Annotated in this window: 57 protein-coding genes (2 of these 57 only partly in view); 31 read left to right on the forward strand and 26 right to left on the reverse strand. The window is 50.6% G+C overall.

Annotation, left to right across the window (positions count from 1 at the left end; translation table 11 throughout):
* Both GKS04_01140 and GKS04_01145 read left to right on the forward strand, forming a co-directional pair.
* On the forward strand, window positions 1–1,323 hold the 3' portion of the coding sequence (locus GKS04_01140; GenBank protein QMU55796.1) for a hypothetical protein. 762 nt of this gene lie to the left of the window's left edge; 1,323 of the gene's 2,085 nt are visible here — the last part of the coding sequence; the start codon falls outside the window, past its left edge; the stop codon is at window positions 1,321–1,323.
* Between the two features lie 32 nt (window positions 1,324–1,355).
* Window positions 1,356–2,909: a hypothetical protein gene (locus GKS04_01145; protein QMU55797.1), complete on the forward strand. Its 1,554-nt coding sequence runs from the start codon at window positions 1,356–1,358 to the stop codon at window positions 2,907–2,909.
* Between the two features lie 34 nt (window positions 2,910–2,943).
* Here the strand turns inward: GKS04_01145 and purH are convergent, their stop codons facing one another.
* Window positions 2,944–4,530, reverse strand: coding sequence for a bifunctional phosphoribosylaminoimidazolecarboxamide formyltransferase/IMP cyclohydrolase (gene purH, locus GKS04_01150; protein ID QMU55798.1), 1,587 nt, complete (start codon window positions 4,528–4,530; stop codon window positions 2,944–2,946).
* 91 nt (window positions 4,531–4,621) lie between these two features.
* Here purH and GKS04_01155 point away from each other — a divergent pair, with 91 nt between their 5' ends.
* Window positions 4,622–5,440 (forward strand): hypothetical protein, encoded by an 819-nt coding sequence (locus GKS04_01155; protein QMU55799.1) that lies wholly within the window; start codon window positions 4,622–4,624, stop codon window positions 5,438–5,440.
* Between the two features lie 105 nt (window positions 5,441–5,545).
* Here GKS04_01155 and GKS04_01160 read toward each other — a convergent pair whose 3' ends face one another.
* From GKS04_01160 to GKS04_01170, 3 genes are all read right to left on the reverse strand, one after another.
* Window positions 5,546–6,532, reverse strand: a complete 987-nt coding sequence (locus GKS04_01160) for a hypothetical protein (GenBank protein QMU55800.1) — start codon at window positions 6,530–6,532, stop codon at window positions 5,546–5,548.
* A gap of 26 nt (window positions 6,533–6,558) precedes the next feature.
* Window positions 6,559–7,536 (reverse strand): hypothetical protein, encoded by a 978-nt coding sequence (locus GKS04_01165; protein ID QMU55801.1) that lies wholly within the window; start codon window positions 7,534–7,536, stop codon window positions 6,559–6,561.
* Between the two features lie 355 nt (window positions 7,537–7,891).
* A complete protein-coding gene (locus GKS04_01170) occupies window positions 7,892–8,299 on the reverse strand; it encodes a hotdog fold thioesterase (GenBank protein QMU55802.1) in 408 nt (135 codons plus the stop codon).
* 99 nt (window positions 8,300–8,398) lie between these two features.
* Here GKS04_01170 and folD point away from each other — a divergent pair, with 99 nt between their 5' ends.
* Complete coding sequence (folD, locus tag GKS04_01175) at window positions 8,399–9,253, forward strand: bifunctional methylenetetrahydrofolate dehydrogenase/methenyltetrahydrofolate cyclohydrolase FolD (protein QMU55803.1); 855 nt, start codon at window positions 8,399–8,401, stop codon at window positions 9,251–9,253.
* Here the strand turns inward: folD and folK are convergent.
* Together folK and thiD are read right to left on the reverse strand one after the other, a co-directional pair.
* Entirely contained in the window at window positions 9,250–9,888 is a 639-nt protein-coding gene (folK, locus tag GKS04_01180) for a 2-amino-4-hydroxy-6-hydroxymethyldihydropteridine diphosphokinase (GenBank protein QMU55804.1), read from the reverse strand. The genes folD and folK overlap by 4 nt on opposite strands.
* Window positions 9,762–10,598 carry a bifunctional hydroxymethylpyrimidine kinase/phosphomethylpyrimidine kinase gene (gene thiD / locus GKS04_01185; protein ID QMU55805.1) on the reverse strand — a complete coding sequence of 279 codons (837 nt, stop codon included), beginning with the start codon at window positions 10,596–10,598 and terminating at the stop codon, window positions 9,762–9,764. Before thiD ends, folK begins: the two co-directional genes overlap by 127 nt.
* A gap of 17 nt (window positions 10,599–10,615) precedes the next feature.
* Here thiD and GKS04_01190 point away from each other — a divergent pair, with 17 nt between their 5' ends.
* Window positions 10,616–11,029 carry a hypothetical protein gene (locus GKS04_01190; GenBank protein QMU55806.1) on the forward strand — a complete coding sequence of 138 codons (414 nt, stop codon included), beginning with the start codon at window positions 10,616–10,618 and terminating at the stop codon, window positions 11,027–11,029.
* On the opposite strand, the gene GKS04_01195 is transcribed toward GKS04_01190, so the two are convergent.
* Window positions 11,004–11,525: a hypothetical protein gene (locus tag GKS04_01195; protein QMU55807.1), complete on the reverse strand. Its 522-nt coding sequence runs from the start codon at window positions 11,523–11,525 to the stop codon at window positions 11,004–11,006. The genes GKS04_01190 and GKS04_01195 overlap by 26 nt on opposite strands.
* On the reverse strand, window positions 11,522–12,892 hold the full coding sequence (locus GKS04_01200) for a phosphomannomutase (GenBank protein QMU55808.1): 1,371 nt from the start codon (window positions 12,890–12,892) through the stop codon (window positions 11,522–11,524). The genes GKS04_01195 and GKS04_01200 overlap by 4 nt, the downstream gene beginning before the upstream one ends.
* Before the next feature lie 65 nt (window positions 12,893–12,957).
* On the opposite strand from GKS04_01200, the gene trpE reads away from it, so the two are divergent.
* Window positions 12,958–14,430: an anthranilate synthase component I gene (gene trpE / locus GKS04_01205; protein QMU55809.1), complete on the forward strand. Its 1,473-nt coding sequence runs from the start codon at window positions 12,958–12,960 to the stop codon at window positions 14,428–14,430.
* Between the two features lie 50 nt (window positions 14,431–14,480).
* Here the strand turns inward: trpE and GKS04_01210 are convergent, their stop codons facing one another.
* Together GKS04_01210 and GKS04_01215 are read right to left on the reverse strand one after the other, a co-directional pair.
* Complete coding sequence (locus GKS04_01210) at window positions 14,481–15,011, reverse strand: hypothetical protein (protein ID QMU55810.1); 531 nt, start codon at window positions 15,009–15,011, stop codon at window positions 14,481–14,483.
* A gap of 4 nt (window positions 15,012–15,015) precedes the next feature.
* Window positions 15,016–15,432 (reverse strand): hypothetical protein, encoded by a 417-nt coding sequence (locus GKS04_01215; protein QMU55811.1) that lies wholly within the window; start codon window positions 15,430–15,432, stop codon window positions 15,016–15,018.
* Between the two features lie 93 nt (window positions 15,433–15,525).
* On the opposite strand from GKS04_01215, the gene GKS04_01220 reads away from it, so the two are divergent.
* From GKS04_01220 to GKS04_01230, 3 genes are all read left to right on the forward strand, one after another.
* A complete protein-coding gene (locus GKS04_01220) occupies window positions 15,526–16,101 on the forward strand; it encodes an anthranilate/aminodeoxychorismate synthase component II (protein ID QMU56666.1) in 576 nt (191 codons plus the stop codon).
* 3 nt (window positions 16,102–16,104) lie between these two features.
* Window positions 16,105–17,832, forward strand: a complete 1,728-nt coding sequence (locus GKS04_01225; protein ID QMU55812.1) for an AMP-binding protein — start codon at window positions 16,105–16,107, stop codon at window positions 17,830–17,832.
* 69 nt (window positions 17,833–17,901) lie between these two features.
* On the forward strand, window positions 17,902–18,438 hold the full coding sequence (locus GKS04_01230) for a hypothetical protein (protein ID QMU55813.1): 537 nt from the start codon (window positions 17,902–17,904) through the stop codon (window positions 18,436–18,438).
* Window positions 18,439–18,455: 17 nt separating this feature from the next.
* Here the strand turns inward: GKS04_01230 and GKS04_01235 are convergent, their stop codons facing one another.
* The gene (locus GKS04_01235; GenBank protein QMU55814.1) at window positions 18,456–19,418 is read right to left on the reverse strand and encodes a calcium/sodium antiporter; all 963 of its coding nucleotides are present in this window, start codon (window positions 19,416–19,418) and stop codon (window positions 18,456–18,458) included.
* Between the two features lie 169 nt (window positions 19,419–19,587).
* On the opposite strand from GKS04_01235, the gene GKS04_01240 reads away from it, so the two are divergent.
* From GKS04_01240 to GKS04_01260, 5 genes are all read left to right on the forward strand, one after another.
* Window positions 19,588–21,318 carry an AMP-binding protein gene (locus GKS04_01240; GenBank protein ID QMU55815.1) on the forward strand — a complete coding sequence of 577 codons (1,731 nt, stop codon included), beginning with the start codon at window positions 19,588–19,590 and terminating at the stop codon, window positions 21,316–21,318.
* Window positions 21,284–21,805, forward strand: a complete 522-nt coding sequence (locus GKS04_01245; protein QMU55816.1) for a hypothetical protein — start codon at window positions 21,284–21,286, stop codon at window positions 21,803–21,805. The genes GKS04_01240 and GKS04_01245 overlap by 35 nt, the downstream gene beginning before the upstream one ends.
* Window positions 21,806–21,818: 13 nt before the next feature.
* The gene (locus GKS04_01250; GenBank protein QMU55817.1) at window positions 21,819–22,961 is read left to right on the forward strand and encodes an acyl-CoA dehydrogenase; all 1,143 of its coding nucleotides are present in this window, start codon (window positions 21,819–21,821) and stop codon (window positions 22,959–22,961) included.
* A 101-nt stretch (window positions 22,962–23,062) separates the two neighbouring features.
* Window positions 23,063–23,596, forward strand: a complete 534-nt coding sequence (locus tag GKS04_01255) for a hypothetical protein (GenBank protein QMU55818.1) — start codon at window positions 23,063–23,065, stop codon at window positions 23,594–23,596.
* 138 nt (window positions 23,597–23,734) lie between these two features.
* The gene (locus GKS04_01260; GenBank protein QMU55819.1) at window positions 23,735–24,361 is read left to right on the forward strand and encodes a 4Fe-4S dicluster domain-containing protein; all 627 of its coding nucleotides are present in this window, start codon (window positions 23,735–23,737) and stop codon (window positions 24,359–24,361) included.
* Here GKS04_01260 and GKS04_01265 read toward each other — a convergent pair.
* Window positions 24,307–26,241, reverse strand: coding sequence for a hypothetical protein (locus GKS04_01265; protein QMU55820.1), 1,935 nt, complete (start codon window positions 26,239–26,241; stop codon window positions 24,307–24,309). The two genes, GKS04_01260 and GKS04_01265, sit on opposite strands and share 55 nt — an antisense overlap.
* The gene (gene erpA, locus GKS04_01270; GenBank protein QMU55821.1) at window positions 26,219–26,542 is read right to left on the reverse strand and encodes an iron-sulfur cluster insertion protein ErpA; all 324 of its coding nucleotides are present in this window, start codon (window positions 26,540–26,542) and stop codon (window positions 26,219–26,221) included. The genes GKS04_01265 and erpA overlap by 23 nt, the downstream gene beginning before the upstream one ends.
* 105 nt (window positions 26,543–26,647) lie before the next feature.
* Between erpA and GKS04_01275 the strand changes: the two genes are divergently transcribed.
* Window positions 26,648–27,772, forward strand: a complete 1,125-nt coding sequence (locus tag GKS04_01275) for a M24 family metallopeptidase (protein ID QMU55822.1) — start codon at window positions 26,648–26,650, stop codon at window positions 27,770–27,772.
* 15 nt (window positions 27,773–27,787) lie between these two features.
* Here the strand turns inward: GKS04_01275 and GKS04_01280 are convergent, their stop codons facing one another.
* Genes GKS04_01280 through GKS04_01315 form a run of 8 tightly spaced genes read right to left on the reverse strand, consistent with a single transcriptional unit; the run spans window position 27,788 to window position 34,990 of the window.
* Window positions 27,788–28,990: a cofactor-independent phosphoglycerate mutase gene (locus tag GKS04_01280; protein QMU55823.1), complete on the reverse strand. Its 1,203-nt coding sequence runs from the start codon at window positions 28,988–28,990 to the stop codon at window positions 27,788–27,790.
* A gap of 11 nt (window positions 28,991–29,001) precedes the next feature.
* On the reverse strand, window positions 29,002–29,970 hold the full coding sequence (lipA, locus tag GKS04_01285; GenBank protein ID QMU55824.1) for a lipoyl synthase: 969 nt from the start codon (window positions 29,968–29,970) through the stop codon (window positions 29,002–29,004).
* Window positions 29,971–29,976: 6 nt separating this feature from the next.
* Entirely contained in the window at window positions 29,977–30,279 is a 303-nt protein-coding gene (locus tag GKS04_01290; GenBank protein ID QMU55825.1) for a hypothetical protein, read from the reverse strand.
* 39 nt (window positions 30,280–30,318) lie between these two features.
* Entirely contained in the window at window positions 30,319–31,188 is an 870-nt protein-coding gene (gene sppA, locus GKS04_01295; protein QMU55826.1) for a signal peptide peptidase SppA, read from the reverse strand.
* 13 nt (window positions 31,189–31,201) lie between these two features.
* Window positions 31,202–32,683: a S1 RNA-binding domain-containing protein gene (locus GKS04_01300; protein QMU55827.1), complete on the reverse strand. Its 1,482-nt coding sequence runs from the start codon at window positions 32,681–32,683 to the stop codon at window positions 31,202–31,204.
* 54 nt (window positions 32,684–32,737) lie between these two features.
* Window positions 32,738–33,424, reverse strand: a complete 687-nt coding sequence (locus GKS04_01305) for a (d)CMP kinase (GenBank protein QMU55828.1) — start codon at window positions 33,422–33,424, stop codon at window positions 32,738–32,740.
* The gene (aroA, locus tag GKS04_01310) at window positions 33,421–34,698 is read right to left on the reverse strand and encodes a 3-phosphoshikimate 1-carboxyvinyltransferase (protein QMU56667.1); all 1,278 of its coding nucleotides are present in this window, start codon (window positions 34,696–34,698) and stop codon (window positions 33,421–33,423) included. The genes GKS04_01305 and aroA overlap by 4 nt, the downstream gene beginning before the upstream one ends.
* A 40-nt stretch (window positions 34,699–34,738) precedes the next feature.
* Window positions 34,739–34,990, reverse strand: coding sequence for a hypothetical protein (locus GKS04_01315; GenBank protein ID QMU55829.1), 252 nt, complete (start codon window positions 34,988–34,990; stop codon window positions 34,739–34,741).
* Between GKS04_01315 and GKS04_01320 the strand changes: the two genes are divergently transcribed.
* Both GKS04_01320 and dnaB read left to right on the forward strand, forming a co-directional pair.
* Window positions 34,965–35,702 carry a hypothetical protein gene (locus tag GKS04_01320; GenBank protein QMU55830.1) on the forward strand — a complete coding sequence of 246 codons (738 nt, stop codon included), beginning with the start codon at window positions 34,965–34,967 and terminating at the stop codon, window positions 35,700–35,702. The two genes, GKS04_01315 and GKS04_01320, sit on opposite strands and share 26 nt — an antisense overlap.
* 57 nt (window positions 35,703–35,759) lie before the next feature.
* Entirely contained in the window at window positions 35,760–37,109 is a 1,350-nt protein-coding gene (gene dnaB, locus GKS04_01325) for a replicative DNA helicase (protein ID QMU55831.1), read from the forward strand.
* A gap of 8 nt (window positions 37,110–37,117) precedes the next feature.
* On the opposite strand, the gene GKS04_01330 is transcribed toward dnaB, so the two are convergent.
* From GKS04_01330 to nuoE, 3 genes are read right to left on the reverse strand one after another with little or no spacing between them, the layout of a single operon-like run.
* Window positions 37,118–37,756, reverse strand: coding sequence for a hypothetical protein (locus tag GKS04_01330; GenBank protein QMU55832.1), 639 nt, complete (start codon window positions 37,754–37,756; stop codon window positions 37,118–37,120).
* Window positions 37,753–39,090: a DUF4147 domain-containing protein gene (locus GKS04_01335; protein ID QMU55833.1), complete on the reverse strand. Its 1,338-nt coding sequence runs from the start codon at window positions 39,088–39,090 to the stop codon at window positions 37,753–37,755. Before GKS04_01335 ends, GKS04_01330 begins: the two co-directional genes overlap by 4 nt.
* A gap of 9 nt (window positions 39,091–39,099) precedes the next feature.
* The gene (nuoE, locus tag GKS04_01340) at window positions 39,100–39,573 is read right to left on the reverse strand and encodes an NADH-quinone oxidoreductase subunit NuoE (GenBank protein ID QMU55834.1); all 474 of its coding nucleotides are present in this window, start codon (window positions 39,571–39,573) and stop codon (window positions 39,100–39,102) included.
* A 36-nt stretch (window positions 39,574–39,609) separates the two neighbouring features.
* On the opposite strand from nuoE, the gene GKS04_01345 reads away from it, so the two are divergent.
* The 5 genes from GKS04_01345 (at window position 39,610) to GKS04_01365 (ending at window position 42,158) form a co-directional block, all read left to right on the forward strand.
* Window positions 39,610–39,789 carry a hypothetical protein gene (locus GKS04_01345; GenBank protein ID QMU55835.1) on the forward strand — a complete coding sequence of 60 codons (180 nt, stop codon included), beginning with the start codon at window positions 39,610–39,612 and terminating at the stop codon, window positions 39,787–39,789.
* A 100-nt stretch (window positions 39,790–39,889) separates the two neighbouring features.
* The gene (locus GKS04_01350) at window positions 39,890–40,543 is read left to right on the forward strand and encodes a hypothetical protein (protein QMU55836.1); all 654 of its coding nucleotides are present in this window, start codon (window positions 39,890–39,892) and stop codon (window positions 40,541–40,543) included.
* Complete coding sequence (locus tag GKS04_01355; protein QMU55837.1) at window positions 40,540–41,202, forward strand: hypothetical protein; 663 nt, start codon at window positions 40,540–40,542, stop codon at window positions 41,200–41,202. The genes GKS04_01350 and GKS04_01355 overlap by 4 nt, the downstream gene beginning before the upstream one ends.
* Window positions 41,203–41,613 carry a hypothetical protein gene (locus tag GKS04_01360; GenBank protein QMU55838.1) on the forward strand — a complete coding sequence of 137 codons (411 nt, stop codon included), beginning with the start codon at window positions 41,203–41,205 and terminating at the stop codon, window positions 41,611–41,613. It abuts the gene before it with no gap.
* A gap of 308 nt (window positions 41,614–41,921) precedes the next feature.
* Window positions 41,922–42,158 (forward strand): hypothetical protein, encoded by a 237-nt coding sequence (locus GKS04_01365; GenBank protein ID QMU55839.1) that lies wholly within the window; start codon window positions 41,922–41,924, stop codon window positions 42,156–42,158.
* Between the two features lie 177 nt (window positions 42,159–42,335).
* Here GKS04_01365 and GKS04_01370 read toward each other — a convergent pair whose 3' ends face one another.
* Window positions 42,336–43,079 (reverse strand): hypothetical protein, encoded by a 744-nt coding sequence (locus GKS04_01370; GenBank protein QMU55840.1) that lies wholly within the window; start codon window positions 43,077–43,079, stop codon window positions 42,336–42,338.
* A 69-nt stretch (window positions 43,080–43,148) separates the two neighbouring features.
* Between GKS04_01370 and GKS04_01375 the strand changes: the two genes are divergently transcribed.
* The 6 genes from GKS04_01375 (at window position 43,149) to nadA (ending at window position 50,494) form a co-directional block, all read left to right on the forward strand.
* Window positions 43,149–43,724 (forward strand): cob(I)yrinic acid a,c-diamide adenosyltransferase, encoded by a 576-nt coding sequence (locus GKS04_01375; GenBank protein ID QMU55841.1) that lies wholly within the window; start codon window positions 43,149–43,151, stop codon window positions 43,722–43,724.
* A complete protein-coding gene (locus tag GKS04_01380) occupies window positions 43,721–44,368 on the forward strand; it encodes a methyltransferase domain-containing protein (GenBank protein QMU55842.1) in 648 nt (215 codons plus the stop codon). The genes GKS04_01375 and GKS04_01380 overlap by 4 nt, the downstream gene beginning before the upstream one ends.
* 13 nt (window positions 44,369–44,381) lie before the next feature.
* On the forward strand, window positions 44,382–47,027 hold the full coding sequence (gene glnD, locus GKS04_01385) for a [protein-PII] uridylyltransferase (GenBank protein ID QMU55843.1): 2,646 nt from the start codon (window positions 44,382–44,384) through the stop codon (window positions 47,025–47,027).
* On the forward strand, window positions 47,024–48,604 hold the full coding sequence (gene nadB, locus GKS04_01390) for an L-aspartate oxidase (protein QMU55844.1): 1,581 nt from the start codon (window positions 47,024–47,026) through the stop codon (window positions 48,602–48,604). Before glnD ends, nadB begins: the two co-directional genes overlap by 4 nt.
* Entirely contained in the window at window positions 48,601–49,476 is an 876-nt protein-coding gene (gene nadC / locus GKS04_01395; protein ID QMU55845.1) for a carboxylating nicotinate-nucleotide diphosphorylase, read from the forward strand. Before nadB ends, nadC begins: the two co-directional genes overlap by 4 nt.
* An 85-nt stretch (window positions 49,477–49,561) precedes the next feature.
* The gene (gene nadA / locus GKS04_01400) at window positions 49,562–50,494 is read left to right on the forward strand and encodes a quinolinate synthase NadA (protein QMU56668.1); all 933 of its coding nucleotides are present in this window, start codon (window positions 49,562–49,564) and stop codon (window positions 50,492–50,494) included.
* A 15-nt stretch (window positions 50,495–50,509) separates the two neighbouring features.
* Here nadA and GKS04_01405 read toward each other — a convergent pair whose 3' ends face one another.
* On the reverse strand, window positions 50,510–51,010 hold the full coding sequence (locus GKS04_01405; GenBank protein QMU55846.1) for a ferritin: 501 nt from the start codon (window positions 51,008–51,010) through the stop codon (window positions 50,510–50,512).
* 190 nt (window positions 51,011–51,200) lie between these two features.
* Here GKS04_01405 and GKS04_01410 point away from each other — a divergent pair, with 190 nt between their 5' ends.
* The 3 genes from GKS04_01410 to dnaE form a co-directional block, all read left to right on the forward strand.
* Complete coding sequence (locus GKS04_01410; GenBank protein QMU55847.1) at window positions 51,201–53,663, forward strand: endopeptidase La; 2,463 nt, start codon at window positions 51,201–51,203, stop codon at window positions 53,661–53,663.
* Window positions 53,664–53,787: 124 nt separating this feature from the next.
* A complete protein-coding gene (locus tag GKS04_01415; protein QMU55848.1) occupies window positions 53,788–54,042 on the forward strand; it encodes an RNA-binding protein in 255 nt (84 codons plus the stop codon).
* Window positions 54,043–54,166: 124 nt separating this feature from the next.
* Window positions 54,167–57,222: the 5' portion of a DNA polymerase III subunit alpha gene (gene dnaE / locus GKS04_01420; GenBank protein ID QMU55849.1), read on the forward strand. The gene runs 436 nt beyond the window's last position; only the first 3,056 of its 3,492 coding nucleotides appear in the window; its start codon is at window positions 54,167–54,169; its stop codon lies off the right edge, out of view.

Consider the following 57,222-nt stretch of genomic DNA (forward strand, 5'->3'; position numbering starts at 1 on the left):
GCCCACGGAGCCGCTTATGACGGAATCGGCGGCGCGGTGGTTTACAACAGGCCCGCGGCGGACTCAAGCAGCGCGGACATTACGCTCGGTTCCTACATCTACCCCTGGATAAAACAAGACAACTTCGGGGGAGGCGGAAACTACCTGCTCGGCGGAGAAGGCAATCTTGACCGACTTACCATCTATTCATTCACAACGGACATAAGACGCGGAGATTTCCGCTTTGCCACGGAACTGCACGGGGCGTTCGGTCACATGACGGACATTAACTCTTTCAGAAACTGTGCTGACAGCAGTTGTAACCGCGTAACAATTTTTAACAGGAATGACAACGTTGACATTGACCACCATGTTGCGTGGGTCGCGAGGTTGGAGTTTATGCCTCGGAACAAGATTCAGACTTTAGGCGGTGAATTCGGCTGGGTTGACGGCGACAGGGCGAGCGAATACTGGAATGACGGCTCAATTGAGGGCGGAATTCTCGCGTTCAGCGGTGCTTACAAGGCGGACCATTTTCTTCTTGAACACGTTATTCCGAACATATACCAGAGTGTGAATAACAAGGTTTTCTCTCATCAGGGGGGCGGAATTCAGAACACACGCTACGCGCGCGCGTACATTGATTTCAAACTCGCCGATCGGCTGATTTTGAAAAACCAGTGGCTTACCGCGTGGACAAACCAGACGCAAGACCTTTTTGTTGACGGCGAAGACATAAGCGGATATATCGGCACGGAACTTGAAACCACTTTGAGTTTCCGTCTGGCGAAGGGTGTTTTTCTTGACCTTACCGGAAGCGTGGTCTTCGCGGGAGACGGTTTGAAACATATGTTCACGGGGCAGGGATTTAATGAAATAGTCCGCCGCAGTGATGACGACCCCGTGTATAGGATTCAGTCCAAGTTCCAGGCGTCGAGCCTGCCTACTGACGGCAATCCGAATGAGGGTGAAAGACTTGTAGATGTTTATTTTGTTGACAGGGACGGCAACCCAACCGCTGGAAACCTTGTTTTTGAGGATTTACTGGATAGCAATGGAAACGTTATTGGTTCCGGAAACGGCAACGTGGACAGAGTCAACAGCGAAGGCCTTTCCGCCCAGATTAACATAAATGTTGCCAGATATTTGAACGACGATGGTGTTACGGTAAACCCGGTCATATTGAATGGCTATGTCACCGCCGAGGAGCAACTGGCGCTTCAACAGCAGGCAATTTCCGCTCTGTATGACGCCTATAAGGATCAATACAATCACGAAAACGACCGGCTTTGGTCTGTTCAGACCGTTTTGACGGTTCATCTTGATTCGCTTTCCTCTAATTAAGAGGGTGTAATTTTTTCACTTGGGGTGGTTTTGTGGGCTTTGCGTTAGCGATAGTTTTTTTGCTGATTTCCGTTTCCGGCGCGGGCGCGCAAACTTACGGACTTGATGACGAAGCCGCCGTTTCCCTTTCCATTAAACAGGCGCGGGTTCTCGCGCTTGAAAACAACAGGGACATTCTGATGAGCAAACAGTCCGTTCGCTCGGCGGGCGCGAAAATCAAGGCGGAAAAAGGCAAGTTTGATCCGGTTCTGGAAATCAAATCCTTTTACGAAAAAGAGAACGAGCCGTCCGCGTCTTCGTTTGTATCCGGCGGCGTTCAAAACCGCAATTTTGAGGCGAGTATCGGCGTTTCGGGGGTTATTCCCACCGGCGGATACTACGACCTGTTCAAGGCGTCCGTTTCACGCGAGGAAACCGACTCGCCCGTTCAGTCTTTAAGTCCGGCGTTTTACTCAAAAATGGATATGAAAATCGGGCATGACCTTCTGCGCAATTTCGGTTTGAAAACGAACAAAACCTTTGTCATAACCGAAACTTTGCGGGCGGGTATCGCACGGGACGGACTGGAGATTGAAGTGTCCGACACGCTTCTCAAAGTTGAGCGCGAATACTGGAATCTTGCCGCCGCGCGAAGCGAGCATGAATTGAGGCGGCAAAACCTTGAACTCGCGATTGATTTGTTTGAAAGAAACCTCATCAAGGTAAGAGAAGGCGTTATTCCGCGTCTTGACGAGGTTAAGGCGGCTTCGGAGGTCGCAAAGCGCCGAGTTGACCTCATAGAGGCGGAAAACCGCCTCAGAAGAGCGTCTGATGAGTTAAAACATACGCTTGGCCTCCCGCGCTCCGCGCGCGTTGAACTGACAGACCGTCCGGGCGCGCATTTTCACGAAGGAACGGAAATCACCGAATTGATTGGCAAGGCGTTTGAAAACAGGGAAGAGTTGAAAACGGCTTTCAAAAAAATGGAAATTGCCGAACAGGAAAAGATTTTCCGCGCGAACCAGCGTCTTCCTCAGCTTTCGGTTGAGGGTTTTCTCTCTCTGCGCGGACTTGCCGGAGATGACAACCCGGCGAGCGGGTCGTTCGACAATTTCCTGCCCGACTCTCCCGCTTCTTTTTCGGGTGGATTTTCCGACTCCGTTTCAAGGGCGTCGCAAGGCGATTTTCTGACATGGGGCGCGAGTTTAACAATGTCTGTTTCCATAGGAAACCGTCACGCGGCGGGGCTTTACGAAGCCGCGCAAGCCGAAGTGAACAGGGCGGTTTTTGAACACCGTAAGATCAAGGAACGGGTAGCGCTTGAAGTCCGGGCGGCGGCGGACACGGCTTGGAGCGAACACAGGCGGGTTGAAGCGGCGGACGTCGCCCTTAACCTTGCCGAAGAGGTTCTTGAAGCCGAAAAGGAAAAATACGCCGCCGGAATTTCCACAACGCGCGAAGTGCTGGAGGCACAAACAGAACTCGCCGAAGCGAAGTCAAAACGTGTTCGCGCCCTTGCGGATTACCAAATCTCCCTCGCGGCGCTCCGCAGAGCGACCGGAACCATCATAGAAGAGTTTGTTCCCGCGTCCGCGCGCGGGATGTAATTTCCTCAAATTTCACGCGAAAGCGCGTCTCGTGTTAATGCTTGAAATGCCTGACGCCCGTCAGCAGAACCGCCATCGCGTGTTCATTGGCGGCGGATGTGGTTTCTTCGTCCCTGATTGAGCCGCCGGGGTGAACAACCGCTTTTATTCCGGCTTTTGCCGCTTCGTCAATTCCGTCTCTGAACGGAAAGAACGCGTCTGACGCCATAACACAGCCTCCGGTCGGGCTTTGAGCCTTCATCGCGGCGAGTTTTACCGAATCCACCCTGCTCATCTGCCCCGCGCCGATGCCGATTGTCGCGCCGTTTCTGGCAAAAACTATGGCGTTTGATTTCACGTGCTTGCAAACCTTCCACGCGAAACGCATATCGGCGGTTTCGGCGGCGGAGGGTTTTCTTTCCGTGGGTGAGGCGGCGGATTCAAAATCCTCATCGGCGGTTGAATCTCTGTCCTGTATGAGCGCGCCGCCCGCCACCTTTTTGATGTCGTAATTTCCGGTGCCTTTCCCGTTTATCGCGGGAGTTTCCAGAACCCGCAGGTTTTCCTTTTCGGAAAGGATTTTGACGCATTCCTCTGAAAACCTCGGAGCGATGACCACTTCAACAAACATCTCCGCTATGAGGCGCGCGATGCCTTCGTCCGCCTCGCGGTTGAGCGCGACAATGCCGCCGAACGCACTTACGGGGTCGCACTGTTTTGCTTTTGTGAAAGCGTCCGCCGGAGTTTCACCGAGCGCGACACCGCAAGGATTGTTGTGTTTTACAATCACGCACGCCACGCCGTCCGCCGGGTCAAACTCCTTTACAAGTTCAAACGCGGAATCGGTGTCGTAGATGTTGTTGAGGGAGAGTTCTTTTCCCTGAATCTGTTTTGCGGTTGAAACGCAGGCCTCGGTCGTTTGCTCGGTGTAAAACGCTCCCTTCTGATGCGGATTTTCGCCGTATCTCAAATCCATCCGTTTTGTGAGGTTGATTGCGATACTTTGCGGAAAGCCCGCGCCGCCTGTTTTTTCACTCTCCGACACCCCGTTTTGTGAAAAAAAAGCCGTTATCGCGGAATCGTATCGCGCCGTGAGCGCGAACGCTTTGCGGGCGAGAGCGAGGCGTGTTTGTTCGCCGACCGCGCCTGAATTTTTGATTTCCTCCAACAAGGCGGGATAGTCCGCGGGATCCGTAACAACCGCAACAAAAGCGTGGTTTTTCGCCGCCGCGCGAACCATTGCCGGACCGCCGATGTCTATGTTTTCTATCGCTTCGGAGAAAGAAACTCCTTTTTTCGCGATTGTCCGTTCAAACGGATAGAGGTTCACGACCACTATGTCTATCGGCTCAATGCCGTTCTCGGTCATCTGTTTTGCGTGTTCGGGGTTGTTTCGTATGCCGAGAATCCCGCCATGAATTGCTGGGTGAAGCGTTTTAACTCTGCCGCCGAGTATTTCTTTCGCGCCCGTAACATTCTCAACCTTTGTTACGGCAACTCCCGCATCGCCAAGAGTTTTTGCTGTTCCGCCCGTGGACAGAATTTCAATTCCGAGTTCGCTTAAAGATTTCGCGAAATCCGCGACTCCGGTTTTGTCCGAAACTGATATGAGGGCTTTTTTGGTTGGCGTAGTTTGTCCCACTAGTGCTACATTCTATCGTATAAATCAGGTTAAAGTAGTGATTCGAAATGGAAATATTGACGTTCAAATGTCTCACCAATACAATTAGAAAATGCGCTTTGTCTTTTTCCTAATCATCTTTCTTTTTGCTGATTTTGCCCATTCTGATGATACTGATACTGGAGTATCAGTAGGTAACACAACAATTATACTTTCCTCTCCAGAAGGATTTGTTTCGTTGTCTGAACAGTCGCATAGGTTTATTGATATGGATCAGAACTTTACAGGTGGCGACGTTAGATTGGTTGGTTTTTTTGTACTGAAAAGCGAGGTAGAAATTGCGGAGGCGGGTGGTGCTCTTACACGTTATATGCTTGTCAAGACAAATCGAGAGTTCGAATTTCTGAATATAACGCGTGAGCATTTCAGCCAACTCTCTTCTGTATTCAAAAAGCAGAGCATGGAATCTCTTTACAATCAATATGGTAAAGAAATGGTTGAAGAAAAGATTGAGAGTCTTCGCCGTCAGTATGGTCAAAAGTGGTTTGAATCCTTCGTTGGTCCTTATTTAAATCCCGAATTTTCAAGACTTTATGCTGACGAAAAGAACTTCATTGGTTCTTTAGCCTTATACGGTGGAAAAGCTGTTTGTGGTGTGAACATAATTAGGGCAAATAATAAATTGTTATATGTATATGTCTATGATTTGAGCGGGGATAAAAGGGATAATTTAGACTGGGTACTAAGAACGTCAAAGAATTGGGTTCGTAATATAATTTCCAGAAATCCCTCTGTTGACACAACGAACAAAACTTTTACTTCTTCTATGTCTCGTAAAGAGATATTTGGCAAGGCAGTTGGAAAAGGCATTGCGTCTGGATTTTTTGTGATGATAATATTGTTTGTTTATTTTTTCTTCCGTAAAAATTAGAGATTATTGTCTTTGTTTGGTCAATTAATTTTGGCATTTCGACCATAAAAAAAGGAGGACTGCCTTGCGGCAGCCCTCCAATTTTTAGCACAAATGCTAAGGCGATTAGCCCTGGCTGTACTGCGGGAGCAGGAAGCGGTGACGCATTGTGTACTCAAACGGTTTAGCGTAGGCAATAGCCCTGCTGTCCGTGGCACCCAAGTCGTCCGCTGACCTCTCAACCGTTCTGGTCCAAATCGTTTTGGCCGGTGGGATTATCAGGTTGAAAGTAAAACTTATCAATCCAACAACCTCTTTTGCCGGTATCTGGCCGCCCATAAAGTCAAAAGGCGTGCCCGACATGTACCAAGCGCGGATGTCATCTCCCGTGGCTGTCCTTACACTGTCCGGGTCCAGCTGGAAACGGTGTCCCGTTCCAAAAGCCGGGGGCAGCTCCGACGGCAGGTATGTAACCTCATGGATACTGTTGGTTACATCCGGGCGGGTCGTGATGCGGTAATTCATCCTTCCCCAGTCTGTCTGTCCGTAAAATGTTGGTTTTACTGACAGCTCTTTGTCGGAGTAGCGTCCGTTGGCAGTGTGAAGAATGTAGCCACGACGCTCCATAAGCATGTTGAAGTAGTTGTTATTCGTGCCATGCTCATAAGCGGCGATGTACGCGGCCTTTTTCGGAAATCCGAAAGGCTCTTTGCCCGCCCAAATCGGAGAGTCGTTTGACAGATACATGTAGGGATAGTATCCCGCCATGTATTTATTTCCGTCTTCACCGTCAGCGGTGGCGGAAAATGTCACACCCATCTCCATGTAGGGTCCGAGCATTGTGTTCTTGTGAATCACATACCAGAACTCAATAACGTCGTCCTGAAGCTGAATCGGCTCAGGCAGAATGTGTTTCATGTCGTTTTCATCTGCTCTGATAACAAAAGCCATCCAGCGGCTCTCCGTGTAGGTGAGCGGGACGATGTCGTAGTCAAAAACAGGGTCGGCGACACCTTGAGAAATGATGTCTATCCTGTCTCTGTCCATTGGCAGCGGGGGGACTTCCCCTTCCGCGAGCCAAGGGTAACTGTACTCATTTGCTTGCATTCCCATAGTTCAATTAACCTCCTTGAAAGTTATTAGGAACCCTGACTAATGGGGAACTGCTGTCTGAGACCGTATTTGTAAGGTGTTGCAAATCCGGCGTAGTCAGCGGGTCTCTCATAAGTCTCATTCCAGAGAACCTGAGCGGGAGGAATAACAAGATCAAACACGAACGAGATAAGTCCCGTTACTTTGTCAATCTTGAGCTCCGTTCCCATGTTGTCGAACGGAGTTCCCTGCATAAACCAGTTGACGGCGTCTCCTGACGCTGTTCTGGTGTGCTCGGGTTTAATCTGGAAACGATGTCCTTTGATCATTGAGTCAAAGGGAGGCGGGAGTTCTGACGGCAAGTAGGTAAGCTGCCATTCGGAGCTTGAAACATCAGGTCTTGTAATAACCTTCATGTTGAATTTGCCCCAGTCCGTTTTTCCGTAGAAATACGGAGGCTTAACCTCTTTGTCGTCGAACTGACCTGTTGCGCTGTGCATCAGGTAACCGTTACGCGACATCGCGAATCCGAAGAAGTCGGTTCCTTTTTCGCCGCCGTGTACCGAACAACGGATGTAGGACATCTTTTTAGGAAATCCAAGAACACGACCCGCGTCAACGGGGGCGTCTCCTGTAAGGTACATGTACGGGTAATAACCGGCTTTCCAGACATTACCTTGCGGGTCCTTGTAGGACGCCGACATGGTAACACCAAACTCCAGATACGGACCAAGCATCGTGTTGACATGGTCAACGTACCAGAATTCGACAAGGTCGGCGTCGTCTCCGTCCCACGGCTCAAGCGGTGGGTTCGGAATCAAACGGCGTCTTGTCTCTTCTGAACAGCTGACTATGAAAGCAGACCAGCGACTGTCCGTGTAAGTAAGAGGAAGAACGTCTATGTCCCATAGCGGATCTGAAGGATTCGCTATGATCCAAGATTTGATATCCCTCTCAATCGGAGGAGGCGGAACCTCCTTCGTAAGTTCCCAATATTTACTTGGGACATTGAGATGACTAGGCATATAATTACCTCCTTTATAGGTTTTCCGACCGCTTACCTAGTTCCAACAGCGGCCAGAGGTTTGAGGAGTTAAGCGGAATGATAAAACGACAAATACCAATCTCACTAACACAACCTCGGCAGTATTTGTATCACCTCATCGGAGTTGTGTCAATATGCCGAATTTAACTTTTTTTGTTAACACACTCTTAACAGAATCTGCGGCGGGGCGCAATTCGTGGTAACTTCCTGAAATCACTCACTTTTTGCCGTTTGGAGCGGTTTTAAGTAATGTTGTTAACCTCCGTTCCGCCCTTTATTTCAGGGAATTATGCGCTGCTTATAAAGTAAAACGCTTTGTTTCGGGCGCGCAAGTGCTACCCCGTGTTCAGAACCATATAGGTAACCTGAGCGATTGAGACGGTTTTGCCGCCGGAATCTGTTAATTCCACCTGAACGGGGCAGAGTGTTTTGCCGGCTTTGATGACTTTTGCAACCGCCGTTACGCCGGATAAGCACGGATTGAGAAAGCGGATATTGATGTCTGTTGTTGTTATCGCGGCTTTGCTTCCCGCAACCGTCAATACCGCGGCCGCGGCCGCGGTGTCGGCAACGGTGGTCAGCAAACCGCCGTGAAAGGTTTCAAAAATGCCGTCGTAGTTTTCCTTTTTCGGGGCGGTGAGTTCGCACAGCCCTTTTTCAAGTCGCGCAATTTGCGCGCCGAGCAGCTTCATTATCGGAACGCGCTCCATTCTCTCGCGTACTTTTTCGACTTCGTTGCTCACTTTTAACCTCCTTTGCGTCTCGCTGTCTGTTTTCCGGCTTTTGTTTATGGTAACCTGTACGCCCTCTGCTTTGAACAAGGACTCGGAAAGAATCTTCAAATGGCGGAAATCATAGACGGCAATGAAATCTCCAAACGCATACGCGGCGAAATCGCGGCGCAGGTGGAGAGTTTGCGCGAAAAAACCGGCGTAACGCCGGGGCTCGCGGCGGTTCTTGTTGGGAACGACCCGGCTTCGGAAATCTATGTCGCTCGGAAAAGGAGCGCCTGTTTTGAGGTTGGAATGCATTCCGAAGAGCACCGACTCGGCGCGCGGACAACCCAGAGTGAATTGCTTGACCTTATAGGCGAACTCAACACCGACCCGAAAGTTCACGGCATACTCGTCCAGCTTCCCCTGCCCGAAGCCATAAATGAGGTAACGGTGCTGAGAACGGTTTCGCCGCTCAAGGATGTTGACGGTTTCCATCCCGAAAATATGGGAATGCTTATGGAAGGCAACCCGCGTTTCATCTCATGCACTCCCTACGGAATTATGGAGATTATTGACGGGCTCGGCGTCAACGTTGAGGGAATGGACATTGTGGTGGTGGGCAGGAGCAACATAGTGGGCAAGCCGGTCGCCGCGATGCTGCTCAACAGGGACGCCACGGTTACGGTTTGCCATCTGTGCACAAAAAATCTCGCGCATTTCACCCGCGAGGCGGAGATTCTGATAGTTGCCATAGGATGCAGTGAATTCATAAAAGGCGACATGATAAAAGAGGGCGCGATTATTATAGACGTGGGAATCAACCGGAATGAGAAGGGAAAAATTACGGGCGATGTTGATTTTGAGAGCGTGTTTCCCAAATGCTCGCATATAACTCCCGTTCCCGGCGGCGTGGGACCGATGACGATAGCGATGCTCTTGAAAAACACCCTGATGGCGGCTGAGATTTACGCGCGCGGCTAACCGCCGCTTCCGAACGGGAAGAACTCGCTTTTCAGCATCTCAACGGACGCGGTTTCATCAAGTTCCCGGAGCAGTTCGGCGATGGTTTTACCGAGAACCGGATGGACAAAATCAGGCGCGATTGCCGACATCGGTTCCAGAATAAAACGCCTTAAATGAGCAAGCGGGTGGGGGATTTTTAGCGACCGGTTTTCAAAAACCGTTTCGCCGTAAAAAAGAATGTCGAGATCCATCACTCTGGGCTTGTTGTTTCCCTTTTCGGTTCTGCCCATCTGTTTTTCAACCGCCTGAAGTTCAAGCAAAAACCGTTCGGGCGGCGGCGCGTCTCCAATCATCGCGACCGCGTTTATAAAAAAGGGTTGAACGCCTTCAATGCCTACCGGCTCGGTTTTATAGATTGGAGAAACTGCCTCAAGGCTCGCGAAACGCGATATGAGCAAAAGAGCCCGAACGCAGTTCGCCTCGCCGTTTCCAAGGTTTGACCCAAGCCCGACAAACGCTTTTTCGCTCAAAAATTTCCCCCTTGAAGCGACTTTTTTATTTCTTCCGCCGTAAAGCGGCCCGCCTGCTCCACCGCTTCGGCATCTTCCCGCCCGAGCGCTTTGAGAGCGCAAAGCGCGGACGAAAAAACGCAACCGCTTCCGTGCATTTCGCCGCCGATTCTTTCGCGTCCGATTTCAAAAAATTCAGCACCGTCAAAAAATGTGTCAATTATTCTCTCGTCCCGCAGGTGTCCGCCCGTTACCACAACCTTGCCGGCTCCGAGCGCGGCAATTTCACGCGCGGCGTTTTTAACATCTTTTGCGGTTTCTATCTTCCCGCCCCCGCAAATCTTCTCCGCTTCGGCGATGTTCGGAGTTACGAACCCGCAAAGCGGAAGCAGTTCTTTCTTTAACGCGTCCACTCCGTTTCCGGTGAGCAGACTCGCGCCCGAACTTGATTGCATGACGGGGTCGGCAATGACGTTTTTAATTGAAAAATTCCTTATGTTGCGGCAGACGGCCGTAACAGTTTCCTCGTCAAGAAGCATTCCGGTTTTTGCCGAGTTCACGTTTTCCGCCCGTGCGGCGGCGAACTGCGCGTCAATAAAACCGGTGGCGATTTTCAGCGCGCCGGAAAATCCCACCTCGTTTTGCGCCGTCAGGCATGCGACAACGGCTCCGCTCTCCACTCCGAGCGCGGTGAAAGTTTTTATGTCTCTTGAGACTCCCGCGCCGCCCGAAGGGTCAAAACCGGCGATTGTAAGGGCGCGGGCGCGTTTGTTACCCATAGCCAAACTGTTTAACAGACAAGCGCGCATTTTACAAAAACCGCTTGTTTGATATAATCCACCCTCTAACTTCATTTAGCAGAGGTGCAACAATGGGTGAGCCACAAATTTTTATGCCGGAACTTTTCAAGGAGGACGAGAACGGAACTCTCCGTCTTGTCGCGGGCTACTGCCCGGAGTCCAAGAACTGGACTTTCCCCAAATATCTCGCTGACCCCGTGAGTTTTACCGACAACATTGAGGAGCGTCTTCTCAGCCCCACGGGAATTCTTCATTCGTTCACGATTGTTCGCAGAAGCATGCCCGAATACGTTGTGCCGTATGTTCTCGCCCTTGTTGATTTTCCCGACGAGGTCGTGCGTGTTATGGCACAGGTTGAAACGCAGGATGCCGGCGCGCTCACACTTGGCGAAGATATGGGCGTAACAACCGGATTTATAAGAAAAGCCGAAGACGACAGCGATGTGATTTCCTACAAATTCATTCCCGTTCGGGAAATGAAATAGTTATTGCGCCGCGTTCAAGACCCTTTCTTTTCAACCAGCCCGCGGGCAGTTCAAGCGCCGCCGAATATGGTGCGGGCGGTTTGTAGGCGCGAGCGAGCGAAGAACAGCGTTTTTGCCATCCTCGCGTTTTTTCCCCTTCCCGGCGCGGGCATTTTTTCATCTCCGCGCCGCCAATCACTCTCCCGCCCTTTTCAATGTAGAGAATGTCCAAATCAAAGTGGGTGTTGAACATCCAGAATCCGGCTTTTTGCGGACGGTCGAAAACAAAAAGCATTCCGCTTCCGTTCCGCAGATTTTTTCTGCACATCAGCCCGCGTGTTTTTTCGGAGTCCGTTCGGGCGATTTCAGCGTTGATTTTGAGCCGCTTTTTCCCGTTTGCGAGGACAACCGTTTTTTTCGCCAGCGGTTTGGGATTGAAGCCCGCGCAGTCAGCTTCAAAGTCCGCCTGCGAAGACGGCGCGAAAACAAGCGCGGCGAATAAATACGCGCTCTTCAAATTTTTACGGCTCCGGCGATGATTGTTTCAAGCCCTTCCCGTATCTCACCTAGCCGTTTTTCACTTTTCGCTTCAAATCTCAGCACAAGCGCGGGCTGTGTGTTTGAGGCGCGCACAAGGCCCCAGCCGTCTTCAAACTCCACTCTCGCGCCGTCAATGTCTATGATTTTTGCTTCGGGGAATTTTTCCACTATCGCGCTTTTCGCGTTTTCCACCACGGTGAACTTTATGTCGTCCGGGCAGTCAAGCCGAATCTCCGGCGTTGAGAAAAGTTCCGGCACATCAGCAAGCAGTTCCGAAACCTCGCTGCCGGTTTTTGAAACAATTTCCAGAAGCCGCAAGCCTGCGTAAAGCGCGTCGTCATATCCGCCGAATCGCTCGCCGCCGAAAAACAGGTGTCCGCTCATCTCTCCGCCAAAGTCGGCTTTTTCCTCGGCGAGTTTCCTTTTCATAACGGAGTGTCCGGTTTTCCACATAATCGTTTTCGCGCCGGCTTTCTCGCTGAGTTCAAAGAGCAGTTTTGAGCATTTGACATCTCCGATGATTTTCGCGCCGGCTTTTGAGCGCGCCGTATCAAGGGCGAAAATAAGCGCAAGCATGTCGCCGCGCACGACTGTTCCATTTTCGTCCACAACGCCAATCCGGTCGGCGTCTCCGTCAAAAGCCATTCCAAGCAGGGTTTTTTCGCTCCGCACTTTTTTAATCAGGTCGGCAAGGTTTTCTTCAATGGAAGGGTCGGGATGATGGTTCGGGAAATTTCCGTCCGGTTCGGTGAAAAGCCCGTCCGCTTTAAGCCCCAGTTTTTCAAACACCATGGGCGCGGCGATTCCGCCCGCTCCGTTTCCGCAGTCATAGGCGAAACCGATTCCGCTTTCCACCTTAACGCCGCCGCAGAGAAAATCGGCGTAGTTTTCCGCGATATCGGTTTTTGTAATTTTTCCGCGAACAAGTTTGCTTTTTCCCTCCGGCGGGCGTGCGAGCGATTTGATTTCATTGCCGAACATCGCCTGTTTGCCCATGCACAGTTTGAGCCCGTTGTATTCGGGCGGGTTGTGGCTCGCGGTTACAATCACACCACCGTGCGGCGTGAGATTGAACACGGAAAAATAGAGCATTGGCGTTGAAACAAGACCGATGTCCGTAACATTCACGCCGCGCCCCGTTATGCCGCTTGTAAGCGCGGCGGCAAATTCCTCCGAACTCAGGCGGCAGTCGCGCCCGACCGAAACCGTTTTTGCTCCAAGCGCTTTCGCTTTTTCCCCATATGCCGCTCCGATGGCGAAGATGCGTTCTTCATCTATGCCATCGCCGACCACACCCCTGATGTCGTATTCGCGGAAGATGTTTTCAGAGTTTTTTGCGTTCACAATTCTGCCTTGCGGGACGTGTTGCAGTTTGACTTTATTTTAACACTTTTTACCATTAGCCCGTTGTGATTAAACCCTCTTTTGACGAATTCAGGAAAAAACTGAAATCCGGAAATGTTATTCCCGTCTGGGATGAGGTTCCCGCGAGCGGCGGCACGCCCGTTTCAGCTTTCGCCGGGATTGACGAAGGCGGGCATTCATTCCTTTTTGAAAGCGTTGAAGGGGGAGACAAGTGGGCGAGATACAGTTTTCTCGGTTCCGGCGCGGACTGCGTTTTTAGAGCCAGAGGCGACAAAATTGAGATAGAGGAACGCGGCGCGGTATCGCGGGAAACCGGCGACCCGTTTGAGTGTTTGCGGACTTTGCTCGGGCGATACAAGTTTGTTGAAGACCCCGTGTTGCCGCGTTTCGCGGGCGGCGCGGTTGGTTATATGAGTTATGACGCGGTCAGATTTATTGAAAAACTGCCGCGGGAAAACCCCGATGTGCTTGGCGTCTGGGATTTTTATTTTATGATAGCGCCCGCCGTTCTCATCTTTGACAATGTAAAAAATGATGTGAAAACGGTTGTTTGCGCCCACTGTCCAGAGGGAGCGGACGCGCGTGAGGTTTACGACTCCGCCGTGCGTGAAATAGAGCGGTTGAAAAAAGCGGTTTCATCTCCCGACGTCAAACGGAACGGCCCCCCGGCTCCGCGTCGCGGAGGCGGACTTGTGTCAAATTTTGAGAAGGACGATTTTGAAAACTCGGTAAACAGGGTGAAGGAATACATAAAAGACGGCGACATAATTCAAGCCGTGATTTCGCAGAGGTGGAGTGCCGATTTGGATGTGAGTCCGTTCACGCTTTACAAAGCGTTGCGGGTTCTCAATCCGTCTCCGTATATGTTTTTTCTTAAAATGCCCGACCAGATTCTTGTCGGCTCATCACCCGAAGTGATGGCGCGCGTGGAGGACGGAGTGGTTGAAAGCCGTCCGATTGCGGGCACAAGGCCGAGGGGCGCGGATGAAAAAGAAGACCTCGCTCTTGAAAAAGAGCTGCTTTCCGATGAAAAGGAAAGGGCGGAGCACATCATGCTTGTTGATTTGGCGCGAAACGATCTGGGCAGGATAGCAAAGCCCGGAACCGTGCGCGTGGACTCTTTTATGAATGTTGAGCGGTATTCTCATGTGATGCACATAGTTTCAAACATCAAGGGCGCAATGACAGAGGGAACCGATGTTGTTGATGTTGTGAAGGCGACTTTTCCGTGTGGAACGCTGTCGGGCGCGCCGAAAGTGCGGGCGATGGAAATCATAGAGGAGATAGAGCCGGACACACGCGGTCCCTACGGCGGCACGGTGGGGTATATGAGTTTTTCGGGCGAGATGGACACCTGCATAACCATCAGAACTTTCCTTATAAAAGACGGTAAAATCCATGTTCAGGCGGGCGCGGGAATTGTGGCGGATTCAGACCCCGCGCGCGAATATGAGGAAACCGTCAACAAAGCCAAGGGGCTTTTGAAAGCGCTTGAAAAGGCAAGAGAAATGGAATAGTTGGGAAATGTAATGCGCAACGAATTTACAGCAATTATTGAAGGGGGGCGTCAGAGACCTTCTTGGTGTAAAAACACTCCTTTGTCAATAATATAGAAGATGTTTTTATAGAATTCTTCATCTGTTATTTGTGCAACCTTTGAGACAGCGCCTCTGGTATCGTAGATTTTAACTTGAGAAATTACTCTTACTTTTGATTTTTTTCCAAAACCTCTGACATTGACAGAAATTTCATGCACGCTGTTTTTGTCCCATGCAACATCATTGTCTCCGTCAAGTCCCTTTGAAAGCCCTCCAAAAAACTTGTTCCATCCTGATTCCACGTCGACTTCTTTGGTGCCGTAGACAATACCCAACTTCTCATTAGCATTTTTGATTATGTAACCCTCATCCTGAAGAAAACCGAGAGACGCTTCTATGACGACTTCTTTTGGGGCTTCATATTCTCTGGTCTGCATTTGTCGGATTTGCAATTGTGTCATTTTGGGTGGACTTCCCGCTCCAACACAACCGCTTATGAGTGTTATAAAAAAAAGAGTAAAAATTAAAGCAAGATGTTTTTTCATATCAATGTTTATCAAGGGGTTAAAATTTGCTTGAATGGTAAGTAAAAGAACTCACATTCTTTTTGTCATCAAACTTGATGATAACTGTTAAGGTTTTCTGCGTGGACGAACTCGCACCCGTGCTTTTGGCGCTTCCCCATAAGAGAGAAAGAACAAGCCCGACCCCGCCACTGCTTTGAGAGTAAGAAGCCTCACTTGCTATTTTGTCGTATACCCAAGTCTCCAAACCCTCTGAGTCACGGGTTACTATATTTGGAGAACCAAGGGATTGTGCAACATCGGCTTGGCTCATTCCTTTTTGAATGTCTCTTTGGACTATTCCCACAGTCATCTCTTGTTCTTGCGAACTTGCAAGACTGCGCGAATGATCGGCTGCTGTCATTCCACAACTGACAGTCAGCAGTGCCAAGATGCAAAGAACACTTACACTTTTCATTTTTTTCTCCCTCTGCGCTCTTGCGCGAAAATATAGATGTACAGTACAAGATTAAGGTTTCAAGCGCGAGTCTTTGTGTATAATTTGCCTTTAATGATCTTAATGATAGACAACTACGATTCTTTTACCTACAACCTTGTTCATTATTTTGAGGAACTCGGAAAAGAGGTTTCCACCCACCGCAATGACGAAATATTGCCGGACGGGATTGAAAAACTCTCCCCCGAAATGATTGTGATTTCACCGGGTCCGTGTTCACCTGAAAAATCGGGTGTTTCGGTTGAAATTGTTAAAAAATTCGCCGGAAAAACGCCCATTCTCGGCGTTTGCCTCGGCCATCAGGCAATCGCGCACGCTTTCGGGGCGGAGATTGTCCGCGCGGAGCGGCTTCTGCACGGAAAGACCTCCGAAATTCATCACACGGGCGCGGGAGTTTTCAAAGATCTGCCGAGCCCTTTCAACGCCACGCGGTATCACTCGCTGATTGTCGCGCCGGACACTTTGCCCGAAGATTTTGAAGTTACGGCGTGGACCGACACCGATGAGATTATGGGAATAAAGCACAAACAATTTTCGGGTTCCGGACGGCTTGAAGGCGTTCAGTTTCATCCCGAATCAATCCTGACCGAACACGGAAAAGATCTTCTGAAAAACTTTATTGAGGGGTGAAAAATGAAACTTCTTTTCAGACCGCGTGATGAAAAATATGTCGGCTCCGGCAATTTACCGCATGGCACTTTTGACGACACGGCGAAATGGATTCCGATTTTCCGCTATCTGGAGGAAGGGGCGCGGAAGTTTCCCGACAAACCGCTTTTTACAGTCGGGGACTCCGGCGGCAAGGCGGTTTCGGAATACACATACGGTTCGGCAAACGGCGCCGTGAACACAATCTCCAACGCTCTTTTGGAGGAGGCTGGCGTCAACAAAGGCGAAACGGTTGGAATCTATATGCTCAACCGCGCCGAGTTTGTGCTTTCAATCCTCGCCATACATAAATCGGGCGGCGTTCAGGTTCCAATAAACAAGGACGAAAAAGGTGAGCGGCTCGCCTACATAATCAACTATTCAGGGCAACGCGTTCTTATGACCGATGAAGAGAGTTTGCCGTTGCTTGGCGAGATTGAGGGCGGGCTTGAAAATCTGGAATATGTTTTTGTCGCGGGCGGAGGAGGAGAGAAACTTCCCGCGAAAATCGGGCGGGCAAAGGTTCTGCCGTTTTCATTTTTTGACGATTTTTCATCTGAAAACCCCGATGTTGATGTTTCCGTTTCGGACGCCGAAAGGTGCATGTTCACCTCCGGCACAACGGGAATGCCGAAAGGCGTTTCCAGAAATCACAGCGGCGTTGTGCTGACCGTGCGCGCCTACATTGAGCATCAGGGAATCCGCAGCGAAGACGCGCTTATGACCGTGCTGTCGCTCGCTCACGCGAACGCGCAGGTGATGTGCCTGTTTGCCTCCATAGCGGCGGGGGCGCGTTGCGTCATATTTCCCCGTTTTTCGGCTTCCAATTTCTGGAAATGGGCGGGTGATTGCGGCGCCACCATTACCAATATGCTGGGCTCGGTTCCCGAATATCTGTGGGCTTCGGCTCGGTCCGAACACGATAGAAAACACTCGGTCAGAACCGTTCTTGCCGGGCCCGCGCCGAAAAACCGCACGGAATTTGAGGAACGGTTCGGCATTCGGGTTGTTGAGGGCTACGGCTCAACCGAGATGGGAATGGTGCTTTGGCAGTATGCGGAGGATTTTCGCTCCGGCTCTTCGGGGTTTGTCACTCAGGGCTATCATGTTGAGATACGAGACTCTGAAGACACGGACACGGTTGTTCAGGATGAGTGGGACACTGTGGAGCATGACTCTGCGCCGCCGCAATGCGTGGGTCTGCTTTTCATACGCCCGCTTATACCGGACACAACGCTCAATGAGTATTTCAAAGATCCGGAGAGGACTCGGCAGGCGTTTGATGACGAAGGGTTTTTCAATTCGGACGACCTTTTCGCCAGAGGGACAGACGGCAGATACTACTTTCAGGGTAGATACAGCAGAATCAGGGTTTCGGGTGAAAACGTTGACCCCAACGCCGTTGCGAACACCGCCCTCAAACATGAGGCGGTGAGTCAGGCAATCGCGCTCGGAGTGCGTCTGCCCGACATTTCCGATGACGAAATCAAACTGAACATCGTTTTGAATGCGGGAGCGAGTTTTGACGAGGTTGAGTTCTGCAAGTGGATGGCGGAGCGCGGACCGGTCTATATGGTTCCCAGATTCATTCAGATATACGAGCAGTTTCCTCTCACTTCAACCCAGAAAATTAATCTGGGCTCTCTGAAGCTGCTTGAAGACAAAACATGGGACAGAAGCAAGTCGGGACTGCGTCTGAAGACGAGAAAATAATTTTTACTTTCAACCTCATTTGTGCTATATTGACCCTCAATCAGTACTTTTTTTGAGGGAGTTTGTTCAATGATTAGAGTTCTTTTTTCATTTCTTGTACTTATTGTTTTGTCTATGTCTCAGGGCGCGCAGGCTGTCCAGCCGGCCGACAGCGCTGAAGCGAGCGGAATACGTACCTGCAAAGAAAAAATTCGGGAAAACACCGCCATTTTTTTGAAAGACCAACCCCATGTAAGCCACGATTTTGTGGCTCCCGGCGGCAAAAGAAGCGTTGACAAAAGGCCTTTCCTTTCAACAGCTTTCAGAAACTACAGCGATGTGGGGCTTGCTCACTTGAGCATTGTTGCCACAAGGTCTGATTTGAGCAGAAAAAATGTCAAGTGCGACATGCAAATCAGCGAGACTTTCGCTTCGGAAAGAAAAAGTTGCGAAGCGTGGTCGCTTGAACTTTCAAAGCAGCAGTTTGAGGCGTTGCCTCTCGCCCCGGACATAACTCTGATGGAAAACAAAGGCAAACAAGGAGTGTTCTCTTTCTACTATCTGACCAGTATCAACGACGGAAACGGTTGTCTGGTCAGCAGAAGAATGATGGCCTACGACGAATAGTTTTCGCGTTCGTTTTTTCAGAAAATCCAGTAAAGGAAAAAGCCGTAGAGGAGGAGCAGGGAAATGCCCACCTCCCTTCCGATTGCCGTGTTCTTTTTCATGAACGGCACGACAAGCGCGCTTATGGCAATGGCGAACGGCAGTTGAAAGCCCGTTATTTCGGGGCTAATGGTAAGCGGCAGGATTGAAGCGGTCAGCCCCAGAATTACTATGTTGAACAGATTGCTGCCGACCAGATTGCCAACCGCGATTGAGTATTCGCGCCGCGCAATCGCCGCAAAAGACGCGGCGAGTTCCGGCAAAGAGGTGCCCACCGCCACCGCGCTTGCGCCGATTGCGGCTTCCGGCACTCCGGCTCTGAAACCGATTCCGCTCGCGCCCTTAACAACCAAATCGCTTCCAAACGCGAGCGCGGCAAGCCCCGCCACGGTGATGAACAGAACAAACCCGTTTCCACGGCTCTGAAACTTTTCGGGCGCGTGAGCGCTGGCTTTGCCCGCGCGTCTCACATACAGATATATGACAAGAGGCACAAGAAGCACAAACACCACGCCGCCCTCCCCTCTGCCGAGCATGCCGTCTCCGCACAGGAATATAAGAACAACCAGAAAAACAAACGCCAGAATTGTTTCCGCCCTGAGACCCTGATGAGTCCGGATTGGAAAAATAGCCGCACTTATTCCCATTATAAGGCAGATGTTTGAAACGTTGCTGCCTATGATGTTTCCGGTCGCTATGTCCGCCGCGCCATTGAATGCGGCTATGAGGCATATCAAAAGTTCAGGCAGAGAGGTGCCGATTGCTATGACAGTCAATCCGGACACGACCGGGCTTATGCCCAGTTTTCGTGAGAAGAGCGAAGCGCCTTCAACCGCCGAGTCCGCACCGACCCACACACCCGTGATGCCCGCGATGAGCAGAACTACTTCAAAAATCAATGAATCCGCGAAAAACATCTTCCAGAGATATGGAAAGGGCAAAACCTTCCGCTTCGGGAGTATAAACGCGGTTTTTTAAATGGAAAGGACGGTGCGCCGTCCGCTTTGTTGAAATTGATTTTCAAATTGTATATTTTTCCCGCTGTGGCTTGGAGATTCAGACGCCTGTTTCTCACAACTTTTACAAAAAAACCACAGGAGGATTTCGGCTATGCGCCTTTTATTTAAACCACGTGACAAACAGTATGTTGGAGGTGGAGATTTGCCTTTTGGCACATTTGACGACACAACACAGTGGCAACCGGTTACAAAAAATCTTGAAAATGGAGCCGCGGAGTTTCCCGACAAGGATATGTTCAAAGTCGGTGACAGAGATGGCAACATCGTTAAAAGTTTCACATACAAAGAGGCCAATGAACTCGCGAACAAAGTTGCCAACGGACTCATAAAAGATTTCAAAATCAAAAAAGGCGACAAAGTCGGCATGTATATGCTTAACTGCGCCGAATACGTTCTTTCCATCATTGCCGCGCACAAATCGGGTGCCGTTCAGGTTCCAATAAACAAGGACGAAAAAGGCGAGCGCCTCGCGTATGTCATCAACTACTCTGAAATGAAAGTGCTCGTGATAGACGGCGGAAGCATTCCGTTTCTTGAGGAAATCGCCGACAGTCTTGAAAATCTTCAAGCGATTTTTGTTGTCTCCGAAGGGGACGACAAACTCCCCTCAAAGATAGGAAAAGCAAAGGTTCACCCGTTTTCCGTTTTTGACGGTTCGGACACTAAAAACCCCGGAGTCGAGGTTTCGGTGGAAGACATGGAAAGGTGCATGTTCACCTCTGGCACAACCGGAATGCCTAAAGGTGTCGCCAGAGACCACGGCGGGGTTGTTATGACGGTTCGCTCATACATACAGCAACAGGGAGTCCGCAACGACGATACTCTCATGAGCATTCTTTCGCTCGGTCACGCCAACGCTCAGGTTATGTGTTTGTTCAGCGCTATGGGCGCGGGCGCGACCGCGGTGTTTTTCCCGCGTTTTTCTGCTTCCAATTTCTGGAAATGGGCCGCGGGTTGCGGCGCGACTTCGGTCAACATGCTGGGCGCGGTCGCCGAATATCTCTGGTCCGCCCCGCAAAGCGAATGGGACGCCAAACACAAGGTAAGAATTATGCTCGGCTCTCCGGCTCCGCGCGATCTTGACCAGTTTCAGCAGAGGTTCAACGTCAGGGTCATAGACGGCTACGGTTCAACCGAGATGGGAATGGTTCTCTGGAAAGACCCCGAAGACCACCGCCCCGGTTCTTCCGGTTTTCCGATGGAGGGCTACCACGTTGAACTCAGAAATCCGGACAACTCGGACGAGTCTGTCAAATACTTCTGGGATCCGTCTGACGACATCACTCCGCCGGACGAGGCGAAGGGGCTGCTTTTCATCAAACCGCTTGTCGGCCACACCACTTTGAACGAATACTTCAAAGACGAGAGGCGCACAATAGAGGCGTTTGATGACGAAGGGTTTTTCAATTCGGACGACCTTTTTGCCATGGGCATTGACGGCAGATACTACTTCGCCGGCAGATACAGCAGAATCAGGGTGTCGGGCGAGAATGTTGACCCGGTCGCCGTTGCGGACGAAGCGATGCAGTATGCGGCGATCCAGGAGGCGATTGCTGTCGGTTTGCGGCTTCCCAACGTTTCCGATGACGAGATTAAACTGTGCCTGACTTTGAAAAAGGGCGAGACCTTTGACCCGGTTGATTTCTGCAAATGGATGGCGGAAAGGGTTATGGTCGCAATGGTTCCGAGATTTATAGAGGTCTACGAGGACGGTTTCCCCGTAACCGCGACCCAGAAGGTCAAGGTTGCCGAAATAAAGGAGATAACCGACAAGACCTGGGACAGAAATGAAGCGGGTCTCAAGTTCAGCGCGAGAAAGTAATCCTCGGGGGACTTTCACAGACAGAAGTTTTATGCGGCTTGCGCTCCGTGAGGCGGAGTCCGCCGCAGACAGGGGCGAGGTGCCCGTGGGGGCGGTTGTAGTGGACTCCGGGGGCGGTGTTGTCGCTTCGGCGGGCAATGAAAGAGAGTTGCTTGGCGACCCTACCGCACACGCCGAACTGCTTGCCATAAGGCGCGCGGCGGAGAAAACTGGCGACTGGCGGCTGGAGGGTTGCGTTCTGTATGTTACGCTTGAGCCGTGTATAATGTGCATGGGCGTCGTCGTTAATTCACGCGTTGATACGGTGGTTTTCGGTGCGTATGACCCGCAGGGCGGCGCGCTTGAAAGTAACTACGGAATCGGAACGGGCGGCGTGGCAAATCATACGGTTGGATACAGGGGAGGGGTTCTGGAAGAGCAGTGTTCGGAGACGCTCCGGCGGTTTTTTCACAACTTGAGGGAGAGCCGTTCCGGCCGCGCACTGTAAAAAGGAGTTGAAAATGGCGCTTGATTTTGAGCTCAGCGATGAACAGAAGCTTTTTCAGGAAACTCTGGCGGATTTCTGCGCAAACGAGATAGAACCGCTGGTTGAAGAGCACGAAAAAGAGGAGAAGTTCCCCGAACAGATATTTCCAATGCTCGGCGAGATGGGATTTCTCGGGATTATGTTTCCCGAGGAATACGGCGGGGTTGGCATGGACAAGGTAACCGACTGCGTTTTTGCCGAAGAGATGGGGAAGGTGTGGTCTGCGGCGGCGATGTCTGTGAACGCGCACATAGGACTCGCCTGCTTTCCGATTTACAAGTTCGGAACCGAAGAACAGAAACAGAAATATCTGGTTCCGGGGCTGAAGGGCGAAAAAATAGGCGCACTTGGGCTCACCGAGCCCGGAGCCGGTTCGGATGCGCGGAGCATCAGGTCTCAGGCGGTCAAAGAGGGGGGTAAATACATCCTCAACGGTGCCAAAACATGGATAACAAACGGCAGCATGGCGGATTTTTCCGTTGTTGCCGCCTATACGGATAAAACAAAGAAGGGAGATGGGATAAGCATATTTGTTGTTGAAAAGGACTCTCCGGGCTTCAGCGTCAGCAACAAAATACACAAACTCGGGCACCGCGCCGCCGACACGGCGGAACTTATTTTTAAAAACTGCGAAATTCCCGAGGAAAACCTTCTTGTGGGAGAGGGTGGATTCGGCTCCGCGATGGAAACTCTGCTCGGCGCGCGCATAACCCATGCGGCAAAGTCTGTGGGCCTTGCGCAGGCGGCTTTTGAATACGCCCTGCAGTATTCCAAAGAGAGGGAAACCTTTGGCAAGCCCATATCCAAGCATCAGGAAATAAGCTCCAAACTCGCCACAATGGCGGTCAAAATAGAGGCGGCGCGCAATCTGGTCTATAAAGCCGCGTGGCTTTATAGCAATGAAAAACCCGCGCTCAAAGAGGCGTCAATGGCAAAACTGTATTCCGCGGAAGTAGTCCAATGGGTTTCAAGCGAAGCCATTCAAGTGCTCGGCGGATACGGATACAGCGTGGAATACAAGGCGGAGCGTTTCTTCCGTGACGCGCGCCTGTCGTCCATAACCGAAGGGACTTCTGAAATTCAGCGTCTTGTCATCGCACGCGAAATCGGATGCTGACAAGTTTCTATCTCTCAAAACCTCAAAAAAATTAAACTGTTGACTTAAACCCGCTTTTTCTGTTAGAAGAACACATAACTTACTTAAGGAGGTAAGGAGAAATGGTAGTTGAAGGACTGTTAGGTTACGTTCTCCTGTTAGTGGGGTTTGTTTTCTTTGCAAACGGAATGACCCTGCTCGGAAAGACAGGGGCGAAAGAAGTCGGGGTTCTGAACCTCGGTGTCGCCGTCCTTATAGCGATAGCGGCTTGGAAATTGCATGCGGCAGGTGTGACTGCGGCTACGGCGCTGGTTTCGGTTTTCGCTCTTATATACCTGTTGGTATATGCGGTGTTCGTTCACGGGCATGACGCCAAGGGACTTGGTTGGTACTGTCTGTTTGCGACCATAGCTTTCGTGTGGTACGCACTCAAAGTGTTCCCCGCGAGCATGGACCCCGCTGGAGTTGGAATGTTCGGCGTTTTTTGTCTTGCTTGGGCTTTTCTTACTCTGCTTTGTTTCTTCGCCTTTGCTCAGGGCAAAAACATCGGAACCACAATAGGGTATGTCTTCATTATTGAAGCGTTTTTAACTCTGTTGATTCCGGGAATGATGCTTCTTTCAGGTGCTTGGAAACCGCTTACAGGCGGCGTCTAAGTCAGCGAAAAAAGAAAGTTTTTCCCTTCGGGGAGAGCTATATAAAAAAAGGGAAGATTCGCTTCGTGCGGATATTCCCTTTTTTTTGTCTTGAACCCGACTGTGTGAGGGCGTGTGTGATATAGTTTGCATTGAGTGATGGCTATAAAAGTAAAAGTTGTCCGACAGCCTGAGTTCAGTTTTTTTGAGCGTCTGCAGTTTCCGCAAATCCTTACCGGGCTTCTTATAACCTTAAAAAGCATTTTCCGTTCAAAAATAACGGTCAGTTATCCCGATGAGATAAAGGAGCTCCCGCCGAACTACCGCGGACTTCACGAGATGCCCGCGGATGACGACGGGGAAATCCGGTGTGTTGCCTGCAAACTGTGCGAAGTGGCTTGCCCAACACAGGCGATTTCAATAGTCAGCGAGCCGGCGGGGGACTACGGCATTGAGCGCAGACCGTCCGTTTACAACATAGATTTTATGCGTTGCGTTTTCTGCGGTTTCTGTGTTGAAGCGTGCCCGTGCGATGCTTTAAGAATGGGAATGGAGTATGAACTCGCCTCCTACAACAGAGCGGGGCTTGTTCACACAAAAGAGGTCTTTTTCAAGCCGCATCTAAAAAGTGATGCCCCGAGAGACAACGCGAACTTTCTTTACCAGTGCATGAAGGGGAACATCATTGACGACCCGGAAGAAATTGGAAAGGTGAAGACTCTGGACGGCTCCTACCGTTCGGCGGACGACTCTGCGGGTAACGGCAAATCTTCAATAGCCGGATAACCGGTTTTGTTTCTCAAACTGAGCGTGCCCGCGAGAAGCGGCTTGAGTTGCGATCTTTGCACTGAGGCGTGTATTCCGCCGTTTTTCAAGTAAAAATCCGGAGTCATGGTTTCGGGGTTTACGCCTCTGCCTCCGCTGGTCAATTTCACAACCCTGTCTCCGGCAAATGCTATTATGGATTTTTGTTCGGCGATTATGAAGTCTCCCTGAACCGCGTAGCTGGCAAGCGCACCGCCCGTTGTCGGGTGGGCGAGAACCGATATGTATGAAAGCCCGGACTCTTTGAGTTTCAGAATCGCGGAGATTGTTTTCGCCATCTGGTAAAGCGCGACCGTTCCCTCCTGCATTCTTGCGCCTCCACTTGTTGTTATGGAGACAAGGTCAAGGTTGTTCTGTATGCAGTAGTCAACAATTACGCGCATTTTTTCGCCGAAAACCGCGCTCATTGAACCGCCCATGAAACGGAAATCACAAATCGCGACCCCGACCGGACGGCCGAATATCGCGCCGAAACCCACAATAAGCGAATCTTTTGAGTTGGTTTTTTCCGCCATTTTCTTTCTCGTTTTTGAGTAGTCCGCTATTTTGAAGTCGTGAGATATGTCTTCAATGGTCAAATCCGGGCTTATTTCACGGAAGGTTTCCTCATCAAACAGAAATTTGATGTAATCATCCGAGCCGAGAGATTCAGGTTTGTTGCAGTAAGGGCACGAGAACAGGTTTTCCTCAACCTCTTCCCGGGCGTAACGGTTGTGGCATCCGGCACGGACTATGTTTCCTTCCGCGTCCTTTTCATCGTTGCAGAAAAACGGCTCCGCCCCGTAAATGGCAAGCTGAATAGCCGAAACTTCCGGAGTTTTCGGAGAAGAAAGCCGTGAGGGTAGCAATGACTTGATTTTTCTGGTGATGACGTTGTAAAAACCGGATTTTTTCTCCATGCGTCCACACATGTTTATGCTGTCTCTGAGGTTGTTTTTCAGTTCTTCAACGTCTTTTTTCTCCATATTCTTAATTGCTTTCGCAAGTCGGTTTTCAATGTTTTTCACCACTTCGTCGGTGTAGTTCTTGCCGCCGACTTTGGGTTCTTTGATTATGTCGTCAATAATTTTGTATTTCAGCATGTGATTCGCGGTGGGCTGAAGAACTTCAAGGGCTTCCGCAACCTTATCCGAACTTCTGAACAGAATCGCCGAGCACCCTTCGGGCGTGATAACAGAGAACTCCGCTCTTGAAAGCATAAGCCTGCAATGGGCGAGTTGAAGGGCAATCGCGCCGCCGCTTCCGCCGAGCCCTATAATTGTTGAAATCGAGCGCGTTGCCAGCGAAAGCATCTTCGCCTGACACTCTGAAATGAGCCACGACTGCAGTTTTTCCGCCGAATACTCGTAAGGGTCTCCGCCGACCGTGTCTATGAAGGTGTTGAGAATAATTCCGTTTTTTTCCGCGTATTCCATCATATTGATTGAAATCGCGTATCCGTCCGCTTTGACCATTCCGTAGTTCATCGTCGTGCGCTCTTCCTCATTTGAAGGTGTCTGCTGGGCGATGATTGCGACCTTTTTGCCGTTCTTTTTGAGGATTCCCACTCCCGCGATAATTGTCGGGTCGTCCTCTATTTTCATCTTTTTTCCGGTGGGCGATTTAATGTACTTTGAAAACCCCTCCAGTTCATTCCAGGGGGTAAACTCCGAATAGATAAGGTCTATGAGAGAGCCGGCTTTGATTCTATTCTGCGACTTTGCCTCTTCATGCGCTTGAACCGCTTTGGAAAGGCTTGAACCGCCCTTTTTCTCCTCACTTACAATCTTGAGGCGGGCTTCGGAATCAAAATCTTCGGAGGTTTTTTTTGTTTTGCTGTCAGACGTTGAAGGATTGGCCACAACCGCACGACCCCTTTGAATTTGGATTGCTTATTGAAAATCCGGTTCCGTTCAGTCCCCCCTGATATTCAAGACTGGAGCCTTCAAGGTATTGGAAACTGATGCCGTCAACAACTACCTTAACGCCTTCTTCCTCAAATACCTTGTCGGAGTTTTCAAGTTCGTCATCAAACCCCATTTCGTAGGAAAATCCCGAGCATCCGCCCGGCACAACCCGCACCCTGAGGAAACCATCCGGCATATTTTCGGCTGAAAGCAACTTTTTAATCTCTTCAGCAGCCTGTTTTGTTACCCCGAACATAGCAATTCAAACCTCCCGTCCACCCTGCGCGGACATCAGGATTATACATCAGAGAGTGCCGTAAAACAATCGCCAAAACTGCGGACACACAGTATATTTTCTGAAATGAAAAGCGAAAAAGCATTTTTGATAATTGATTCAAGCGAGAACAATCCCGACCTTCTTTACGCGATTGGGGGGTTTTTCGTTCCCGACCCGGTTGTTTTTATCAGGCACAAAAACCGCAGTTTTCTGGTCTTGAGCGATCTGGAACTTGCGCGCGGCAGAAAGGACGCGGCAGTTTCCGCCGTGTTGCCGCTTTCCTCCTACACATCGCAACTGAGAGGGGCAAAGAAACGCTCACTTGCCGATGTTGCCGCTCTTGTATTGCGGGAAAAAGGGATTTCACGCGTGGAGGTCCAGAGAACCTTCCCCCTGGCGTTTGCCGAATCCCTCAAAAAAAACCGCGTAAAGGTTTCGTGTTGCGATGGAGGCATGCTGTTTGAGGAAAGAATGAGGAAAACCCAGCACGAAGTTTCACTTATCCGCGCCGCGCTGAAAGACACCGCTTCGGCGCTGAAAACCGCGATTGATATGATTTCCACCTCTGAACCCCGTAAAAACGGAGTTCTTTTTCTACACGGCAAGCCGCTTACCTCGGAGCGTATACGGCTTTCCATACACACCGAGCTTGCGGGCAAGGGCTACGGCGCTTCGGGAACAATAGTCGCCTGCGGCGAACATTCCGCCATGCCCCACCACTCCGGCGAGGGCCCGGTTTTCGCTAACCATCCGGTCGTTATTGACATTTTTCCGAAGTCCGCGCACGGATATTACGGGGATATGACCAGGACGGTGATAAAGGGCAGTCCCTCGCCTGAACTTGCTCGGATGTATAAAACCGTTTTGAAAGGACAGAAGATAGCAATTGGTATGATAAAACACGGCGTAAAATGCGCCGATATTCACAACGCGGTTTTGAGTTTCTTTGATTCCGAGGGTTTTGTGACTGAGCGCGGGGAAAATCCGCGCGGTTTTATACATTCAACCGGGCACGGTCTGGGAATGGGGCTTCACGAGCCACCGGGCATCGGTCCCTCGGGCGGGGTTCTGAGCAAAGGCAATGTGGTTACGGTTGAGCCGGGGCTTTATTACGAAGGGGTTGGGGGCATACGCATTGAGGATGTTGTTTTTGTAACAAAAAAAGGCTGTGAAAACCTTACAAAATGTCCAAAGGTATTTTCACGCTGACAGTTCCGCTCGGGTTCAACGCTCAATAAATGAGCCGATAAGTTTCCAGCCATTTTCAAAAAAGTTTCCGGTTTCAGCCGCGCATTTTTCCGAATAGACGCGCTCAGGATTGGACAGTTTGTTTTTCGGGTCATAAAGGGCGAAGGGCACGGGGTCCCGTGAGTGAGTTCTAAGCGATATGGGTGTCGGGTGGTCTGATGTTACAAGCACTTTAAAATCTCCAAACCTCTCCATTGCTTTGAGTGCGGGACCCACAACGCGCAAGTCAAAATCCTCAACCGCACGCACTTTCAACTCTGTTTTGCCCGTGTGCCCCGTTTCATCGGTTGCCTCTATGTGAATCATCACAAGGTCGTTTGTTTCAAGCGATTTTATCGCGTATTGGACCTTGCCTTCGTAATTTGTGTCCAGATAACCGGTCGCTCCCGGCACTTCTATAACTTCCATTGCCGCGCATTTCCCTATTCCCTTCACCAGATCAACCGCCGATATGACCGCTCCGCTCACCCCGTAAGTCTTTTCAAAAGACGGTAGCGCAGGCGCGGTTCCCTCGCCCCACAGCCATATATCGGTCGCGGGCGATTCGCCGTTTTTCTCCCTTTCCCTGTTGACCGGGTGGTCTTTCAGCACGTCTTTCGCGGCGCGCATAAGTTCAACAAGCGCCGCGGCGTCAGCGCCTTTTGGAAGAAAGTCCGCCACCTCTTTGCCGAGAATGTCATGAGGCGGCGTGGACGAGACCGCGCTTTTGCCGTTGTCAATAATGAGCAGATGCCTGTAACTGACACCCGGAAGAAACTTTATGCCGTCAGAGTCAAGCGCGCGCGCGATGTCCTTGATTATTTTCCGTGACTGTTCGGTTGGAATATGCCCCGCGCTGTAATCCTCCATTACGGCTTTGCCGCCTTTGCCGCGAAGGGTTACGAGATTGCATCGGCACGTCAGGTCGGTTTTTTTAAGAGAGATTCCCATTCCCGCCGCTTCCAGCGGAGACCTGCCCGTGAAATGGACGGTCGGGTCGTATCCGAGAACACTCAGGTTTCCCACGTCGCTTCCGGGCGGCAGAGAGGGTGGTATGTGGTTTGTCTCTCCGAACATTCCTGCGTTTTGCGCTATAAAGTCAAGGTTTGGCGTGTTTGCGGCTTCAAGCGGGGTTTTGCCTCCAATCTCATCAAGAGGCATGTCTGGCATTCCGTCTCCCTGAAGAATTAGATATTTCAATTTTTGAACGCTCAGGAGCAGCCCTCGCGCGTTTCCGCCTCTGGCTTGCCGCCGGCTTCAAGTTTAAGCAACTGCTTCTCCGCGTGATATGAGCTTCTCACAAGCGGGCCCGCCTCAATGTGCGGAATGCCCACAATTTTTTCCCCGTAGTTTTTCAGAGACTCAAACTCAACGGGGTGGTAAAAGCGTGAAACGGGAATATGGTCGTGAGTGGGTTGCAGATACTGCCCGATGGTAACAATGTCGCAACCAACCGAATGCAGGTCTTTTAGCGTGGAGGTTATTTCCTCAAAGGTTTCTCCGAGTCCGACCATTATGCCGGACTTTGTAAGCATTCCGTTTCCGCCCTCACGCGTGGAGGTTTCAAGAAGCGTGAGAGAGCGTTCGTAAACCGCCTGCGGGCGCACCGAGCGCAGTTTGCCCGATTGCGTTTTTTGCGGAAGCGCATAAAGGCGCGGCACGGTTTCAATGTTGTGATTCAACACATCGGGTCCTTCAGCCAGAACTGCGCGCAGGGCTTTTGAACTGCCTTTGAAGTCGGGAATAAGGCACTCTATTTTGATTTGGGGAGCCGCGAGGCGAATCTCTTTTATGGTCTGCGCGAAAATTTCAGCGCTTTGCTGATTTTTGTCATCCCTGTTCACGGAGGTTACGACTATGTGGGATATCACGGAGTTATGCGCGCAAAGGTCTTTTATCGCGCGCGCGACTCTTGAGGGCTCGTCCCGGTCAAGTTCTCCGCCTTTTCCCGTCTTTACATGGCAGAACCCGCAACTTCTCGTGCAGGTATCGCCCATTATCATAAAAGTTAAGGTTCCCGCGCTCCAGCACTCTCCGATGTTTGGGCATTTGGCTTCCTCGCATACCGTATGGAGCCCCATTTCGCCGACAAGATTTTTAAGGCGCGAGTAGTTTTCCCCCGAAGGAATTTTCGCTTTCAGCCACGGGGGTTTTGGCGTTTTTCTAACGCTTGCGGACATAGGAGGTCAGGACTGCTGTTCTTCGCTGTCTGTTTTTTTGTTTTCAAGTTTGCTAATTTTTCTGTTTTTGCTTACCAGCGAGATCCAGTTAAGTGAAGAATGCATAAGAGTGAAAACAATTCCCAGCAGAAAAGCAGACCCAACAACCGCCCACATCTGCACGGACGGCAGTTCGGGGACAACGTAGATTTGCTGGGGAATCTTGCTGAAACTCAAGCTCGTAATCTGATTCATCCACGCGTTGCTCAGATAAACAACTGCTCCAAAAGTGACAAAAACCAAAGTCAAAATCAGTTTTAAATATTTCATGGATTTTCTCCATCTTAATAATACCACAAGCGCGTGGGTTTAATTAAGAGTTTTCACTTGCCCGAACTGTTCTGACAGATAGTAAAGCCCCGTGCCGTGAAAGACAGACGGCGACAGGTATTTTCCCAGCAGTTTAGCGGATTCTCCGGGGATTATGAGGTCTAAAAACGCCAAATCCTTAACGGGAAAGGTGTGCACGGGCGAGTCTTTGGAAATTCCGGCTCTTTCGGCGGCGATTTCAATCGCGCTCAAAAGTGTTCCCATTTCGTCTACAAGCCCTATCTCCATTGCCTCACTACCCAGAACAACCCTTCCGTCCAAAACTTCCTTCATTTTTCCCGCGCTTATTTTCCTGTTTTCCACGACTGTGTTTTTGAACTGCTCAAGCGCGGTATCCACAAAGCCCTGAAGGTATTTTCTCTCGCCCGGCTCAATAGGGCGCAGAGGCGAGCCCGCGTCTTTGAGTTTGCCGGTTTTTACGACATCAACTCCTATCTTCGCCCACCTCAACAGTTCCCCGTAGTTTGCGAAAGTCGCTATCACGCCTATGCTTCCGGTAATTGTTCCGGGGTTTGAGATTATGTGCGGCGCGCCGCAGGCGATGTAGTAGCCGCCGGATGCCGCAACATTTCCCATACTCGCGACCACGGGCATTTTTTGTCCGAGTCTTTTTATCAGCGCGTAAATCTCCTGAGATGCCGCGACGCTTCCGCCGGGCGAGTCAATCCGCACGACAACCGCCTTGTAAGAGCCGTTTTTTTCTATCTCTCTGACGGCCTCGGTGTATGCGCCTGAAGAGGTTATGACGCCTTCGATATTGAGCACGGCGATTTTGTCCGTGGTTTCCTCAACCAGCACCACAATCACGCCCACAAGTATAAGCGCGGCAATTATGTAGCGGAGTCTCATTGCTCTGGACTTTTTAATCCTCTTCTTCGTTTTTTACGGCGCCGATTTTGTCTGAAATAAAATCGCCCAGTTTCGCGCCGCTTCCCTCACCCTGTTTGTTGGTGAACTCTTTGAGGATTTCCCTCTCATTTTTCCTTACAAGCATTTCCGCGCTCAAGGTTACAGTGCGGGATTTGTTGTCAATGTTTTTCACAACCCCTGTTATCTCCATGCCCGTTTTGTAGTGTTCACCGTCCCGCCCTCCGTCCGAATCCGCAAGGTCGGAAAACCGTATAAAACCTTCAATGTCGTCATCAAGTTCAAGAACAAGCCCGCCGCGCACCTCTTTTTTGACCTTTCCAGTGAGAACGTTCTCGCCTTTTTTGAGTTTTCTGACCGCCGTTTTCCACGGGTCTTTTTGCAGTTGCTTCACTCCGAGAGACATCTTTTTCCTCACGGGATCGCACCACATCATCATCACTTCAATTTCCTTGCCCTTGTTTTCGCCGTATTCGTCCACGGGGTCAACCTTTTCCTTCCAACTTATGTTATCCGGATGCACAAGCCCGACCACTCCTTCCGCGACCTCAACAAAAACGCCCGCCTCATTTACATTGGCAATTTTCCCTTTTATTCTGGAGTTTTGCGGGGTTTTTTCCGCGAAATCCTCCCACGGGGTCGACTGAGTCTGTTTGTAACTCAGCGCTATCCGCCCGCTATCCTGTCTTATGTCTATAATCTTGACCGTTATTTCCTCGCCGGGTTTTAGAACATCTCCGGGGGTTTTGATGCGTTTCCACGCAACTTCGCTTACGGGTATGAAGCCCTCAATGGTTCCACTTCCGTCCGTCAAATCCACAAAAACTCCGGGCGGTATGATGTTGGAAACAACCCCTTTTACCAGCATCCCCACATCTATCTGTTTTACGAACTCCGCCATCTTTTCCGCTCTTTCCCTTTCAAGCAGTTTTTTTCTGGAAAGAACAATCCTTCTGCCTTCCATCTCAATTATGAGCGCGTCAAAACTCTGGTTCATAACCTTGTCCGCGCCCTGACGGTTTTTTCCTATCAGCACCTGCGAGGATGGAAGAAACGCCTTTGCGCCCGTGCCTTCAATCACACATTCAACGCCGCCTTTTATCCTTTTCGCCGCCTTAACCTTAACAGGCTGCTCGTTTGAAAACGTCTGTTTCAAGTCCTCAAAATGTTTCATAGAGTCCGCATCCGCTTTTGAAATTTTCGGCAGTCCGCGGCCCACTCCTTTAATCAGAACGTCCACGCACGTCCCTTCGGCGACTTCGCAATTGCCGTTTTCATCAACAAACTCTTTGAGTGGAACTATTCCCTCGGACCTCATTCCTATGTTTATGAAGACGTTTTCTTCCTCAACCCGCACTATGGTTCCGTTGACGATTTTGCCGGCGGTGTTTTCTTCGGCAAAGCCGCTTTCGTCAAGCAGTTGTGAAAAACTCTGTGAGTTGTCCGGGGCGGCGGTTTTTTTGGCAAAATCGGTCATGTTTTGAGAACGTTCAAATTCCCGCGCGTAGGCTGTGCGCCCGCGCCTGATTTTTTAAAATGATTTCCAACCTTCAACCAAGTTGAGAATTTTCTCAACAACCTCATCCACACCGAGGTGTGTTGTGTCTATTATCACAGCATCATCGGCAGGTTTCAAGGGAGAGTGCTTTCTCCGGCTGTCCCGCCGGTCTCTTGAAGACAGTTCGGCGGCGGTTTGTTCCAAAGTCGCACCCGCGCCCTCCTGTTTAAGTTCGGCGGCTCTGCGCCGCGCACGTTCGCCTTCCTCGGCGGTGAGAAAAAACTTGTAATCAGCATCTTTGAAAACACGCGTTCCCATGTCTCTGCCTTCGGCTACTATGCTTGTATTTTCGCCGTGCGCGCGCTGTATGAGCCCGAGAACCTCCCGCACTTCCTTAACCTGCGAAAACTTTGACGCATTTTCGGATATTTCAGGCGTTCTTATGTCTGCGCTCACATTCCTGCCGCCCAGTGTAACGGTGTAGGAACTGTCCTCGGAGCACACCGGTAGAATTTCGCAGTTTTTGAGAAGTCTCGAGATTTTTTCGCTTTCTCCAGGTTTCACGCCTTTTTCACGTGCAAGCAGGGCGAAAGTTCTGTATATGGAACCCGTGTCCATATAGCGAATACCGAGTTTTTTAGCCACAATGCGCGCTACCGTTCCCTTGCCGGACGCGCCGGGTCCGTCAATTGTTATCACAATCCTTCCGCGCCCGCTCATTTTCGCGCTCTCAAACCCTCAAGAAACGGAAAAAAATCCCTGAACGAAACCGCCACACATCCAGCGTCCTCAATCCTGCTGTCGCCATCCGCCGCCGTTGCCGCGACACCCAGAGCCATCGCGACCCTGTGGTCTCCCGCGCTTGAACACGCGCCTCCGGTCAAACCGCCTCCGGTTACAAGCATTCCGTCCGGCGTCTCCTCAACGCGCGCGCCGAGTTTTCCGAGCCCTTCGGTCATTGATTTTATTCTGTCGCTTTCCTTCACCCTCAATTCTGCCGCATCCGATATTTTTGTAACCCCTTGCGCAAAACACGCGACCACCGCAATCGCGGGCAATTCGTCTATCGCGCGCGGTATCAAATCTCCATTGATCTCAATCCCTTTCAGAGCGCGTCCGCCTTGGGCCTCTATGTCCGCCACATCTTCGCCGCCGGATTTTCTGCGGTTTGAAATCCGCACGTCCGCCCCCATTTTTTGCAGAATTTCAAGACCGCCCGCCCGCGCCGGATTGATTCCGACATTTTCAATCACCACGCGCGAGTCCGAGTTGATGACTGCAGCAGCGACCGGAAAAATCGCGGAGGATATATCCGCCGGAACCGCCACCTCGCCGCCAGTGAGCTGTTGAGCTCCGCCACCGGACAGCGTTATCGTGTTTCCCTCGCGTCTGACCACGGCGCCGAAATGCCCAAGCATTATTTCCGTGTGGTCTCTGGTTTTTTTGGGTTCTGTGATTTTTGTGTCGCCGTCAGCGTAAAGCCCCGCGAGCAGAATCGCGGATTTTACCTGCGCGCTCGCGACCGGCATTTCGTATTCTATCGCCCGCAATTTTGAGCCCTTTATGGAGACCGGCAGTTTTCCGCCACGCGAGGATATGTCCGCGCCCATCAGCGAGAGGGGCGTTATCACGCGCTCCATCGGTCTTTGTTTCAGGTATTTGTCCCCCGTTACGGTTGATTCAAACCGTTGGGCGCTCAACACGCCCGCAAGAAGCCGCGCAGTTGTTCCCGAATTGCCCGCATCAATGGCTTTTCCGGCGTGCGCAAGGCCGTCGGAAACGGCGGCGGTTTCGCCCGCCGATGTTTCTATCCGTGCGCCAAGGAGCCTCAACGCGTTCTTTGTGGAAACTATGTCTTCGCTGTCAAGCAGGTTGGTTATGCGCGCCCCGCCCCGCGAAAGGCACCCTATTATTAACGCTCTGTGAGAGATGGACTTGTCTGCGGGAACGGTGGTCCGCCCCGTTACGGGACGCCCCCCGCCTGATACTGTGATTTGCGCTGACACTTTTTGCGGGAGCGGGAAGGGTTTTTCTTTACGGGGTTATTATCTTGCCCCCGCTTTTGCCACCCCCTCCTTTCCCATTTTCGGGCGACTGCTTTTTCGCGCGGGATTCAATAAGAGCAAGCAGCCGTTCCTTGAAGTTTTCCTCATAGTCGCAAATTGACGGGACTATGTAGCCCAACAGGGCGATTTGCAAAAGGTATTCAGTGTTGGCGATTATCTGCTGCTGGTCAACCTTGTCGCCATACGCTTTTGAAATGCTCGTGAAAATGTGTTCTCCCATCTCGGCAAGAACCTGTGCTATGCTTTTTGTTCCCTTTGCCTGTTGGTTGGCGGAAACTCCGAGGTTGAACGCCATCATTATGGACGCGGCGAGGTCGTTTTCGGGCGCATTTCCCTCTTTAGGGTTTTCGGTCTTTTCAGAATTTGGCATTTTCTGCTATCATAACAGGCGGGAGCCGCCGTGTAAATCAGGAGCGGGGTGCCAATCCATAGAGTTGAAACCGGCAAACATCATAAAAAAACTCGGACTGAAGCCTCTTGAGAAGGAAGGAGGCTTTTACAGGCAAACCTATGTAAGCCCCGAAACCATTGCCTCCTCCCATCTGCCCGACCGTTACGGCGGGCACAGAAGTTTTTCCTCGGCGATTTACTATTTTCTTCAAAAAGACGAAGTTTCCGTAATGCACAGACTGCTTTCGGACGAGGTTTACCATTTTTACGCCGGAGACCCGGTTCAATTGCTCACCCTGAAGCCCGGAGGCCCGGGGCTGGTATTTCTCGGCAACGACATAATGTTCGGTCAGCATCCGCAGGTTGTGGTTCCGGCGGGTGTGTGGCAGGGAATGAAAATTGTTGACGGCGGTGAATACGCGCTTATGGGAACAACCGTTTCGCCCGCCTACGCCGAAGACGACTTTGAATTGGGCGACCCCGAAAAACTGTCCGAACAGTTTCCCGGGCACTCCGAACTCATAAAAACCCTTTCGCGCTGAAAGCGGTTTTTTGACAATTCCCGCCAATCGTAATACTTTTTTCGCCGGAGGGGTGAGATGTCCGTAAATGCCGGCGTTCCTACAAGTGAGGATTCCGAAAGAGCCGTTCTCGGCGCAATTATGCTTGAAAACTCGTGCATAAACGAGGTTCTTGAAATCGTAACCCCCGAAGATTTCTACACAAAGTCCAACAAAAAAATCCTTGAAATGATGATTGAACTGGACAAAGAGGGCAAGCCCCTTGATGTTCTGACCGTTTCGGAACACCTGAAATCTTCAAACGGGAATTTGAACGAAGTGGGAGGAAGCGCGTATCTGACCTTGCTCGCCGATGTGGTTCCCACCACTTCCAATGTCGCCTACTACGCGAAAAACGTAAAAGACACCTCTTTGCTCCGTCAGATTATCAAAACGGGCGGCGAAATTGTGCGGCGCGGCGGCAACGGTGTAACCCCGGACGAACTTCTTGACATCGCCGAGAGTGAAATAATGCGCATTGCCGAAAACAGGGTGAAAGCCGCTTTCACTCCTCCGCACGAACTTGCCGCACAAACAATGAAGCACGTTGAAGAAGCGCAGAAAAAGAAGGCCGTTATTACGGGTCTGTCAACCGGATTTAAGAAAATAGACGAACTGACTTCGGGGCTGCAACCTGCGGATTTGATTGTGGTCGCGGCGCGCCCAAGTCTTGGAAAAACCTCTTTGTGCCTCAACATAGCCGAAAATGCGGGAGTTCACCTCGGCAAAAAAATTGCCGTGTTTTCGCTCGAAATGACAGAAACCCAGCTTGTGCTCAGAATAATTTCAATGATGTCTCAAGTCAGTTTTTCGGACTTGCGGGGCGGACACATTAAAAAATCCGACGACGACATGATCACCAACGCGTTTACCAGATTCGGGCAATCGGGAATTTTCATAGACGACACCGCCGGGCAAACGGCTCTTGAAATCAGAGCCAAATGCAGACGGCTCAAAAAAGACAAGGGGCTTGACCTTGTCGTTGTTGACTATCTGCAACTTATGCGCGGAGACGGCAGGGCGGAAAGCCGGGAAAGGGAAATTGCACAGATTTCGTCCTCGCTAAAAGCGCTCGCCAAGGAACTCAATGTGCCCGTAATCGCGGTTTCGCAGTTAAGCCGTCAGACCGAAGCCCGCTCCGACCACCGTCCGCAACTCTCAGATTTGCGCGAAAGCGGCGCGATAGAGCAGGACGCCGATGTGGTCATATTCATAAACCGCCCTGATTTCTATGAAAGTAATGAAGACAAGAAAACCGGCGAGGCGGAAATCATAATCGGAAAACAGAGAAACGGGCCCCTCGGCACCGCCAGGCTGACGTTTCTTGAAGGGAAAGGCGTTCCGGGATTTGCCGAACCCTCTTACGACAACTACGAATATTACGAATAAGCCCGCGCTCACACAAGCAAGGGTTTTATCTTTCTGTCCTCGGCGGTTTCCCTTTCGTGGAGTTCACCGTCTTTCTGCCACTGACAGAACTTGTCAAAGATTTTTTTCAACCGGTTGCCAACCGAGTCCCATTCCGGGTTCCAGTCGTGATTTTTCTCCCATCCTTCAAAGAAAGTTTCAAGGAAGAACTGCCGCTTCCTGCGCAGTCCTTTTTCCGCCGTCCAACCCGTGCGTGCGACCGCGTAGCCGCATGCAAAACCCATTGCTATTGTGCCGGTCAAGCCCAGCGCTTCGGCGGCTTTTGCCGCAAGTTCAATGTGGCAGTAAAGAGCCTGCGGAGTACGGTAGCCGCGCTCGGGCATAAGTTCGTCCATCTCAATCAGGTTTTTCACGAAATACATCGGGTAGTAAGTGGGGCTGTTTACGTCAACGGATTTTGTCGCGCACGAAAGCGGGCTTTTAATTATCACATCCTCGTCTATCACGCCTATCATGAATTCGTTCCGGTCAAAATCTCCCGTCTCACCGCACATTCGGAGACTTGAACCGATTTTGCCCCACTCCCTGCGGGCGATTTTCATGGCGGCTTCCACGCGCTCCTTCCCGGCGCCGTCCACCAGAGCGTCAAGGTCTGTTTGAGCGCTCATGCTTTCCCCGGCGGTCCGGCGAGAACAATCCCGATGTCCATAACGTTTGTTCCCGTGGGTCCCGTTTTGATTAAGTCTCCGAGAGAGTCAAAAAATGTGTAGGAGTCATTCGCCATAAGGTAATCGCGTGCGCTGATTCCCCGTTTTCTGGCGAGCAGACGCGAAGAGCCGTCGCATATCGCGCCCGCAGCGTCAGTAGGTCCGTCAATTCCGTCTGTTCCGGCGAAAAGCCCCACTATATTCTCATGTCCGATAATCTCCATGCAGAACGACAGCGCGGTTTCGGTGTTTCTGCCGCCTTTGCCTTTCTGCCTCACATTCACGGTTGTTTCACCGCCGAAGATTACGCAAGCTGGCATTTTGACGGGCTTGCCGAAACGCTCAATGTCAAGCGCGACCGCCGCCACGCATTTGGCAACCTCTTTCGCTTCGCCCTTCACCTGAGACGACAGCCCGATTGTTGAGTAGCCGAGTTCACGCGCTCTTTTCTCCGCCGCTCTCACGCATTTGGCGTTGTTTCCCACAATAACCGTGCGAACGCGCGCGGTTTTGGGAATGCTTTCCCGCGCTGATTTTTCGTCTTTAAGACCGCGTTCAAGATGAACCACAACCTTAGGCGGAATCTGATGCTCAACGCCCAGCGCTTCAACAACACGCCACGCCTCCTTGAAGGTGGTGGTGTCCTCAACGGTGGGACCGGACGATATCATCTCAAGGTTGTCTCCCGCGACATCAGAAAGAATAAGCGTCAAAACCTCGGATGGAAGCGCCTGTTTCAAAAGCCCTCCGCCTTTTATGCTGGACAGTTTTTTTCTTACGGTGTTGAGCCCGTATGTGTCCACGCCGGAAATCAGCAGTTGCTCGGTAACCTTCTGCTTGTCTTCAAGCGACAGCCCTTCGCGCGGCATCGCCAGCATTGAACTGCCGCCGCCCGATATGAGGAAAAGCACCAAATCTTTTTCTCCGGTTTTTTCAAGCAAAGTCATTATTTCGCGTGCGGCACGGAAACTTTTTTCATCGGGAACGGGATGGCTTGAAAGCGTAAACTTCAAGCGTGAGAACTTTTCGCGCGGCACGGAGTTTGAAACAACAATTCCGTCCGTGATGCGGTCGCCGAGAAGTTTTTCCGCCGCCGCCGCCATCGCCGCCGCGGCTTTGCCGAACGAAACCACAAAGATTTTGCCATATGACGAAAGGTCGTAGATTTTTCCGTCCACTTTGAGAGAGTTTCCTTTGATCGACACATGCTCAAGCACGCACCGTTCGGGATTGACCGCCTCAATTGCGGCGTCCAGAATCTTCATCGCGTCTTTTCTGAGGGTTTTGTTTGACATTGTTTGAGCCTATTTGCTTCTCAAGTCGTCCAGAATTTTGTCAACCGATTCGTGTGTCAGATTTTCATGCAGAGTATTGTCAACAAGCATCACCGGAGCCGAGCCGCAAGCCGCGAGGCATTCTGCCTCCATAACGGTTATTTTGCCATCCTGTGTGGTTTCACCCGATGAAATTCCGAGTTTTTCGTAGATGTAACTCTCCACTTCCTCCGCTCCTTTAAGAGCGCATGAGAGCGTTCTGCACACCCAGACGATGTGCTTGCCTATCGGTTTTGTGAAAAACATTGTGTAAAAGGTGGCAACATTCTGGACGCTTGAAGGTGTGATGTCCAGAATTTCCGCGACTTCAACCATTGACTCTTCGCTGAGCCAGCCGAGCCGTTTCTGAACCGCCCACAAAGCCGGAATAAGCCCCGAACGCGGTGTTTCCGCTTTCTCCGCGATTTGCTCTATTTCTGCTCTTGTCTCACCGGGAAGGGGCATTGCAGTCCGCTCTTTTCAAGCGGTAAAACTATACGATTGGAATGGGCGGTCAAGATTGAGGATGTTGACACCGAAACATTTGATTTGTCGGTCAGAAATCCTTTCGCCTCGGAAGCCGCCCCGTTGCTTTCTCCGAAAGCAATATACAAAGAAATGAAAAAGATTGACTCTGAAACCGCCAAACTGATGGAGGATGTCAAAAAAATCGTAAGTTGAGATTTGTTGCCTAATTGACTATAAGCCCCACCCGTTGTATAAAGTTGCGTCTCAGTATATGACTTCTAGGAGCAAGACCACCTGAGTGGAGGTCTTTCAGATGCCTGAAATCCCATTTAAAATTAAGTTGAGTAGTGTCTCGGTTGTGATACTTGCGAAAGACCACAACCCCACCATAGTGAATCCTGATTTTTTGAAAAATCATGACATAGTGGGCAGTGATTGGGAGATAGCTGATAACCAACCTAGTTTGACCACGCCCGTCAATTCCATTGTCTCTTTCAAAAACGGCGTTCAGTGGGATGTTAACCCTGAGAGATGTACAATTAAAGAAAGGGTTGAAGGTGATTTCAAAGATTCTTATTTGATTCAGAATTGCACCAAAAAATTTGTTGAGGTTCTTCTTCATGTTCCTTATCATGCAATAGGAATCAATTGGCACATCTTTTTTGAATTCAAAAACCAAGAGGTTGTTTTCACTTGGTTTAAAAGGCGTTTTTTGAAAGAGGGTAAATGGCAAAATAAAATCTTCCCAAGAAATTTAGGATTTCAAGTTGGTTCTGATTGCACCTTTTTTCTTGACACTAAGAATTTGCCTGTTGGCAGGATTAGTGTGGGTTGCAATTTCCATACGGATATTAAAAACGCGGAAAATAAAGTGAAATCAATCCGTTCAGTTCTTGGCAAAATTAAGAAAAATCAGGCAACTTTAAAAAAACACTTGGATAGTTACTTCATTGGAGATTTGAAATGAGTACCTCCCCGGCATCAATTCAGGAAGAAGCGATATTGAATAGGGCCTGTATGAATCTGAGGCATATTGAAAAAAAAGACTCTAGGGGACACCTTTCCACAGCAGATTCCCCAAGTGGTTCTTTCGTTCCGAGTATTGCAAGTGAACCTGAAAATACGGCTGGAGTTGGGGAGTCAGAAGGCAAGAATGTGTATACATCCGAAAGCGTAGAAACATTTGATGAAACGTACAAAGCCATTTTACAAAGATTTGCCACCGAGTCGGAAATCGGAATAATTGTTCAAGCCCTAAATTCGCTTGGTTATTCAAAAAATGCAGAAAGATTGCTTTTTTTGCATAATTACGATGTTTCCGAAGAAGAAGACCAAAAACCTCTTTCTTTAAAATCCGCACAAGGATTTTTATCTTTTATTGCTGGTTTTCAATATTTGGGAGAACCCGGTCTCGGTCTTTTTTCTGAAGGCACTTTGTCTGTCGGGTGGAGGATTGCTGACAACAAACATCTTTTGGTGGAACCTTTGAATGATGGCAATTTTTCTTATGCTTTAATTGGTCCTTCAGTAATTCCGAGCAATAAGTCGCGACACAACGGCAGAGGAACGAAGGACGATGTCATCATTGCACTGCGGGGTCTAGATGTTCACAAATGGAGAAAATAATTGCCTGAAATTCCCGACGCCAACCATGTTCTTAGGTATTGCAGACCCTCGAAGGTTGATAATGGTGTGCCACAAGAGTCTGCATTTGAATTTCGTCCACGAGAAAATTATCTCTCTGTAAATTGGATGGAGCACAATCCTAAAATCACTTCACCAGACAAACAAATAGAAGCGATTAGGCAGTTCATAATCAAGAAGAACAGTTTGACCCTTAGCGGGAACGGTAGATTTGCACGGGCTAATGTAGGCAAAGTAAAGAATTTAATTGAAGGCTCGAATGTTGTCAGCAAGTCTCAACGCATTGACCCTTCTTACGCTGGAATTGTTGTTTCCAGAGACGAGGATAGGCACAAAACTCTTGAATTGGCAAACATAATCAAAACCAAAGACATTTTCCCCGCAGTTGATTAACATTTTCCTCAAATACTTTCCCACAACCCTCCAATGACTACAAATAAAAACTGGCAAATGGTGGAGTTGGGGGAGGTAGCAAAAATTGTAAATGGCGGCGCCTAAAACATCAGTCAAAGAATACTGGGAAGGTGATGTAAAATGGATTACCTCAAAAGACTTGGGGCGATTACAAAATGATTATATTGATAGTACCGATAGAATGATAAGTTCTCTCGGTTTGGAAAATCATCAGCGAAAATTGTTCCCGCAAATTCGGTGATTTTATCCACTCGCGCACTCACTCTTTAGCCATAAATAGAGTTGAGATGGCGTTTAATCAGGGTTGCAAAGGTTTAGAGCCTTTAAAAAAATTGACAGTAAATACCTCTATTCCACCAATCTTGACCGCCTTCTTCAAACCCGTGAGGTTCTGGAGTTTTATTTTCGGGGTAATAGGCAAACTTAAAGACAGGCGGGAACTTTTAATTGATGAGGTGCAAAAGGGAGTTGCGGCAATAAAGCTCAGCGAGGATGAAATTCAATGTTCTTATGGCGGTTGTTGACAGTGAGGAAGGTCGTTAAATCATAAAATCGGGACAGTTTGGCAAACTTGCAGACAACCCAGCGCTTTCAAGTGAGCAATGGCTCGAAATTGACCGAAAAACCCGCAAGGTGATTATTGAATATGTGAGCTACTACGTGACTCTGAAAATCTTTCAGAAAACTCCGGCGGAAAGTTCCTAATTCACAACTTGAAACTGTGGATAGACGAAACTGCCTTTCATCCAGACCGCCCATGTGGGGTCGGCTATGGGTTTGAGTTTGTTCAAAGGATGACCTTCGGGCGCAGTGATTTTGATTTTCGGATTTGTTATCGCCTTTATTGAGCCGAGGTAGGGAATAGGATATTTGACAACTTTGCCGTCTTTCATTCCAAAGTAGTTCAGATGCCCGCCTTCGGGGTTTTCAAGCCGTTTGCCCGTAACTTTGGCTTCGGCTTTGATAAATGCTTTGCCGCCGACTTTGAGGCTTGTTTTGAGTTTTCCTTTTCTCACACGCGTCCGCGTCATTCCCTCTTCGGCTGGAATTCCCGCGCTTTGCGCAAACTTTCTCATCTTTTCCGAACTGTTGAAGTAATAAACGAAGTATCTGCCGGGATAGCCCGCGTTTCTGTCCATAACATAGGAATCGTGCCCTTTGAGTTCAACCGTCAGATAGGTGAGCGTGTAGGCGCCGAAGCCGGAAGTTTGTGAATCTTTCGGAACGGTGTACATGTTGATAACCACGTGCCCGTTCGGGTGCGGTTCAAGCCCTTCGGGAAGAAGAGACTTCAGCATTTCGGGGTCCGACTTGTATGCCGCGATGAACATCCATGCGTTTGTTACGAGTTGCGGCCCGGGCAGAGGGTCCGGTGTTTTTGCCGCATGAGCGGGAAAAACGCAAAGCAAAATAACAAGCGCGAATACGGCAATCTGTTTTCTCATAACAAAATTTTACACGCTGTCGGCAGTTTACGCAATACTCGCCGTTTGAATTGACCAACCCGCTGGGCTATGCTTTGCGCAGTGGCAAAAAAACGCATAACACGGGTTTACACAAAGACCGGAGATGCGGGCGAAACCGCGCTTATAGGCGGTGGCAGAGCGCGCAAGGATTCGGCGCGGGTTATTGCCTATGGCGATGTTGACGAGTTGAACTCGTCTCTCGGAGCCGCGCGCGCTTTTTGCGAAAACCCCGAAATCCTCGCGATTATCTCCGAAATTCAGAACGACCTTTTCATTCTCGGCTCCGACCTCGCCAGCCCGCCCGATGTTGACGCGCCCAGAACCGGAAAAGCGCGCGCCGAAAAACTTGAAAAATGGATAGACCGCTTTCTTGAAGACATGGAATCTCTCAAAGAGTTTATTCTTCCGGCGGGCGGGTCCGCGGGGGCGCTTCTTCATATTTCGCGCTCGGTGTGCCGAAGGGCGGAGAGAAGCGCGGTTACCCTTCTGAAAAAAGAAAAAACCGGTTCCGATGCGGTTGTTTATCTGAACCGCCTGTCCGACCTGCTTTTTGTTCTCGCCCGTGCGGCGAACCAAAATGACGGATTTAACGAGGTTTCGGTTGATTTTGGTAAAAAACCTTGAGCGAGCGGAAACTGGAAATTGTTCACCCTGAAATAGAACGTTATATGGGCTCGCTCGCGGAGTCCGCGCAGCCTGTTTGCGACACCGTGCTTGAAATGGAAGAACTGGCGCGGGAGCGCGATTTTCCAATTGTGGGTCGGCTGGCGGGCAGGTTTCTTTTTCAGCAGGCGCTTCTGCTCGGTGCGAAAAGGATTTTTGAAATGGGTTCGGGCTTTGGGTATTCGGCTTACTGGTTTGCCCGCGCGGCGGGCGGCGATGTTATCTGCACGGACACATCGCCCGAAAACGCCGAACTCGCGGGCGGTTTTATGAAAAAAGCGGGTTTTGAAAAAAAGGTTCGGTTTTTTACCGGAGACGCGATTGACATTCTCACAAACACCGGCGGCGAGTTTGATATAGTTTTCTGCGACATAGACAAAGAGGCGTATCCTTCCGCGTTTGCCGCCGCCCGGGGAAAGATTCGCAAAGGCGGGCTTTTTCTGGCGGACAACGCTTTCTGGGACGGCAAAGCCGCGCTGCCGGACGGTTCGCCCGCCGCGCAAGGAATAATAAAATTCAACAAAACGGCCGTGTCCGACCCGGATTTTCTCACCGTTCAGGTTCCTTTAAGGGACGGAATTTCGGTGAGTTTGAAACTGGTTTGACGGCTTCGCAGATATGGCGACAGGCACAACGGACAAAACGGCGGCGGAAAAACTGGCAAAGTTTTACCGGCGCGGCGCGAAAAGCATAGAGAAAAAGCATTTCTCCTTCGCTCCGCGCAACAGGATGTCCGCAGGAATTGAACTCGCCCGCGAAAGGACGGCGCTTGTTGATTCCTTCATAAAAAAAGCCGCCGCGGACTCAAAAGGCAAAATCCCCGAAGGGGTGTCGCTTGTGGCTCTGGGCGGTTACGGCAGGCGCGAGATGTGCCCGTTTTCAGATGTGGACATTCTCGTTCTGCACAAACCGGGCTTTGAAGACGCCGCCGCGCAAATCGGCGAGAAGGTTTTCTATCCGCTCTGGGATTTGAAGCTGGATTTGGGGCACGCTGTCAGAACGCTTGACGATTGCGTCGATTTGTGCTCGCGGGACTTTGTGTCTCTCACATCACATCTCGACAACCGCTACATCGCGGGCGACCGTGAACAGTGTGAGAATTTGGAGCGGATTTTGTCCGCCGAAATTGTGTCCTCGTGTTCGGCGCGTTTTATTGATGAAAAACTCGCCGAAGCGTTTGAACGCAGAAAAAAGTTCGGCAGTTCGGTGTGGATGCTTGAGCCCAACGTCAAAGAAGCCGAGGGCGCGCTGCGAGACCTCAACACGATTCTCTGGCTGGGGCAGGCGAAATACAAAATCAAAACATTTGACGATTTGCTCGCCGAGGGAATCCTGAGTGAAAAAGAGGCGCGGCTTACGAACAGGTGTATGAGTTTTCTTTTCCTCGTGCGCTCGCATCTTCACTACCTGACGGGACGGCGGCAGGACAAACTCACCTTTGATTTTCAGGACAGCGTGGCGCGGTTCTTCGGGCATGCGGACTCCTCATCAATGAAGGCGGTTGAGAAGTTTATGAGGATTTACTATCTGAGAGCGGGGTTTGTGAGCGAGCAGTTTCAGCGCATGGTTGATAAGGTTGCCGGAAAACCGGTGCGGTGCGGCGCGAGAATCCGGCACCTTGAAAACGGCTTCACAATCAGCGACGGGGTTTTGTCTGTTAAGGGAAAAAATGTTTTCAGAGAAACTCCCGTGAACCTCATAAGGGTGTTTGAATACGTGGACAGGCATGACGCGGAAATGAGTCCGTATCTGCGCGGGCTCATAAGGGAGCAATCGCCGCGCATTGACGAAAAAACCAGAAAAGACCCGGAGTTCAACCGCGTGTTCATCGGAATTCTCAAAAACGGTAAAAATGTTTACAAAACGCTGTCGTTGATGAACCGCTTGCGGTTTCTCGCCCATTACATACCGGAGTTCGGAAGAATCGTCTGCATGATGCAACACAACGCCTACCACCTTTACACGGTGGACATTCACTCGCTTTTCCTCGTGAAAGAGGTGGAAGAACTGTTCAAATACAAGAGAGAAGAAGAGTTTCCGCTTCTCACAAAAGCCGCCGAATCGGTCGTCAGCCGCGACATTCTCTATCTCGCGTGCCTTTTTCACGACATTGGCAAGGGCGTTTCAGGAACGCGCCATGAAATCGCGAGCAGGGATATGGTGCGCAAAATCAACCGCCGGATGGGGCTTTCGGGGCGCAACGCCGAAGTTCTTGAGTTCCTGGTTGAAAACCATCAGGTTATGTCCGATTTTTCGCAAAAGCAGGACACAAACGACATTGAACTCGTTTCAAAGTTTGCCCGCACGGTTGGAGACGAGGAGCGTCTCGCGCTTCTTTACGTGCTGACTTTCGCGGATTTGCGCTCGGTCGGCGATGTGTGGAATAACTGGAAGGGGATGCTTTTGAGGCGGTTGTTTTTTTCCGCTTCACGGATTTTTGAGAGCGGGCGGGTCGGTCAGTTGCGCTCATTTGACACGAGAAAAAAGATGGTCTGTTCGGAAATCGCCCGCGTTTCCGAAGGCATGATTTCAGAGAGAGAGGCGGCGCGCATTATCAAAACCATGCCCGAATCGTATCTGTTCAGCCATTCACCCCTTGATATGGAAAGGCATTTCCGCCTGATGAAATCGGGTCGGAGCGGGAGCATTGCCACTCAGGTTATTCACCACGAAAAAGAGGGCTTTGACGAGTTCACTTTCTGGGGGAAAGACCGCAAAAAACTTTTCCGCACTCTTTGCGGGGCGATGAGCGCGAACGGATTGGACATAATGAGCGTGAGGGCGGAGTGCTCTTCAAACGGCAATGTTCTGGATATTCTGTATGTGAGCAAACTCGGCAAGTCCGCGTCTGATGACCCGGGGTTGTGGAAGAAACTCAACGATGACATAAAAAACGCGCTTTCGGAAAAACTGGATTTGGAAGCGGTTTTGAAAAGGCGCGAAAAAAACTCCTCATACCGCAAAACCGTGCCGCAACAGCCGTCGCGCGTCTTTTTTGATAACATCTCATCAGACAGGGCAACCATTGTTGAGGTTGTCGCCAAAGACGAACCGGGCATTCTCTACAAAATCTCAAGCGTTATCTCAGACATGCATTTGTCAATAATCTACGCCAAGGTTTCAACGCGGGCGGAGCAGGTTTTTGACGTTTTCTATGTTACGCGGCGCGGTGGACGCAAAGTGGAAACCCCCGATATTCTTAAGAAACTCGAAAAGGCGCTTCTTAAAGTGATAAGCTCCAAACCTCAGAGCGTTGTGAAGTGAGCAAACAGGTTCTGGAAACTGATGTTCTTGTGATAGGCGGCGGCCTTGCAGGGCTTTACGCTGCTTTCTCCGCTGCTTCCTACGGCTCAAAGGTTGCGCTTGTTACCCGCACAACCCTCAAAGAAAGCAACTCATACTGGGCGCAGGGCGGAATAGCCGCCGCTGTTGACGTTGGGGACTCAACCGTTCTTCACGCGGACGACACGCTCAAAGCGGGCTGCGGTTTGTGCTCTCCGGAGGCGGTTGAGATTCTTGTCCGCGAGGGCAGGGAGCGGGTGATTGAGATGGCGGAGTTCGGAATGGAGTTTGATTCGGACCGTGACGGCTTTGATTTGGGGCTTGAAGGCGGGCATTCAAAGCGGCGCGTTTTGCATGCGGGCGGTGCGGCAACCGGCAGAAAAATGGTGGAGTTTCTCATTTCGTCCGTTAAAAAGGAAAGCGGCGTCGCGCTTTTCGAGGGAACCGAGGTTGAGGGCTTGATCTCTTCGGGAGACAGTTGTTTCGGCGCATGGACTGTCGGTCCGGACCGTGAGCCCGGCGCGGTGCTGGCTCGCTCAACGATTCTCGCCACGGGCGGAGCCGCCGCGCTTTTCGGCAGAACAACAAACCCGCAAGCCGCCAAAGGCGAGGTAATACGTATGGCTTACGAGGCGGGCGCGGAGATAATGGACATGGAGTTTGTGCAGTTTCACCCGACCGCGTTTTATTCCGGAAGCGGACAATGTTTTCTCATATCCGAAGCGCTCAGGGGTGAGGGCGCGCGCCTTGTTGATGAAAACGGCGAAGGGTTTATGGCGGGATGCCACCGGCTCGGCGACCTCGCGCCCAGAGACGCGGTTTCAAAGGCGATACATTTGCAGATGAGCGAATCGGGAAAGGATTTTGTCTGTCTTGACCTTGCGGACGTGAAACCCGAAGTTATAAAAAACCGGTTTGGCGACATATACCGCAGATGCCTTGAAAACGGCGTTGACTGTATTTCGGAGCCAATTCCGGTCGCGCCCGCCGCACACTACACAATTGGCGGAGTGAAAAGCGGACTCGGCGGCGAAACAAGTTTGAAAGGACTTTACTGTTGCGGCGAAACCGCCTGCGCGGGTGTTCACGGCGCGAACCGCCTTGCGAGCAACTCCCTGCTTGAATGTCTTGTTTTTTCAAAACGCGCGGCGCACGGCGCGGCGGAAAACACAGCACCTGTCACGCGAGACCTTCCCCCGCGTCCGGTTTTGCGTTCGGGCGGGGAAAACGCCGAAAGGTATCCCGAACTCATACGGACGATTGTGTCAAAAGCCGATTCCCTTCTCGGCATAGTCAGAGAGGCGGGTGAGATGAAAAGTTTTATCGCAGACCTTGAAACTGCGCTCGGCGAGGCGGAGGATATTGCGGGATGGAGGGGAGACCGGATTGCCGCGATGGCGACCGCCTGCCTTATGATGGCGCGCGCGGCTCTTCTGAGAGAGGAAACCAGAGGGGTTCACATAAGACGCGACTTTCCCGAAACCGACCCGGAATTTTGCAAACACAGCGTTTTCGGCAAGAATTCGGGCGGGCTGAAACCCCGGTTGGAGGAACTTTGAAGAACGAAAGAAAACCGCCCGTTCTTGATTTTGAAAAGGTTGACCGCCTCATAGAAGCCGCCGTTGAGGAGGATGTGAGAAGCGGAGACGTTACGACCGAGTTGCTTTTTGAAACCGATGTTCCATGCCGTGCGCTTGTGCGCGCCAAACAGCCCGGAATTCTTGCGGGTGTTGATGTGGCGCGCCTTGTTTTTGAAAAACTTGACAAAAACCTTGAATGGCAAACCTCTAAAACTGACGGAGATGTGCTTGCCGCCGGCTCTGAAATCGTCTCCATAGCTGGCTCGCAAAAACACATACTCACGGGCGAGCGGCTTGCGCTCAATGTTCTCCAACGCCTTAGCGGAATAGCAACCTTTGCGGCGCGTTTTGCCGAAGAGGTTAAAGGCACGGGCGCGTGCGTGGTGGATACGCGCAAAACCGCTCCGGGCTTGCGGGAACTTGAAAAATACGCCGTGCGGCTCGGCGGCTGCGGAAACCACAGGTTCGGTCTTTACGACGGCATTCTCATAAAAGACAACCACATAAAACTTGCGGGCGGCGTGAAAAAGGCGATAGAGAAGGTCAAAAGCGGTGTTGACGCGTCCGAGCACAACTACGCGCGTTTTCCCATTGAGGTTGAGGCGAAGGAACTGCATCAGGTTTCGGAAGCGGTTGAGGCGGGGGCGGATGTCGTTATGCTTGACAATATGAGCGTAGATTTGATGAAAGAGGCGGTAAGGATTGTGGACGGAAAAATACTCACTGAAGCGTCTGGCGGCGTTACGCTTGAAAATGTGAAGCGGGTTGCCTCAACCGGCGTTGACATAATCTCAGTCGGCGCGCTTACCCATTCAGCGCCCGCGCTGGACATTAGTCTTGATATGATTTGAGCGCCGCCACGCGCGGTTTTCCAAATGTGCTATAATTAAAAGTCCCTTTCAACGGGGGTTAAAAGTGTCTGACGAAAGGAAAGATATTGCCCGGCGGGTAGAAGAACTCAAAAAAGAGAAAAACGCCGTTATACTCGCTCATAACTACCAGATTGCCGAAGTTCAGGATATTGCCGACTATGTGGGCGATTCCCTCGGTCTGTCGCAAACCGCCGCAAGCACGAACGCGGAAATCATCGTTTTCTGCGGCGTTCACTTTATGGCGGAAACCGCGAGCATAATCTCGCCCGATAAAAAAGTGCTTATTCCCGATGAAAACGCGGGCTGTTCGCTTTCGGACACTATCACCGTTGAGCAACTCCAAGAGTGGAAAACCGAGCATCCCGGCGCGGTCGTGGTGTCTTATGTAAACACATCGGCGGCGGTCAAAAGCGAAAGCGATTACTGCGTTACATCGTCAAACGCTGTCAAGGTTGTGGAATCCATTCCGCCGGACAGAAAAATCCTGTTCCTGCCGGACATTTTTCTCGGTTCGTATGTTTCAAGGGTAACGGGCAGGGAAATGGAGATTTGGCCCGGCGAGTGCCATGTTCACGCGGGCATCAAGGTGAAAGACATAAAGCGCGTCAGGGACGAGCATCCCGCCGCCGAAGTGGTTATCCATCCCGAATGCGGATGCACAACGCACTATCTCTATGACAGCGTTTCGGGCGGAGAAGCCGCCGGAGATGTGAGGTTTCTCTCAACTTCGGGAATGACCGAGTATGCGCGTAACGGCGGAGACGAGTTCATAGTCGCCACGGAAACAGGAATGCTTCACCGCCTTCGCAAAGACAACCCCGGCAAAAAGTTTTTCCCCGCCAGCCCTGAAGCGGTTTGTGAATATATGAAAATGATAACGCTTGAAAAGGTCCTGCTCTCTCTCACCGATGAGATATACGAGGTGAAAGTGCCCGAAAATCTTGCCATCCGGGCGAAAAAACCCATAGACAGAATGCTCGGCGCCTCGGAGCGCTGACCCCCGCGAACCGCTTTATTCCGCCGTTTCCCGAGCGCCGACTTCCCTGTCAAGCATAAGAAGCGCGGCGGGGTTTGTTCCCGCAAGTTTCAGAGCGTCAAGGATATCGCTCGCGGTTTTTTCCTCTTCAACCTGTTCCGCTATGAACCATTCAAGCATAACGGCGCTTGTCTGATCCTTTTGAGCGATGGAAAGCGCGTGAAGCTTGTGGATCATGTCCGTTACGAGGCGCTCGTGTTTGAGAGACTGCTCAAACATCTGCTTAACCGAACCAAAGGACGATTTTGGTTTGTCTATCGCTTGCAACTCCGCGCGTCCGCCCCTGTCAAGAACAAAATCAAACAGTTTCATAGCATGCGCGTTTTCTTCTTCGCTCTGTTTTCTCATCCATTTTCCGAAACCGGTAAATCCGTTTGCTTCGCATTCCGCAGCCATTGCCAGATACACGTAAGATGAGTACAGCTCGGCGTTAATCTGCTTGTTTATGGCGTCTTGCATTTTCTTTCCAATAACCATCAATGCCCCTCCTTGTTAAAAAACTTCAAAAACTATAAGGGGAAAAATCGGCAACTTCAAAAGCCCGCGCGTGCGGCTTGAATCGGCAAAAAACCGCGACAACGCGAAAAAATAATTTCTGTTGCAGTGGTTGATATGTTTCCGCGCGTGATTATATAATCTTTAGGCAGTGGTTTAAAACAGATACGGGATGTCGCGCTTAAAGTGCGCAGGGAGACGTAAATTGGATAAAAACCTTAAAGAAATCCCCATGCTTCCGCTTAGGGATGTTGTTATGTTTCCTTACATGGTCGCACCTTTGTTTGTCGGCCGGTCGCGTTCAATCAAAGCCATCGAAGAGGTGGAGAACACCAATAAAGAGATTTTTCTCTGCACTCAGATTGACGCAAGCGAAAACGAGCCGAAAAAAGACGGCATTTACTCTACCGGCGTTATCGGCATAGTGGCGCAGATGCTCCGCCTGCCGGACGGCACGGTGAAAGTTCTCGTTGAGGGCAAAAAACGCGGACGCATAGAGGAGTATGTTGAAACTTCGGATTTCTACCGCGTCAGGGTTTCAGAGATACAGGAGACCTCGGAGCCCGAAAGCGCCGAGGCGGACGCGCTTAAACGCTCAGTTCTCAAAGCGTTTGAGGGATACATCAAACTGAATAGAAAAATCCCCGCCGAGGTGTTTTCAACGGTTTCCGCCATTGAAAATCCCGCCAGGCTGTCGGATACGGTCGCGTCGCACCTTAACCTCAAAATCAGCGACAAGCAGGACTTGCTTGAAACCGTAAGTCCCGAAGAGCGTCTGAAAAAACTGCACGAAAAGATGCAGGAAGAGGTGGAGATACTCGAAATAGAGAAGCGCATCGGCAAAAGGGTGAGCCGTCAGATGGAAAAATCCCAGCGCGAATACTATTTGACCGAGCAGATGAAAGCCATTCAGAAGGAACTTGGCGAAAAAGACGATATGAAGTCCGATGTTCAGGAGATTGAGGGCAAAATAAAAGACAAAGGGCTTCCAAAGAGTGTTGAGGAGCGCGTCCGCAAGGAGCTCAAAAAACTCAAAATGATGCCGCCAATGTCCGCCGAGGCAACAGTTGTGCGGAACTATGTGGACTGGATAATGGATTTGCCCTGGACAAAAGAGTCCACAAAAGACCGGCTTGACATAAAAGAGGCGAAAACCATCCTTGATGAAGACCATTACGGTCTGAAAGACCCCAAAGACCGCATACTTGAATACCTTGCTGTGCGTTCGCTCACGGAGAAACTGCGTGGTCCAATTCTGTGTTTCGTGGGGCCTCCGGGCGTGGGGAAAACCTCGCTCGCGAAGTCAATAGCTCGCTCAATGGGAAGAAAGTTTGTGCGCGTTTCGCTTGGTGGCGTCAGAGACGAATCTGAAATTCGCGGACACCGCAGAACATACATCGGCGCGCTTCCGGGAAAAATCATTCAGGGAATGAAAAAAGCGGGAACCAACAATCCGGTTTTCCTGCTTGACGAAATAGACAAACTCGGAATGGACTTCCGGGGCGACCCCGCGTCCGCTCTGCTTGAATGTCTTGACCCTGAGCAGAACGTGAACTTCAATGACCATTACATAGAGGCCGACTACGACCTGTCAAAGGTGCTGTTCATTGCAACCGCAAACATAATCCACACAATTCCGTGGGCGCTACAGGACAGAATGGAAATAATTCGCATTCCGGGCTACACGGAAGACGAAAAACTTCACATCGCCAAAAAGTTTTTGCTTGGCAAAAAGACTCAGGAGCACGGGCTTTCAGATGGCTATATGTCGGTCAATGATCCCGCTCTGCTTGAAATGATACGCCGCTACACAAAAGAGGCGGGAGTTAGGACTCTTGAGCGCGAAATCGCGAAACTGTGCAGAAAAGTGGCAAGAAAAGTTGCCGAAGACAAAGCGGGTTCGCATTCCAAAAAAACTGAGACCAAACGGCAGAAAATAAGAATAACTGTTAAAAACATCAACTCTTATCTCGGAGTGCCGAAATTCAAGCACGGAGAGATAGACAAAGACCACCAGATTGGAGCCGTAACCGGGCTTGCATGGACGGAAGTTGGCGGCGAACTGCTCACCATAGAGGTCGCCATAGTTCCGGGCAAAGGCAGTTTCACCGTTACGGGTGTCAAACCTGAAGGCGAAAACGTTATGAAGGAATCGGCTCGCGCGGCAATGAGTTATGTACGCTCACGCGGGGCGCAACTCGGTCTTGACAGGGATTTCTACCAGATGGTTGATATTCATATTCATGCCCCTGAAGGTGCGACTCCCAAAGACGGGCCATCCGCCGGAATTGCAATTGTTACGGCTATTGTGTCGGCGTTACTGAAAAAACCCATCAAGCGCGACATAGCGATGACGGGTGAAATCACACTTCGCGGGCAGGTGCTTCCAATCGGCGGGCTCAAGGAGAAAATCCTCGCTGCTCAACGCGGAAAAGTGAAAAAGGTAATTCTTCCGCTTGAAAACGAAAAAGACATGGAGGATGTTCCCGAAGAGGCTAAAAAAGGTGTTGAGATAAAATTTGTGGAGCACATGGACGATGTTCTCTCACAGGCGATAATCTCCGACTCCCCGATTTTGAAGCGTTTTGCCGTAACCCCGGCGGGCGAAATTATGCCCGGCACAAAAATAAACTGAAAATTATGCGGCAAAGTCCGCATAGTCTTGAAAGTTGAATGATTAGGTATTACACTAATGCGTGATTAGGTTATCTATATCGGATTAGTCCGAAAATCAAAAAAAACCTTGAAGGAGAGATTAAATGAATATCTATGTAGGAAATTTGTCTTACAATACGACCGAGGATGAGCTCAGAGAGTTGTTTGCTCAGCACGGTTCAGTTGTAAGCGTGAACATAATCAAAGACAGAGAAACCGGAAATTCAAAAGGATTTGGATTTGTGGAAATGGGTGAGCAGTCCGAAGGCGAAACCGCCATTAACGAACTTAACGACAGTGTTCTGAACGAAAGAAACCTGAGAGTCAACCAAGCACGCCCCAGAAGCGAAAGACGCTAATTCTTATTTATCCGCAGATTACGCAGATATTCCGTTTGCTAACGCAAGCGGTAAAACAAGAAATTATTCTTTCTATTTGTCAGCGCAGATATTGTCTGCGTAATCTGCGGATATAATCTTTTGAATGAAAGACAACGGTTTTGTCCATCTTCATCTCCATTCGGAATACTCGCTCCTTGACGGAGCTATAAAGTTTGACGACCTGATTAGCAGGGTGAGCGAGTTGGAAATGGGCGCTGTTGCTATTACAGACCACGGCAATCTCTTCGGCGCCTACGAGTTTTACAGCAAGGCGAGGAAAAAGGGTGTGAAGCCGATAATCGGCTGTGAAATCTACGTTACGCCCACGCTTAAACTGGACAAGCCGTCTGACGGTAAAAACTTTCACCTGACCGTTCTGTGCATGAACGAGAAGGGATACTCAAATCTTTCAAATCTGGTTACGCGTGGTTATTTTGAGGGGCTTTACCGTCGTCCCAGAGTTGACCACGAGATGCTCTCGGAGCATAACGAGGGATTGATAGTTTTAAGCGGTTGCTTGAGCGGCGAGTTATCTCAGGCAATTTTCAAACGCTATCCTGACCCGCCCGAAAAGGTCGTTTCCACCTATAGAGAGATTTTCGGCGACAGATACTACCTTGAAGTTCAGGCGACTGGTGTGAATGAGCAGAAACGCGTGAACTCTGAGTTGAAAAAGTTGGGGAAAAAGCTTGATGTTCCGCTTGTCGCCACCAATGACTGCCATTTTCTGCGGCGCGACGACTACGAGCCTCACGATGTTCTGCTTTGTATACAGACGGGCAAAAAGCTTGAAGACGAAGGCAGAATGAAGTTTCCGGGAGACGGGTTTTACCTCAAAACGCGCGGGGAGATGGAAGAAACCCTCAGAGGTTTCTCTGACGCGCTGGACAGAACCGTTCAGATCGCGGAAAGGTGTGATTTTGAATTCAAGGATGAGGGCTACCGCTTTCCGCAGTTTGAAGCCGGCGGCGAGTCGTCGGTCCGGAGTTTACGCGAACTTGCCCCCCGCCTTCTTGCCGAGCGGCTTTCGTCCCGCAAAATCTCGGAAAACTCCGCCGAATATTCCGAGCGGCTTGAATACGAGATTGACGAAATCTGCAAAATGGGTTTCGCGGACTACTTTCTTGTGGTCGCGGATTTTGTGCGATACGCCAAAGAAAATAACATTCCGGTCGGTCCCGGGCGCGGGAGTGTGGCAGGCAGTCTTGCCGCTTACGCTCTGGGCATAACAGATGTTGACCCTGTGGTTCACAAACTGATTTTTGAGCGTTTTCTCAACCCGGGCAGGATTTCAATGCCTGACATAGACATGGACTTCTGCGCCGAAGGGCGCGATCGTGTCATAGACTATGTGAGCGAAAAATACGGCAGCGAAAATGTCGTTCAAATCGGCTCCTTCGGAAGAATGTCGTCAAAGGCGGTTGTGCGTGATGTCGGCAGGGTTATGGGGATTCCCTACGGCGAGGTGGACAAGGTTTCAAAACTTATCCCGTCTTTTCGCGGCAAGGTTCACAGTATAGAAAAAGCCGTCAAGGAAGCGCCCGAACTCAAAAAACTTGTTGAGGGCTCGGAGCAAATTGCCACGCTGATTGAAATGGCGAAACACCTTGAAGATATGACTCGCCACTCTTCAACGCACGCGGCGGGCGTGGTTATTGCGAGCGAGAAAATCTCCAACCGCGTGCCGCTTTACAAAGGCACCAACGGTGAAACTGTAACGCAGTTTGACATGCACGCGCTTGAAAGTCTGGGTTATGTGAAATTTGATTTTCTCGGTCTTAAAACACTCACAATCATTCAAAAAACCGTTGACCTCATACGCTCCCGCAAAAACGGTTCGGCTCCCACGCTTGAGATAGACCATATGCCGACTGATGACGAAAAGGTTTACAAACTCTTCACCAAGGGCGAAACGCACGGGCTTTTTCAAATTGAATCGTCATCGGGAATGGTTTCAATGCTACGCAAACTCAAACCAGAAAGTTTTGACGACATAGTCGCCGCACTCGCGCTTTACCGTCCCGGACCGCTGGACAGTGGAATGGTTGAAGACTTTATCAAACGCAAACGCGGCAAGGCGCGGGTTTCGTATCCGCATCCTCTTCTTGAGGACATTCTCAGCGAAACGCGCGGGCTTTTTGTCTATCAGGAGCAGATTATGCAGACGGCGAGCATTTGCGCGAATTACAGTCTCGCAGATGCGGATTTAATGAGGCGTGCAATGGGAAAGAAAAAGCCGCTGGAGATGAAGGCGCAGAGGGAGAAGTTTGTTTCAGGCGCCTTGGACAAAGGCATAGAAAAAGCAAAAGCCACCGAATTGTTTGAAATTATGGAGAAGTTTGCGGGCTATTCCTTCAACAAAAGCCATAGTACCGCCTATGCGCTTCTCACCTACCAGACGGCGTATCTCAAAGTGCATCATCCAGCGGAGTTTATGTGCGCGCTTATGACGGTTGATTCCGCGAGTGACAAGGACAAACTCATCGCGCACATAACCGAATGCAGAAAGATGGGCATAAAGGTTCTTCCGCCCGACATAAGCGAGAGCATGTCAGGGTTCACGCCAGTAGATGAAAAGACCGTGCGCTTCGGGCTTTCCGCGCTCAAAGGTGTGGGTGAGGAGGCGGTCTCCGCTATAATCGCCGCACGTGAAGAGGGTGGTGCGTTTGAAGACCTGTTTGATTTCTGCGCGCGCGTTCAGACCAAGCGGATAACAAAAAAGGTTTTTGAGATGCTCATAAAAAGCGGCGCGCTGAGTTCATTCGAGAGCAACGCCGCGAAACTGCTGAACTCTCTTGACACAATCGCCGCGTATTACGCCGCAATGGACTCTTCGGGAGATGCGGGCGGGCAATCATCTCTTTTTTCGTCTGATTCCGGTGCGATTACCAAGCCGGTTCTGCCCGAAGCGGAGAGATGGAGCGATGAACAGACCGCAGAATACGAGTTGGAAGCGGTCGGGCTGTTTGTTTCAAGCCATCCAATGACGCGCTACGCTGAGCAGTTGAAAGTTTTCACCTCGCACGCCGACACCGAGCGGTTTAGTTCTTTGACAGACAAAACAGAGGTTTCAATCGCCGGAGTCGTGCGCTCGCTAGCCATAAAAACGACCAAGTCTGGCAAGGGGCTGTTCGGGCGGCTTGCGCTTGAAGACCTGAA

The sequence above is a fragment of the Candidatus Mycalebacterium zealandia genome, assembly GCA_014075295.1.
In the GTDB taxonomy this organism is placed as follows: Bacteria; Desulfobacterota_D; UBA1144; order Nemesobacterales; family Mycalebacteriaceae; genus Mycalebacterium; species Mycalebacterium zealandia.

What these genes read in the sequence shown, in the direction of transcription:
- GKS04_01155 (QMU55799.1), top strand. Translation starts at nt 4,622, where the DNA reads ATGCGCTTTGTCTTTTTCCTAATCATCTTTCTTTTTGCTGATTTTGCC.
- GKS04_01160 (QMU55800.1), bottom strand. Translation starts at nt 6,532, where the DNA reads ATGGGAATGCAAGCAAATGAGTACAGTTACCCTTGGCTCGCGGAAGGG.
- GKS04_01165 (QMU55801.1), bottom strand. Translation starts at nt 7,536, where the DNA reads ATGCCTAGTCATCTCAATGTCCCAAGTAAATATTGGGAACTTACGAAG.
- folD (QMU55803.1), top strand. Translation starts at nt 8,399, where the DNA reads ATGGCGGAAATCATAGACGGCAATGAAATCTCCAAACGCATACGCGGC.
- thiD (QMU55805.1), bottom strand. Translation starts at nt 10,598, where the DNA reads ATGAAGTTAGAGGGTGGATTATATCAAACAAGCGGTTTTTGTAAAATG.
- GKS04_01190 (QMU55806.1), top strand. Translation starts at nt 10,616, where the DNA reads ATGGGTGAGCCACAAATTTTTATGCCGGAACTTTTCAAGGAGGACGAG.
- GKS04_01215 (QMU55811.1), bottom strand. Translation starts at nt 15,432, where the DNA reads ATGAAAAGTGTAAGTGTTCTTTGCATCTTGGCACTGCTGACTGTCAGT.
- GKS04_01220 (QMU56666.1), top strand. Translation starts at nt 15,526, where the DNA reads ATGATCTTAATGATAGACAACTACGATTCTTTTACCTACAACCTTGTT.
- GKS04_01225 (QMU55812.1), top strand. Translation starts at nt 16,105, where the DNA reads ATGAAACTTCTTTTCAGACCGCGTGATGAAAAATATGTCGGCTCCGGC.
- GKS04_01230 (QMU55813.1), top strand. Translation starts at nt 17,902, where the DNA reads ATGATTAGAGTTCTTTTTTCATTTCTTGTACTTATTGTTTTGTCTATG.
- GKS04_01240 (QMU55815.1), top strand. Translation starts at nt 19,588, where the DNA reads ATGCGCCTTTTATTTAAACCACGTGACAAACAGTATGTTGGAGGTGGA.
- GKS04_01245 (QMU55816.1), top strand. Translation starts at nt 21,284, where the DNA reads ATGAAGCGGGTCTCAAGTTCAGCGCGAGAAAGTAATCCTCGGGGGACT.
- GKS04_01250 (QMU55817.1), top strand. Translation starts at nt 21,819, where the DNA reads ATGGCGCTTGATTTTGAGCTCAGCGATGAACAGAAGCTTTTTCAGGAA.
- GKS04_01255 (QMU55818.1), top strand. Translation starts at nt 23,063, where the DNA reads ATGGTAGTTGAAGGACTGTTAGGTTACGTTCTCCTGTTAGTGGGGTTT.
- GKS04_01260 (QMU55819.1), top strand. Translation starts at nt 23,735, where the DNA reads ATGGCTATAAAAGTAAAAGTTGTCCGACAGCCTGAGTTCAGTTTTTTT.
- erpA (QMU55821.1), bottom strand. Translation starts at nt 26,542, where the DNA reads ATGTTCGGGGTAACAAAACAGGCTGCTGAAGAGATTAAAAAGTTGCTT.
- GKS04_01275 (QMU55822.1), top strand. Translation starts at nt 26,648, where the DNA reads ATGAAAAGCGAAAAAGCATTTTTGATAATTGATTCAAGCGAGAACAAT.
- lipA (QMU55824.1), bottom strand. Translation starts at nt 29,970, where the DNA reads ATGTCCGCAAGCGTTAGAAAAACGCCAAAACCCCCGTGGCTGAAAGCG.
- GKS04_01290 (QMU55825.1), bottom strand. Translation starts at nt 30,279, where the DNA reads ATGAAATATTTAAAACTGATTTTGACTTTGGTTTTTGTCACTTTTGGA.
- sppA (QMU55826.1), bottom strand. Translation starts at nt 31,188, where the DNA reads ATGAGACTCCGCTACATAATTGCCGCGCTTATACTTGTGGGCGTGATT.
- GKS04_01300 (QMU55827.1), bottom strand. Translation starts at nt 32,683, where the DNA reads ATGACCGATTTTGCCAAAAAAACCGCCGCCCCGGACAACTCACAGAGT.
- GKS04_01305 (QMU55828.1), bottom strand. Translation starts at nt 33,424, where the DNA reads ATGAGCGGGCGCGGAAGGATTGTGATAACAATTGACGGACCCGGCGCG.
- GKS04_01320 (QMU55830.1), top strand. Translation starts at nt 34,965, where the DNA reads ATGCTCGTGAAAATGTGTTCTCCCATCTCGGCAAGAACCTGTGCTATG.
- GKS04_01315 (QMU55829.1), bottom strand. Translation starts at nt 34,990, where the DNA reads ATGGGAGAACACATTTTCACGAGCATTTCAAAAGCGTATGGCGACAAG.
- dnaB (QMU55831.1), top strand. Translation starts at nt 35,760, where the DNA reads ATGTCCGTAAATGCCGGCGTTCCTACAAGTGAGGATTCCGAAAGAGCC.
- GKS04_01330 (QMU55832.1), bottom strand. Translation starts at nt 37,756, where the DNA reads ATGAGCGCTCAAACAGACCTTGACGCTCTGGTGGACGGCGCCGGGAAG.
- GKS04_01335 (QMU55833.1), bottom strand. Translation starts at nt 39,090, where the DNA reads ATGTCAAACAAAACCCTCAGAAAAGACGCGATGAAGATTCTGGACGCC.
- nuoE (QMU55834.1), bottom strand. Translation starts at nt 39,573, where the DNA reads ATGCCCCTTCCCGGTGAGACAAGAGCAGAAATAGAGCAAATCGCGGAG.
- GKS04_01350 (QMU55836.1), top strand. Translation starts at nt 39,890, where the DNA reads ATGCCTGAAATCCCATTTAAAATTAAGTTGAGTAGTGTCTCGGTTGTG.
- GKS04_01355 (QMU55837.1), top strand. Translation starts at nt 40,540, where the DNA reads ATGAGTACCTCCCCGGCATCAATTCAGGAAGAAGCGATATTGAATAGG.
- GKS04_01365 (QMU55839.1), top strand. Translation starts at nt 41,922, where the DNA reads ATGGCGTTTAATCAGGGTTGCAAAGGTTTAGAGCCTTTAAAAAAATTG.
- GKS04_01370 (QMU55840.1), bottom strand. Translation starts at nt 43,079, where the DNA reads ATGAGAAAACAGATTGCCGTATTCGCGCTTGTTATTTTGCTTTGCGTT.
- GKS04_01375 (QMU55841.1), top strand. Translation starts at nt 43,149, where the DNA reads ATGCTTTGCGCAGTGGCAAAAAAACGCATAACACGGGTTTACACAAAG.
- glnD (QMU55843.1), top strand. Translation starts at nt 44,382, where the DNA reads ATGGCGACAGGCACAACGGACAAAACGGCGGCGGAAAAACTGGCAAAG.
- GKS04_01405 (QMU55846.1), bottom strand. Translation starts at nt 51,010, where the DNA reads ATGGTTATTGGAAAGAAAATGCAAGACGCCATAAACAAGCAGATTAAC.
- GKS04_01410 (QMU55847.1), top strand. Translation starts at nt 51,201, where the DNA reads ATGTCGCGCTTAAAGTGCGCAGGGAGACGTAAATTGGATAAAAACCTT.
- GKS04_01415 (QMU55848.1), top strand. Translation starts at nt 53,788, where the DNA reads ATGAATATCTATGTAGGAAATTTGTCTTACAATACGACCGAGGATGAG.